This is a genomic window from Pseudomonas lurida (genome assembly GCF_002563895.1).
Classification (GTDB): Bacteria; Pseudomonadota; Gammaproteobacteria; order Pseudomonadales; family Pseudomonadaceae; genus Aquipseudomonas; species Aquipseudomonas lurida.
Map to the genome: position 1 here is coordinate 5881294 of NZ_PDJB01000001.1, position 55385 is coordinate 5936678.

General features: G+C 62.1%; 57 protein-coding genes (2 of these 57 only partly in view). 32 read left to right on the forward strand and 25 right to left on the reverse strand.

Features of this window, described 5'->3' with window-relative positions:
• From ATH90_RS26875 to ATH90_RS26895, 5 genes are all read left to right on the forward strand, one after another.
• Window positions 1–505, forward strand: partial view of a YqgE/AlgH family protein gene (locus tag ATH90_RS26875; RefSeq protein WP_034110680.1) — the 3' portion only. It extends 65 nt beyond the left edge of the window; only the last 505 of its 570 coding nucleotides appear in the window; its start codon lies beyond the left edge, outside the window; the stop codon is at window positions 503–505.
• Window positions 505–942 carry a Holliday junction resolvase RuvX gene (gene ruvX, locus ATH90_RS26880; RefSeq protein ID WP_005792259.1) on the forward strand — a complete coding sequence of 146 codons (438 nt, stop codon included), beginning with the start codon at window positions 505–507 and terminating at the stop codon, window positions 940–942. The genes ATH90_RS26875 and ruvX overlap by 1 nt, the downstream gene beginning before the upstream one ends.
• Window positions 943–1014: 72 nt before the next feature.
• Window positions 1015–1521, forward strand: a complete 507-nt coding sequence (gene pyrR, locus ATH90_RS26885) for a bifunctional pyr operon transcriptional regulator/uracil phosphoribosyltransferase PyrR (protein WP_098467513.1) — start codon at window positions 1015–1017, stop codon at window positions 1519–1521.
• Between the two features lie 24 nt (window positions 1522–1545).
• A complete protein-coding gene (locus ATH90_RS26890) occupies window positions 1546–2550 on the forward strand; it encodes an aspartate carbamoyltransferase catalytic subunit (protein WP_025857712.1) in 1005 nt (334 codons plus the stop codon).
• The gene (locus ATH90_RS26895; RefSeq protein ID WP_098467514.1) at window positions 2547–3818 is read left to right on the forward strand and encodes a dihydroorotase; all 1272 of its coding nucleotides are present in this window, start codon (window positions 2547–2549) and stop codon (window positions 3816–3818) included. Before ATH90_RS26890 ends, ATH90_RS26895 begins: the two co-directional genes overlap by 4 nt.
• Window positions 3819–3908: 90 nt before the next feature.
• Here ATH90_RS26895 and ATH90_RS26900 read toward each other — a convergent pair whose 3' ends face one another.
• Entirely contained in the window at window positions 3909–4319 is a 411-nt protein-coding gene (locus ATH90_RS26900; RefSeq protein WP_164403484.1) for an NINE protein, read from the reverse strand.
• Between the two features lie 268 nt (window positions 4320–4587).
• Here ATH90_RS26900 and ATH90_RS26905 point away from each other — a divergent pair, with 268 nt between their 5' ends.
• Complete coding sequence (locus tag ATH90_RS26905) at window positions 4588–5226, forward strand: C40 family peptidase (RefSeq protein ID WP_098467515.1); 639 nt, start codon at window positions 4588–4590, stop codon at window positions 5224–5226.
• A gap of 146 nt (window positions 5227–5372) precedes the next feature.
• Here ATH90_RS26905 and ATH90_RS26910 read toward each other — a convergent pair whose 3' ends face one another.
• The gene (locus tag ATH90_RS26910) at window positions 5373–6407 is read right to left on the reverse strand and encodes a type IV pilus twitching motility protein PilT (RefSeq protein WP_034109947.1); all 1035 of its coding nucleotides are present in this window, start codon (window positions 6405–6407) and stop codon (window positions 5373–5375) included.
• Window positions 6408–6464: 57 nt separating this feature from the next.
• Between ATH90_RS26910 and ATH90_RS26915 the strand changes: the two genes are divergently transcribed.
• The 9 genes from ATH90_RS26915 (at window position 6465) to ATH90_RS26955 (ending at window position 13095) form a co-directional block, all read left to right on the forward strand.
• Window positions 6465–7151 carry a YggS family pyridoxal phosphate-dependent enzyme gene (locus tag ATH90_RS26915; RefSeq protein WP_098467516.1) on the forward strand — a complete coding sequence of 229 codons (687 nt, stop codon included), beginning with the start codon at window positions 6465–6467 and terminating at the stop codon, window positions 7149–7151.
• A 33-nt stretch (window positions 7152–7184) separates the two neighbouring features.
• Entirely contained in the window at window positions 7185–8003 is an 819-nt protein-coding gene (proC, locus tag ATH90_RS26920; RefSeq protein ID WP_034109950.1) for a pyrroline-5-carboxylate reductase, read from the forward strand.
• Window positions 8004–8012: 9 nt separating this feature from the next.
• Window positions 8013–8603, forward strand: a complete 591-nt coding sequence (locus ATH90_RS26925; RefSeq protein WP_034109951.1) for a YggT family protein — start codon at window positions 8013–8015, stop codon at window positions 8601–8603.
• A gap of 135 nt (window positions 8604–8738) precedes the next feature.
• Window positions 8739–9878, forward strand: a complete 1140-nt coding sequence (gene metX / locus ATH90_RS26930) for a homoserine O-succinyltransferase MetX (protein ID WP_034109954.1) — start codon at window positions 8739–8741, stop codon at window positions 9876–9878.
• Between the two features lie 7 nt (window positions 9879–9885).
• Window positions 9886–10506 (forward strand): methionine biosynthesis protein MetW, encoded by a 621-nt coding sequence (gene metW / locus ATH90_RS26935; protein ID WP_034109956.1) that lies wholly within the window; start codon window positions 9886–9888, stop codon window positions 10504–10506.
• A 21-nt stretch (window positions 10507–10527) separates the two neighbouring features.
• On the forward strand, window positions 10528–10962 hold the full coding sequence (locus ATH90_RS26940) for a DUF4426 domain-containing protein (RefSeq protein ID WP_015886348.1): 435 nt from the start codon (window positions 10528–10530) through the stop codon (window positions 10960–10962).
• Window positions 10959–11555, forward strand: a complete 597-nt coding sequence (gene rdgB, locus ATH90_RS26945; protein ID WP_034109959.1) for an RdgB/HAM1 family non-canonical purine NTP pyrophosphatase — start codon at window positions 10959–10961, stop codon at window positions 11553–11555. Before ATH90_RS26940 ends, rdgB begins: the two co-directional genes overlap by 4 nt.
• Window positions 11552–12754, forward strand: coding sequence for a radical SAM family heme chaperone HemW (gene hemW, locus ATH90_RS26950; protein ID WP_098467517.1), 1203 nt, complete (start codon window positions 11552–11554; stop codon window positions 12752–12754). The genes rdgB and hemW overlap by 4 nt, the downstream gene beginning before the upstream one ends.
• Window positions 12755–12771: 17 nt before the next feature.
• The gene (locus ATH90_RS26955; protein ID WP_016972961.1) at window positions 12772–13095 is read left to right on the forward strand and encodes a DUF3392 domain-containing protein; all 324 of its coding nucleotides are present in this window, start codon (window positions 12772–12774) and stop codon (window positions 13093–13095) included.
• A 138-nt stretch (window positions 13096–13233) separates the two neighbouring features.
• Here the strand turns inward: ATH90_RS26955 and trmB are convergent, their stop codons facing one another.
• The 4 genes from trmB to ATH90_RS26975 form a co-directional block, all read right to left on the reverse strand.
• Window positions 13234–13959, reverse strand: coding sequence for a tRNA (guanosine(46)-N7)-methyltransferase TrmB (gene trmB / locus ATH90_RS26960; RefSeq protein WP_034109962.1), 726 nt, complete (start codon window positions 13957–13959; stop codon window positions 13234–13236).
• Window positions 13960–13968: 9 nt separating this feature from the next.
• Window positions 13969–14763 (reverse strand): thiazole synthase, encoded by a 795-nt coding sequence (locus ATH90_RS26965; protein WP_034109963.1) that lies wholly within the window; start codon window positions 14761–14763, stop codon window positions 13969–13971.
• Window positions 14764–14815: 52 nt separating this feature from the next.
• Window positions 14816–15016 carry a sulfur carrier protein ThiS gene (thiS, locus tag ATH90_RS26970; protein ID WP_015886354.1) on the reverse strand — a complete coding sequence of 67 codons (201 nt, stop codon included), beginning with the start codon at window positions 15014–15016 and terminating at the stop codon, window positions 14816–14818.
• Window positions 15017–15107: 91 nt separating this feature from the next.
• A complete protein-coding gene (locus ATH90_RS26975) occupies window positions 15108–15485 on the reverse strand; it encodes a DUF423 domain-containing protein (protein WP_034109965.1) in 378 nt (125 codons plus the stop codon).
• A gap of 74 nt (window positions 15486–15559) precedes the next feature.
• Between ATH90_RS26975 and mtgA the strand changes: the two genes are divergently transcribed.
• On the forward strand, window positions 15560–16282 hold the full coding sequence (gene mtgA / locus ATH90_RS26980; RefSeq protein ID WP_034109966.1) for a monofunctional biosynthetic peptidoglycan transglycosylase: 723 nt from the start codon (window positions 15560–15562) through the stop codon (window positions 16280–16282).
• A gap of 119 nt (window positions 16283–16401) precedes the next feature.
• Here the strand turns inward: mtgA and rpoH are convergent, their stop codons facing one another.
• The 4 genes from rpoH to ftsY all read right to left on the reverse strand — a co-directional run bounded on the left by rpoH (window position 16402) and on the right by ftsY (window position 20473).
• The gene (rpoH, locus tag ATH90_RS26985) at window positions 16402–17256 is read right to left on the reverse strand and encodes an RNA polymerase sigma factor RpoH (RefSeq protein WP_003176698.1); all 855 of its coding nucleotides are present in this window, start codon (window positions 17254–17256) and stop codon (window positions 16402–16404) included.
• A 129-nt stretch (window positions 17257–17385) separates the two neighbouring features.
• The gene (gene ftsX / locus ATH90_RS26990; protein WP_098467518.1) at window positions 17386–18411 is read right to left on the reverse strand and encodes a permease-like cell division protein FtsX; all 1026 of its coding nucleotides are present in this window, start codon (window positions 18409–18411) and stop codon (window positions 17386–17388) included.
• Window positions 18408–19079, reverse strand: a complete 672-nt coding sequence (gene ftsE, locus ATH90_RS26995) for a cell division ATP-binding protein FtsE (protein ID WP_034109970.1) — start codon at window positions 19077–19079, stop codon at window positions 18408–18410. The genes ftsX and ftsE overlap by 4 nt, the downstream gene beginning before the upstream one ends.
• Window positions 19076–20473 carry a signal recognition particle-docking protein FtsY gene (gene ftsY / locus ATH90_RS27000; RefSeq protein ID WP_098467519.1) on the reverse strand — a complete coding sequence of 466 codons (1398 nt, stop codon included), beginning with the start codon at window positions 20471–20473 and terminating at the stop codon, window positions 19076–19078. Before ftsY ends, ftsE begins: the two co-directional genes overlap by 4 nt.
• 232 nt (window positions 20474–20705) lie before the next feature.
• Between ftsY and ATH90_RS27005 the strand changes: the two genes are divergently transcribed.
• The 4 genes from ATH90_RS27005 to ATH90_RS27020 are packed head-to-tail and all read left to right on the forward strand — an operon-like array spanning window position 20706 to window position 25187.
• Window positions 20706–22061: a M16 family metallopeptidase gene (locus ATH90_RS27005; protein ID WP_034109974.1), complete on the forward strand. Its 1356-nt coding sequence runs from the start codon at window positions 20706–20708 to the stop codon at window positions 22059–22061.
• Window positions 22054–23544, forward strand: a complete 1491-nt coding sequence (locus ATH90_RS27010) for a M16 family metallopeptidase (RefSeq protein WP_098467520.1) — start codon at window positions 22054–22056, stop codon at window positions 23542–23544. Before ATH90_RS27005 ends, ATH90_RS27010 begins: the two co-directional genes overlap by 8 nt.
• On the forward strand, window positions 23544–24152 hold the full coding sequence (rsmD, locus tag ATH90_RS27015) for a 16S rRNA (guanine(966)-N(2))-methyltransferase RsmD (protein ID WP_098467521.1): 609 nt from the start codon (window positions 23544–23546) through the stop codon (window positions 24150–24152). The genes ATH90_RS27010 and rsmD overlap by 1 nt, the downstream gene beginning before the upstream one ends.
• A gap of 39 nt (window positions 24153–24191) precedes the next feature.
• A complete protein-coding gene (locus ATH90_RS27020) occupies window positions 24192–25187 on the forward strand; it encodes a hydrolase (RefSeq protein ID WP_034109979.1) in 996 nt (331 codons plus the stop codon).
• Window positions 25188–25307: 120 nt separating this feature from the next.
• Here the strand turns inward: ATH90_RS27020 and ATH90_RS27025 are convergent, their stop codons facing one another.
• Complete coding sequence (locus ATH90_RS27025; protein ID WP_098467522.1) at window positions 25308–26162, reverse strand: sulfurtransferase; 855 nt, start codon at window positions 26160–26162, stop codon at window positions 25308–25310.
• Window positions 26163–26195: 33 nt separating this feature from the next.
• Window positions 26196–26867 carry a TetR/AcrR family transcriptional regulator gene (locus ATH90_RS27030; RefSeq protein WP_034109983.1) on the reverse strand — a complete coding sequence of 224 codons (672 nt, stop codon included), beginning with the start codon at window positions 26865–26867 and terminating at the stop codon, window positions 26196–26198.
• A 131-nt stretch (window positions 26868–26998) separates the two neighbouring features.
• Between ATH90_RS27030 and ATH90_RS27035 the strand changes: the two genes are divergently transcribed.
• From ATH90_RS27035 to ATH90_RS27055, 5 genes are all read left to right on the forward strand, one after another.
• Window positions 26999–28441 carry an aldehyde dehydrogenase family protein gene (locus ATH90_RS27035; protein ID WP_476262598.1) on the forward strand — a complete coding sequence of 481 codons (1443 nt, stop codon included), beginning with the start codon at window positions 26999–27001 and terminating at the stop codon, window positions 28439–28441.
• A gap of 28 nt (window positions 28442–28469) precedes the next feature.
• The gene (locus tag ATH90_RS27040; protein ID WP_034109987.1) at window positions 28470–29015 is read left to right on the forward strand and encodes a hypothetical protein; all 546 of its coding nucleotides are present in this window, start codon (window positions 28470–28472) and stop codon (window positions 29013–29015) included.
• Window positions 29016–29163: 148 nt separating this feature from the next.
• Entirely contained in the window at window positions 29164–30759 is a 1596-nt protein-coding gene (locus ATH90_RS27045; protein WP_098467524.1) for a GMC family oxidoreductase, read from the forward strand.
• 114 nt (window positions 30760–30873) lie between these two features.
• Entirely contained in the window at window positions 30874–31353 is a 480-nt protein-coding gene (gene coaD / locus ATH90_RS27050; protein WP_003176711.1) for a pantetheine-phosphate adenylyltransferase, read from the forward strand.
• A gap of 165 nt (window positions 31354–31518) precedes the next feature.
• Window positions 31519–31770, forward strand: a complete 252-nt coding sequence (locus ATH90_RS27055; RefSeq protein ID WP_003195146.1) for a YfhL family 4Fe-4S dicluster ferredoxin — start codon at window positions 31519–31521, stop codon at window positions 31768–31770.
• A gap of 94 nt (window positions 31771–31864) precedes the next feature.
• Here the strand turns inward: ATH90_RS27055 and mutM are convergent, their stop codons facing one another.
• Window positions 31865–32677: a bifunctional DNA-formamidopyrimidine glycosylase/DNA-(apurinic or apyrimidinic site) lyase gene (gene mutM, locus ATH90_RS27060; protein WP_034109992.1), complete on the reverse strand. Its 813-nt coding sequence runs from the start codon at window positions 32675–32677 to the stop codon at window positions 31865–31867.
• Window positions 32678–32698: 21 nt separating this feature from the next.
• Window positions 32699–33511, reverse strand: a complete 813-nt coding sequence (locus ATH90_RS27065; protein WP_174555888.1) for an HDOD domain-containing protein — start codon at window positions 33509–33511, stop codon at window positions 32699–32701.
• A 277-nt stretch (window positions 33512–33788) separates the two neighbouring features.
• Here ATH90_RS27065 and ATH90_RS27070 point away from each other — a divergent pair, with 277 nt between their 5' ends.
• The 3 genes from ATH90_RS27070 to ilvD all read left to right on the forward strand — a co-directional run bounded on the left by ATH90_RS27070 (window position 33789) and on the right by ilvD (window position 38535).
• Window positions 33789–34985 (forward strand): class I SAM-dependent rRNA methyltransferase, encoded by a 1197-nt coding sequence (locus ATH90_RS27070; protein ID WP_003195152.1) that lies wholly within the window; start codon window positions 33789–33791, stop codon window positions 34983–34985.
• A 204-nt stretch (window positions 34986–35189) separates the two neighbouring features.
• Window positions 35190–36389: an MFS transporter gene (locus ATH90_RS27075; RefSeq protein WP_098467525.1), complete on the forward strand. Its 1200-nt coding sequence runs from the start codon at window positions 35190–35192 to the stop codon at window positions 36387–36389.
• A 304-nt stretch (window positions 36390–36693) separates the two neighbouring features.
• Window positions 36694–38535 carry a dihydroxy-acid dehydratase gene (gene ilvD / locus ATH90_RS27080; protein WP_010167756.1) on the forward strand — a complete coding sequence of 614 codons (1842 nt, stop codon included), beginning with the start codon at window positions 36694–36696 and terminating at the stop codon, window positions 38533–38535.
• A 119-nt stretch (window positions 38536–38654) separates the two neighbouring features.
• Here ilvD and ATH90_RS27085 read toward each other — a convergent pair whose 3' ends face one another.
• Window positions 38655–39713 (reverse strand): HAD family hydrolase, encoded by a 1059-nt coding sequence (locus ATH90_RS27085; RefSeq protein WP_034110000.1) that lies wholly within the window; start codon window positions 39711–39713, stop codon window positions 38655–38657.
• 241 nt (window positions 39714–39954) lie between these two features.
• Here ATH90_RS27085 and ATH90_RS27090 point away from each other — a divergent pair, with 241 nt between their 5' ends.
• On the forward strand, window positions 39955–41346 hold the full coding sequence (locus tag ATH90_RS27090) for an L-cystine transporter (RefSeq protein WP_098467526.1): 1392 nt from the start codon (window positions 39955–39957) through the stop codon (window positions 41344–41346).
• Between the two features lie 94 nt (window positions 41347–41440).
• Here the strand turns inward: ATH90_RS27090 and ATH90_RS27095 are convergent, their stop codons facing one another.
• A complete protein-coding gene (locus ATH90_RS27095; RefSeq protein WP_069078491.1) occupies window positions 41441–41953 on the reverse strand; it encodes a dihydrofolate reductase in 513 nt (170 codons plus the stop codon).
• 69 nt (window positions 41954–42022) lie between these two features.
• Between ATH90_RS27095 and ATH90_RS27100 the strand changes: the two genes are divergently transcribed.
• Both ATH90_RS27100 and ATH90_RS27105 read left to right on the forward strand, forming a co-directional pair.
• The gene (locus ATH90_RS27100; RefSeq protein WP_098467527.1) at window positions 42023–43402 is read left to right on the forward strand and encodes a DUF2868 domain-containing protein; all 1380 of its coding nucleotides are present in this window, start codon (window positions 42023–42025) and stop codon (window positions 43400–43402) included.
• Window positions 43395–44762: a DUF3482 domain-containing protein gene (locus tag ATH90_RS27105; protein ID WP_034110008.1), complete on the forward strand. Its 1368-nt coding sequence runs from the start codon at window positions 43395–43397 to the stop codon at window positions 44760–44762. The genes ATH90_RS27100 and ATH90_RS27105 overlap by 8 nt, the downstream gene beginning before the upstream one ends.
• Here ATH90_RS27105 and ATH90_RS27110 read toward each other — a convergent pair.
• The 7 genes from ATH90_RS27110 to ATH90_RS27140 form a co-directional block, all read right to left on the reverse strand.
• A complete protein-coding gene (locus tag ATH90_RS27110; RefSeq protein WP_098467528.1) occupies window positions 44759–45313 on the reverse strand; it encodes a phosphonate degradation HD-domain oxygenase in 555 nt (184 codons plus the stop codon). The genes ATH90_RS27105 and ATH90_RS27110 overlap by 4 nt on opposite strands.
• Window positions 45313–46446, reverse strand: a complete 1134-nt coding sequence (locus ATH90_RS27115; protein WP_034110012.1) for a TIGR03364 family FAD-dependent oxidoreductase — start codon at window positions 46444–46446, stop codon at window positions 45313–45315. Before ATH90_RS27115 ends, ATH90_RS27110 begins: the two co-directional genes overlap by 1 nt.
• Window positions 46447–46572: 126 nt before the next feature.
• Window positions 46573–47595, reverse strand: coding sequence for a putative 2-aminoethylphosphonate ABC transporter substrate-binding protein (locus tag ATH90_RS27120; RefSeq protein WP_069078496.1), 1023 nt, complete (start codon window positions 47593–47595; stop codon window positions 46573–46575).
• 18 nt (window positions 47596–47613) lie between these two features.
• Complete coding sequence (locus tag ATH90_RS27125; protein WP_069078497.1) at window positions 47614–49320, reverse strand: putative 2-aminoethylphosphonate ABC transporter permease subunit; 1707 nt, start codon at window positions 49318–49320, stop codon at window positions 47614–47616.
• 1 nt (window position 49321) lies between these two features.
• Window positions 49322–50386, reverse strand: a complete 1065-nt coding sequence (locus ATH90_RS27130; RefSeq protein ID WP_034110018.1) for a putative 2-aminoethylphosphonate ABC transporter ATP-binding protein — start codon at window positions 50384–50386, stop codon at window positions 49322–49324.
• Window positions 50387–50532: 146 nt separating this feature from the next.
• Entirely contained in the window at window positions 50533–51396 is an 864-nt protein-coding gene (locus ATH90_RS27135) for a LysR family transcriptional regulator (protein WP_034110021.1), read from the reverse strand.
• A 16-nt stretch (window positions 51397–51412) separates the two neighbouring features.
• Window positions 51413–53665 (reverse strand): heavy metal translocating P-type ATPase, encoded by a 2253-nt coding sequence (locus ATH90_RS27140; protein ID WP_069078498.1) that lies wholly within the window; start codon window positions 53663–53665, stop codon window positions 51413–51415.
• Between the two features lie 85 nt (window positions 53666–53750).
• Here ATH90_RS27140 and cadR point away from each other — a divergent pair, with 85 nt between their 5' ends.
• Entirely contained in the window at window positions 53751–54191 is a 441-nt protein-coding gene (gene cadR, locus ATH90_RS27145; RefSeq protein WP_034110025.1) for a Cd(II)/Pb(II)-responsive transcriptional regulator, read from the forward strand.
• Between the two features lie 134 nt (window positions 54192–54325).
• Here cadR and ATH90_RS27150 read toward each other — a convergent pair whose 3' ends face one another.
• Window positions 54326–55159, reverse strand: coding sequence for a thymidylate synthase (locus ATH90_RS27150; protein WP_034110026.1), 834 nt, complete (start codon window positions 55157–55159; stop codon window positions 54326–54328).
• Between the two features lie 51 nt (window positions 55160–55210).
• A protein-coding gene (gene lgt / locus ATH90_RS27155) for a prolipoprotein diacylglyceryl transferase (protein WP_034110028.1) crosses the window boundary here: on the reverse strand, window positions 55211–55385 show its end. 638 nt of this gene lie beyond the right edge of the window; the window shows 175 of its 813 coding nt (coding positions 639–813); the start codon falls outside the window, past its right edge; it ends in the stop codon at window positions 55211–55213.

A 55385-nucleotide genomic window follows, 5' to 3' on the forward strand; every position in this document is an offset into this window, starting at 1 on the left:
CCCGAACTTTGCGCAGACCTTGACCTACATCGTCGAGCACACCGCCAATGGTGCCATGGGGTTGGTCATCAATCGCCCGCAAGAGCTGAACCTGGCCGATATCCTGGAGCAACTGCGCCCCGAGATTGATCCACCGGCCCGCTGCCAGAGCGTGCCGATCTACATCGGCGGCCCGGTGCAGACCGATCGCGGCTTCGTGCTGCACCCCACCGGGCCGAAGTTCCAGGCCACGGTCGACCTGGAAGGCGTGTCACTGTCCACCTCCCAGGACGTATTGTTCGCCATCGCGGACGGCGTTGGCCCTGAGCAGAGTGTGATCACCCTGGGCTATGCGGGCTGGGAAGCAGGCCAATTGGAAGCCGAACTGGCCAGCAACGCTTGGCTGACCTGCCCCTTCGACGCGCAGATCCTGTTCAACACTCCCAGCGAACTGCGCCTGGAAGCGGCCGCGGCCAAGTTGCGCGTCAACCTCAGCCTGTTGACCAGCCAGGCGGGGCACGCCTGATGGCTCTGCGTCTGATCCTCGGTTTTGACTACGGCACCAAACAGATCGGCGTAGCGGTCGGCCAGGTGATCACCGGCCAGGCCCGGGAGCTGTGCACCCTGAAGGCCCAGAACGGCATACCGGACTGGAACCAGGTCGAAGCCCTCATTAAAGAATGGAAGCCCGATGCCGTGGTGGTCGGCCTGCCCCTGAACATGGACGGCACCCCCAGCGACATGTGCCTGCGCGCCGAAAAGTTCGCCCGCCGCCTCAATGGCCGCTACAACCTGCCCTTCTATACCCACGACGAGCGCCTGACCACCTTTGAAGCCAAGGGTGAGCGTCGCGACCGTGGCGGCCAGAAAGGCAGCTACCGCGACAACCCCGTGGACGCCATCGCCGCCGCACTGCTGTTGCAGGGTTGGCTGGATGAAAACACCGCTTTATTTGAATCCTGACTGACGCGGCTTGCCGCGTCTTTTTACGTTTGAGCCCGGACCTTGCCTACGCGAGGCCTAGAAGGAGCACCCATGAGCCTGCCCAATCCCGCCGAACTGATCAGCCAGATGGCGACGAGCCTCACCGCCCATCTGCAACACCGTGCCATCAGCGAGCCACGCTTTATCGGCATTCGTACCGGCGGTGTATGGGTAGCCCAGGCGCTGCTGGAAGCACTGGGCAGTGATTCGCCCCTGGGCACGCTGGACGTGTCGTTCTACCGCGACGACTTCAGCCAGAACGGCCTGCACCCGCAAGTACGCCCATCGGCCCTGCCGTTCGAAATCGAAGGTCAGCACCTGGTGCTGATCGACGACGTGCTGATGAGCGGCCGCACGATCCGCGCCGCCATGAACGAGCTGTTCGACTACGGCCGCCCCGCCAGCGTGACCCTGGTGTGCCTGCTGGACCTGGACGCCGGCGAATTGCCGATCAGCCCGGATGTAGTCGGCGCCACACTGTCGCTGGAGGGCCACCAGCGGGTAAAATTGTCCGGTCCCACGCCGCTCGAACTCGAACTGCAAGACCTCGCCCTTTAAACCGCCTTGTAAAGAGTCCCCGCGATGACGCCTCTAGATGCCAAGCGCCCGCTGCAGCTCAATGCTCAGGGTCAGTTGCAACACTTCTTGTCCCTCGACGGTTTGCCCCGCGAACTGCTGACCGAAATCCTCGACACCGCCGATTCGTTTCTCGAAGTCGGTGGCCGGGCTGTGAAGAAGGTCCCGCTGCTGCGCGGCAAGACCATCTGCAATGTGTTCTTCGAGAACTCCACCCGCACCCGCACCACCTTTGAACTGGCGGCCCAGCGACTGTCGGCCGACGTGATCACGCTGAACGTGTCCACCTCGTCGGCCAGCAAGGGCGAAACCCTGCTCGACACCCTGCGCAACCTGGAAGCCATGGCCGCCGACATGTTCGTGGTACGCCACGGCGACTCCGGTGCTGCGCACTTCATCGCCGAACACGTGTGCCCGCAAGTCGCAATCATCAACGGCGGCGACGGCCGTCATGCCCACCCGACCCAGGGCATGCTCGACATGCTCACCATCCGTCGGCACAAGGGCAGCTTTGAAAACCTCTCGGTGGCCATCGTCGGCGACATCCTGCACTCGCGGGTCGCACGCTCGAACATGCTGGCCCTGAAAACCCTGGGCTGCCCGGACATCCGCGTGATTGCACCGAAAACCCTGCTGCCGATCGGTATCGAGCAGTATGGCGTGAAGGTCTACACCGACATGACCGAGGGCCTCAAGGATGTGGACGTGGTGATCATGCTGCGCCTGCAACGCGAGCGCATGGCCGGCGGCCTGCTGCCGAGCGAAGGCGAGTTCTACCGCCTGTTCGGCCTGACAACCGCACGCCTGGCGGGTGCCAAGCCGGATGCCATCGTGATGCACCCGGGCCCGATCAACCGCGGCGTGGAGATTGAGTCGGCGGTGGCCGACGGCAACCAGTCGGTAATCCTCAACCAGGTGACCTACGGCATCGCCGTGCGCATGGCGGTGTTGTCCATGGCCATGAGCGGACAAACCGCACAACGTCAATTCGAGCAGGAGAACGCCCAGTGAAACTCAGCATTCTCGGCGCCCGAGTCATCGATCCAGCCAGCGGCCTGGATCACGTCACCGACCTTCATATGGAAGCCGGCAAGATCATCGCCATCGGCGCCGCGCCGGCAGGCTTCAGAGCGAGCGAGACGATCGACGCCAAAGGCCTGGTGGCCGCGCCTGGCCTGGTGGACCTTAACGTCGCCCTGCGCGAGCCGGGCTACAGCCGCAAGGGCAATATCATCAGCGAAACCCGCGCCGCTGCGGCCGGCGGCGTCACCAGCCTGTGCTGCCCTCCCCACACCAAACCGGTGCTGGACACCTCGGCCGTGACCGAGTTGATCCTCGACCGCGCCCGTGAAGCCGGCAACTGCAAAGTGTTCCCCATCGGCGCCCTGAGCAAAGGCCTGGAAGGCGAACAACTCGCCGAACTGATCGCCTTGCGTGACGCCGGTTGCGTGGCCTTCGGCAACGGCCTGGAGAGTTTCCGCAGCACCCGTACGCTGTTGCGCGCCCTGGAATATGCAGCCACCTTCGACCTGACAGTGATCTTCCACTCCCAGGACCGCGACCTGGCCGAAGGCGGCCTGGCCCACGAAGGCGCCGTGGCCAGCTTCCTCGGTTTGCCGGGTATTCCGGAAACCGCCGAAACCGTGGCCCTGGCCCGTGACCTGCTGCTGGTGGAACAAAGCGGCGTGCGTGCGCACTTCAGCCAGCTGACCAGCGCCCGGGGCGTGGCCTTGATCGCCCAGGCCCAGGCCCGTGGCTTGCGGGTAACGGCGGACGTGGCGCTGTATCAATTGATCCTGACGGATGAAGCGCTGATCGACTTCTCGAGCCTGTATCACGTGCAACCGCCACTGCGCACCCTGGCCGACCGTGAAGGTTTGCGTGCGGCGGTCAAGTCTGGGGTGGTCTCGGCGATCTCCAGCCATCACCAGCCCCATGAGCGGGATGCCAAGCTGGCACCGTTTGGTGCGACAGAGCCAGGTATCAGCAGTGTCGAACTGTTGCTGCCGCTGGCGATGACGTTGGTGGAAGACGGGCTGTTAGACCTGCCGACGCTGCTGGCACGCCTGGGCGCCGGCCCGGCAGAGGCATTGCGCCTGCCTGCGGGCAAGCTGGCGGTGGGTTCGGCGGCGGACCTGGTGCTGTTCGACCCAGCCAGCTCCACGGTTGCCGGGGAGCGGTGGTTGTCCAAGGGTGAAAACTGCCCGTTCATCGGCCATAGCCTGCCGGCGACGGTGCGCTACACCTTGGTGGACGGACGCATCAGCTACCAGGCCTGATAGAACACATCCAATGTGGGCACGGCCCATGTGGGAGCTGGCTTGCCTGCTCCCACACAAGCCAGCTCCCACATTTGATTGTGTGCAGACTTACCGTCCGGCGTTGCGCTCGGCATTGCGGATCGATATCTGCGTGTTCAACGTCCAGAAGTCATACAGCACCCCCACCAGGAACAAGCCGCCGGTCAGCAGGTAGATCAGTCCGGAGATCCATTTGCCCTGGTACATGCGGTGCACGCCGAACACACCGAGAAACGCCAACAGAATCCAGGCCACGTTGTATTCGATGGGCCCCGCGGTAAAACGCAGGTCCGCTTCACGGTCCATGGCCGGGATCAGGAACAGGTCGATCAACCAGCCGATGCCCAGCAAGCCCAAGGTAAAAAACCAGATCGTACCGGTCACCGGCTTGCCGTAATAGAAGCGGTGCGCCCCGGTAAAACCGAAAATCCACAACAGGTAACCGATCACCTTGCTGTGGGTATCTTGCTGCGAACCAATCTGTTGATAGGTGTTCATCGCGTACCTCTTTTGCCTCGATAGATAAATTTTTTCACTTTCTTTGTGACTTTTTTACAGGCGCCCGACGTACGGCAAATGGTATCTTCCCTCCCCTGAAAGCCTTATGCCACCTGACTTGTGTAGGACAATTGCGGCGAATAGTCGCGTTTTTCCTGATTTTGACGTCAAGGTTCAGTCGACAAACGGCCTGAGAACGACACAAAAAGCTGTTATAAAGTTGCGCGCAAACCCATAAGAGCCACGCCTAATGCGACCATTTTTCAAGACATGGCTAACCATTTGCCTATTAATGCCACTGGCCGCCCACGCCACCAATCGTGAGCAACGACTTCCTAACGTTAACGGTTTCACCCCTAAAGTCCACAGCACGCCAAGCACGGCCAAATCGGTAAAGCTGACCGTCAACCGCCCGACTCAACTGAGCAAGGCCCACGGCAAAGCCAACCCGGCCCTGATGGCCGTCAACACCAAGCAGAGCAGCACCGTCCTCAGCCGCGCCGTCAACGTGCTGGGTACGCCTTATCGTTGGGGCGGCAGTAGCCCAAGTAAAGGGTTCGACTGCAGTGGCCTGGTGAAATATGCGTTCAACGACGTAGCCGCCGTGGATTTGCCGCGCACCTCCAACGCCATGGCCGCCGGCCATGGGCAGAAGGTTGATCGCAAGGACCTGAAACCAGGTGACCTGCTGTTCTTCAAACTGAAGAGCCGCCAGGTAAACCACGTTGCCATCTACCTGGGCAACGACCGGTTCATCCACGCGCCGCGTCGTGGCAAGTCGGTGAGCATCGACACGCTGAAAAAGCCGTTCTGGGACAAGAACTACGTGATTGCCAAGCGCGTTCTGCCGAAAGAGCAGAACAGCAGCCTGCGGGTCGTACAGCGCTAGAACCCACAGGCACCAGCCTCCCTGTTTGAAATGCAATCAAATGAGGGAGCTGGCTCGCCTGCGATGACGCTGTGTCAGTGGCAGGCATGTAGCCCGGCAGTGCGCTATTGCAGGCAAGCCCGCTCCCACATTGATATCAGCGTTCGCTAGATATCCACAGGCACCCTCGCCTTCTCCCGCGCCGCTTCCAGGCTGATCACTCCTGCCCCGACCAGCGCCTTCAAGCTCATGTCCAGCGTCTTCATCCCCAGCGCCCCGCCCGTCTGGATCGCCGAAACCATCTGCGCCACCTTGTCCTCGCGAATCAGATTGCGAATGGCCGGTGTGCCCAACATGATTTCATGGGCGGCCACGCGCCCGCCGCCGACCTTCTTCACCAGAACCTGAGACACCACCGCCTGCAGCGTCTCGGACAGCATCGAGCGGACCATGGCCTTTTCTCCGGCCGGGAACACGTCCACCAGTCGGTCTACGGTCTTTGCCGCCGACGTGGTGTGCAGGGTGCCAAATACCAGGTGCCCGGTCTCGGCCGCCGTCAGCGCCAGGCGGATGGTTTCCAGGTCGCGCAACTCACCCACCAGGATCACGTCCGGGTCTTCCCGGAGCGCGGAACGCAGCGCTGTGGAAAAGTCATGCGTGTCGCGGTGCACCTGGCGCTGGTTGATCAGGGCGATTTTGGGCGTGTGGATAAATTCGATGGGGTCTTCGAGGGTCAGGATGTGCTGACGCCGATGCTGATTGAGAAAGTCGATCATCGCCGCCAAGGTGGTGGACTTGCCCGAGCCGGTAGGACCGGTCACCAAGACCAGGCCACGGGGTAGCTGGGCGATGCGCTGGAACACTTCGCCAAGGCCAAGGCTTTCCAGGCTCCGGACTTCGCACGGGATGGTGCGAAACACCGCGCCCATGCCACGCGCCTGCTGGAATACATTTGCCCGGAACCGCGCAACGCCGGGCAACTCGAAGGCAAAATCCGTTTCAAGAGATGTTTCGAAATCCTTTTGTTGGTGCTGATTGAGCAGCGGGCTCAATAGGTCCGCCACTTGCAGCGCTGAAAGCACCGGCCAATCCAAAGGCCACACCTCGCCATCCACCCGCAGCATCGGCACCAGGCCCGCCGACAAATGCAGGTCGGAGGCGCCACGGCGCACGCTGGCCGTCAGTAATTCTGTGATATCCATAGGGCTTTCCATTTCCAGTAGAATGCCGCGGACTCCATATCCACGGGCGCATCTTGAATGTCGACGATAGCAGACAACATCGGCCAGGTTAGCCAGCGCATCCGCGCCGCAGCCGACGCCGTGCAACGTGACGCAAGCAGCATCCACCTGCTGGCCGTGAGCAAGACCAAGCCCGCACAGGCCGTGCGCGAAGCCTACGCCGCCGGAATGCACGACTTTGGCGAGAACTATCTGCAGGAAGCCCTGGGCAAACAGGCCGAATTAACCGACCTGCCCTTGAGTTGGCACTTCATCGGCCCCATTCAATCGAACAAGACGCGCGCTATCGCCGAGAACTTCGCTTGGGTGCATTCCGTGGACCGCCTCAAAATTGCACAACGCCTGTCCGAACAACGCCCGGCCGACCTGCCACCGCTGAACATCTGCATCCAGGTCAACGTCAGTGGCGAAGCCAGCAAGTCCGGCTGTACGCCCGCCGACCTGCCGGCCCTGGCCAACGCCATCAGCGCCCTGCCGCGCCTGAAGTTGCGTGGCCTGATGGCAATCCCCGAGCCGACCGAAGATCGTGCCGCGCAAGACGCAGCGTTCGCCACCGTGCGCGAGCTGCAAGCCCGTTTGAACCTGCCGCTGGACACACTTTCCATGGGCATGAGCCACGACCTGGAGTCGGCGATCGCCCAAGGCGCTACCTGGGTGCGGATTGGTACCGCCCTGTTTGGCGCCCGCGACTACGGCCAGCCATGAAATGGCTGACTTCCATCTGAGTAAGGACCTGTCATGAGCAACACGCGTATTGCCTTTATCGGCGCCGGTAACATGGCGGCCAGCCTGATCGGAGGCCTGCGGGCCAAGGGCCTGGACGCCGCGCAGATCCGCGCCAGCGACCCCGGCGCCGACACCCGTGCACGCGTCAGCGCCGAGCACGGCATTGAAACCTTTGCCGACAACGCCGAGGCCATCCGTGGCGTCGATGTGATTGTGCTGGCAGTGAAGCCACAGGCCATGAAGGCTGTGTGCGAAAACCTGCGTGCGAGCCTGCAGCCGCAGCAGTTGGTGGTGTCCATCGCCGCCGGCATCACCTGCGCCAGCATGAACAACTGGCTCGGCGCCCAGCCGATCGTGCGCTGCATGCCCAACACCCCAGCCCTGGTCAGCCAAGGCGTGAGCGGGTTGTACGCCACCGCCGAAGTGACCGCCGAACAACGCGGCCAGGCGCAGGAGTTGCTGTCAGCCGTGGGCATTGCCCTGTGGCTGGAACAGGAGCAGCAACTGGACGCGGTCACCGCGGTGTCCGGTAGCGGCCCGGCCTATTTCTTCCTGCTGATCGAAGCCATGACCGCCGCCGGGGTGAAGCTGGGGCTGTCCAAGGACGTTGCCGAGCAACTGGCCGAGCAGACCGCCCTGGGCGCCGCGCATATGGCGGTCGCCAGCGATGTGGACGCCGCTGAGTTGCGCCGCCGCGTGACCTCTCCCGGCGGCACCACACAGGCGGCCATCGAGTCGTTCCAGGCCGGGGGCTTTGAAGCCCTGGTAGAAAAAGCATTGGGTGCCGCTGCGCACCGCTCGGCGGAACTCGCCGAACAACTGGGCAAATAAGGAGCCAACATGATTGGTCTGAACACCGCAGCCGTCTACGTGCTGCAAACCCTCGGCAGCCTGTACCTGCTGATCGTACTGATGCGCTTCGTGCTGCAACTGGTGCGCGCCAACTTCTACAACCCGCTCTGCCAGTTCATCGTCAAGGCCACCCAGCCGCTGCTCAAGCCTTTGCGCCGGATCATCCCGAGCCTGTTCGGCCTGGACATGTCGTCGCTGGTGCTGGCGATCCTGGTGCAGTTAGCCTTGATGGCCCTGACCCTGCTGCTGACCTACGGCACTACCGGCAATTTCGTACAGTTGCTGATCTGGTCGATCATCGGCGTCACCGCGCTGTTCCTGAAGATCTTCTTCTTCGCCCTGATCATCAGCGTGATCCTGTCGTGGGTCGCTCCAGGTAGCCACAACCCGGGTGCCGAGTTGGTGAACCAGATCTGCGAACCAGCCCTGGCACCGTTCCGCCGCCTGCTGCCGAACCTGGGCGGCCTGGATATCTCGCCGATCCTGGCGTTCATGGTGCTCAAGTTGCTGGACATGCTGGTGATCAACAACCTGGCCGCCATGACCGGGATGCCAGAAATCCTGCGTTTGCTGATCTGACGCCCCTTGTAGGAGCCGGCCTGCCGGCTCCTGCATTTCGTATCGGTGTATTGAATTCAATCCGCGCAGGCCTTTGCTTGCCGCTGGGGTTCCCGCTCTTTAGACTTACGCCTCATTTGAACGAGAGCAGGGTCGATGCCAGCTGCCTTTCCCCCCGATTCTGTTGGACTGGTCGTGCCCCAAGTGGCGCACTTCAGCGAACCGCTGGCCCTGGCCTGCGGCCGTTCGCTGCCTGCCTACGACCTGATCTACGAAACCTACGGCCAACTGAATGCCACGGCGACCAACGCCGTGCTGATCTGCCACGCCTTGTCCGGCCATCATCACGCGGCCGGTTTCCACTCGGTCGACGAGCGCAAGCCCGGCTGGTGGGACAGCTGCATCGGCCCCGGCAAGCCCATCGACACCAACCGGTTCTTTGTGGTCAGCCTGAACAACCTCGGTGGTTGCAACGGCTCCACCGGCCCCAGCAGCCTCAACCCTGAGACAGGCAAGCCTTTCGGCGCCGACTTCCCGGTGCTCACCGTGGAAGACTGGGTGCACAGCCAGGCGCGCCTGGCCGACTTGCTGGGCATCAGCCAATGGGCCGCCGTCATCGGCGGTAGCCTGGGTGGCATGCAGGCGCTGCAGTGGACCATCACTTACCCGGATCGGGTACGCCATTGCCTGGCCATTGCCTCGGCCCCCAAGTTATCGGCGCAGAACATCGCTTTCAACGAAGTGGCGCGCCAGGCGATCCTGACCGACCCGGAGTTCCATGGCGGTTCGTTCCAGGAAGCCGGTGTGATCCCCAAGCGCGGCCTGATGCTGGCGCGCATGGTCGGGCACATCACCTACCTGTCCGATGACTCCATGGGCGAGAAATTTGGCCGTGGCCTCAAGAGCGAGAAGCTCAACTACGACTTCCACAGCGTCGAATTCCAGGTAGAAAGCTACCTGCGTTACCAGGGCGAAGAGTTCTCGGGGCGTTTCGACGCCAACACCTATTTGCTGATGACCAAGGCCCTGGACTATTTCGACCCGGCGGCCAACTTTGACGACGACCTGGCAAAAACCTTCGAGGGCGCCACGGCCAAGTTCTGCGTGATGTCGTTCACCACCGACTGGCGCTTTTCGCCGGCGCGCTCCCGCGAGTTGGTGGACGCGCTGATGGCCGCGCGCAAAGACGTCTGCTACCTGGAGATCGATGCTCCGCAAGGCCACGACGCCTTCCTGATCCCGATCCCGCGCTACCTGCAAGCGTTCAGCAACTACATGAACCGAATTACTGTGTGAGAACGCCATGAGAGCCGACCTGGAAATCATCCAAGACTGGATCCCCGCCGGCAGCCGCGTGCTCGACCTTGGCTGCGGCGATGGCGAACTGCTGAGCTGGCTGCGCGACAACAAGCAAGTCACCGGCTATGGCCTGGAAAACGACCCGGACAACATCGCCCAGTGCGTGGCCAAGGGCATCAACGTGATCGAGCAGGACCTGGACAAGGGCCTGGGCAACTTTGCCAGCAACAGCTTTGACATCGTGGTGATGACCCAGGCCCTGCAGGCGGTGCATTACCCAGACCGCATCCTCGACGAAATGCTGCGCGTAGGCCGCCAGTGCATCATCACCTTCCCCAACTTCGGCCACTGGCGCTGCCGCTGGTACCTGGCCACCAAGGGCCGCATGCCGGTGTCGGACTTCCTGCCGTACACGTGGTACAACACGCCGAACATCCACTTCTGCACCTTCGAAGACTTCGAAGCCCTGTGCAGTGAGCGTGAAGCCAAGGTGATCAACCGCCTTGCCGTCGATCAACAGCATCGCCACGGCTGGGCGAGTAAGCTATGGCCCAATCTGTTGGGCGAAATCGGAATTTACCGGGTCAGCAGCCCTGGCCTGACAGACCACAAGATTGCCGTCTAATCATTTTCAAGAGGGACGATCATGAGTCGTTTGGCTGTTTTTCTATTGACCGCATGCCTGGGCGCCAGCGCCATGGCTGCGGACGCTATCGACGCTAATCGCAAGAAAGACTTCGGCGATATCACTGTTCACTACAACACGTTCACCTCCAGCTTCCTGCAACCGGAAACCGCCCAGAAGGTCGGCGTGGTACGCAGCAAGGAGAAGGGCTTGATCAACGTGACCGTGATCAAGGGCGTGACGCCCGTGGCCGCGCAAGTGACGGGCACCATCAAGGATTTGGGCGGCAAGAGCGAGATTCTCACCTTCAAGCAAATCAATGAAAAAGGTGGCATCAATTATCTCGCGCCCTACGCCGTGACCCAGCGCGAATACAAGACGTTTACCATCAACGTTGAAACCGGGGGCAAAGCCCATAGTTTCCAATTCAACCAGGAACTGTTTCCGGCCGAATGATGAACCTTACCCAACTCGTACTGGCCAGCCATAACGCCGGCAAACTCAAAGAACTGCAGGCCATGCTCGGCGACGCCGTGCAACTGCGCTCGATTGGCGAGTTCAGCCAGGTGGAGCCGGAAGAGACCGGGCTGTCGTTCGTCGAGAACGCTATCCTCAAGGCGCGTAATGCCGCACGCCTCTCCGGCCTGCCGGCGCTGGCGGATGACTCGGGCCTGGCGGTCGACTTCCTCGGTGGTGCACCGGGCATTTATTCGGCACGCTACGCCGACGGCAAGGGCGACGCCGCCAACAACGCCAAGCTGCTGGATGCGCTCAAGGACGTGCCGGACGCTGAACGCGGTGCGCAGTTCGTCTGCGTGCTGGCACTGGTTCGGCATGCCGACGACCCGCTGCCGATCCTGTGCGAAGGCTTGTGGCACGGGCGCATCCTGCATGCGGCCAGCGGTGAGCATGGGTTTGGCTATGACCCGCTGTTCTGGGTACCGGAGCGTAACGTTTCCAGCGCCGAACTGAGCCCGGCCGACAAGAACCAGATCAGCCACCGCGCCCGCGCAATGGATTTGCTGCGCCAACGCCTGAGCCTGAAATGACCCAGAACACCTCTGCGCAACCACTGATCCACGGTGGCGCGCAAACACCTCGGGCGGCCTTGCCTGTGCTGCCGCCCCTGGCGCTGTATATCCATATCCCTTGGTGCGTGCGCAAATGCCCCTATTGCGACTTCAACTCCCACACCGCCAGTAAAGTACTGCCGGAAGAAGAGTACGTGGACGCGCTACTGGCCGACCTCGATCAGGACCTGCACGCGGTCTACGGCCGCGAGCTGAGTTCGATCTTCTTTGGCGGCGGCACGCCGAGCCTGTTCAGCGCCGCTGCGCTGGGCCGCCTGCTCAAGGGCGTGGAAGCACGCATCCCGTTTGCCCGCGATATCGAGATCACCCTGGAAGCCAACCCCGGGACGTTCGAGCAAGAAAAATTCGTCGCGTATCGCAAGCTGGGAATCAATCGCCTGTCCATCGGCATCCAGAGCTTCCAGCAGGAAAAGCTCGAGGCCCTGGGCCGCATCCACAACGGCGACGAAGCCGTGCGCGCCGCCGGCATGGCGCGCCAGGCCGGGTTTGATAACTTCAACCTCGACCTGATGCACGGTTTGCCCGATCAGTCCCTGGATGACGCCCTGGGTGACCTGCGCCAGGCCATCGCGCTCAAGCCAACGCACCTGTCGTGGTACCAACTGACCCTGGAACCCAACACCGTGTTCTGGAACCAGCCGCCCGCGCTGCCCGAAGACGACACGCTCTGGGACATCCAGGAAGCCGGCCAGGCGCTGCTTGCCGAACACGGCTATGCACAATATGAAGTGTCGGCCTATGCCCAACCGGGTCGCCCTGCGCGACATAACCTCAATTACTGGAGCTTCGGTGACTTCATTGGCATCGGCGCAGGCGCCCACGGCAAGCTCAGCCATCCTGATGGGCGCATCGTGCGCACCTGGAAGACCCGTGCACCGAAGGACTACCTCAACCCGGCTAAAAGCTTTCAGGCCGGCGCGAAGGAACTGACCAACGAAGAACTGCCATTCGAGTTCCTGATGAACGCCCTGCGCCTCACCAAAGGCGTCGACGCCAGGCTCTACGCCGAGCGTACCGGCCTCGACCTGGCGAGCCTCGATGAAGGCCGCCGAGAGGCAGAACAAAGTGGCTTAATGCAGGTCGAACCGTCACGCCTGGCGGCGACCGACCGCGGGCAACTCTTTCTCAATGACCTGTTGCAGAAGTTTTTGAGCTGACGCTCTAAGGAAATCGAATGGATTTGGTACTCGACCTGCTCGCCACCGTATCCCGCTGGAGCCGTAGCAACCTGTCGGAAATCTCCCTGGCTCTCGTCGGCTGCCTGCTGGTGCTGTTTGGTGCCGATATCAAAGGTTGGGTGGAAGCGCGCTTGGGCAGCATCGCGGGTGCGTTGCGCGTACCGTTGATGGCATTGGTGTGCATGATCGGCAGCGGCGCGGCGTTGATCTATGCCACGCCGTGGATTGTGCGGGGGTTGAGCCAATTCAATAACTACAGCCTGGCACCGGTGTTGGTGGTGGTGCTGGTATTGATTGGCGTCGTTGCCGACCGTCGCTGACCCCAGGCACACCACAAAACAAACGTGGGAGCTGGCTTGCCTGCGATAGCATCACCTCGGTACCACTGATGCACCGAGGTATCCGCATCGCAGGCAAGCCAGCTCCCACACTGGGTCGTATTTCAAGTCAGTGGCGAATTAAGCCAGCTTCTCGAACTTCAGATCCCACACCCCATGCCCCAACCGCTCGCCGCGACGCTCAAACTTGGTGATCGGGCGCTCAGCCGGGCGTGGCACGCACTTGCCGTCTTCCGCCAGGTTGCGATAGCCAGGGGCGACGTTCATCACTTCCAGCATGTATTCCGCGTACGGTTCCCAGTCGGTGGCCATGTGCAGGATGCCGCCGACCTTGAGCTTGCTGCGCACCAGCTCCGCGAAGGAGGCCTGGACGATGCGACGCTTGTGGTGACGGGCTTTGTGCCATGGGTCGGGGAAGAACAGCATCAGGCGGTCGAGGCTGTTGTCGGCGATGCAGCGGTTAAGCACTTCGATGGCGTCGCAGTCGTAGACCCGCAGGTTGGTCAACCCTTGGGTCAACACGCCATTGAGCAGAGCGCCCACACCAGGGCGGTGGACTTCCACGCCGATGAAGTCCTGGTCCGGCGCGGCAGCGGCCATCTCCAGCAGGGAGTGGCCCATGCCAAAACCGATTTCCAGGGAACGCGGGGCCGAACGGCCGAACACCTGGTCGTAATCCACCGGCGCATCGGCCAATGGCAGCACGAACAGCGGCGTACCTTGCTCCAGGCCCTTTTGCTGGCCTTCGGTCATGCGACCGGCGCGCATCACAAAACTCTTGATGCGGCGGTGCTTGGACTCGTCGCCTGCGTCCACGGTGTTCGGCGTTTCGTTTGATTCAGTCATCAATGGCTCTTACTTGATCAGACCATCCAGCGGCGAGGAGGCGCTGGCGTAGAGTTTTTTCGGCATGCGACCGGCGAGGTAGGCCAGGCGGCCCGCGACGATGGCGTGGTTCATGGCTTCGGCCATCAGGATCGGTTGCTGGGCATGGGCGATGGCCGAATTCATCAGCACTGCGTCGCAGCCCAGTTCCATGGCGATGGTCGCGTCGGAGGCAGTGCCCACGCCGGCATCCACCAGCACCGGGATCTTCGCTTCTTCGAGGATGATCTGCAGGTTGTACGGATTGCAGATACCCAGGCCGGACCCGATCAGACCCGCCAGCGGCATCACGGCGATGCAGCCGATTTCCGCCAGTTGGCGCGCGATGATCGGGTCATCGCTGGTGTAGACCATCACGTCGAAACCTTCCTTGACCAGCGTTTCAGCGGCCTTGAGGGTTTCAATCACGTTGGGGAACAGGGTTTTCTGATCAGCCAGCACTTCCAGCTTCACCAGGTTGTGGCCGTCGAGCAGCTCACGAGCCAGGCGGCAGGTGCGTACGGCTTCGATGGCGTCGTAGCAACCGGCAGTGTTCGGCAGGAAGGTGTAGCGATCCGGCGACAGCACTTCGAGCAGGTTCGGCTCGCCCTCGATCTGGCCGAGGTTGGTGCGGCGTACGGCGAAGGTGACGATCTCTGCGCCCGAGGCTTCGATGGCCAGGCGGGTTTCTTCCATGTCGCGGTACTTGCCGGTGCCGACCAGCAGACGGGACTGGTAGGTACGACCGGCCAGGACGAAGGGCTTGTCGTTACGAACGATGCTCATGGGAAATCCTCGAAATGGGGTGAGGTTCTGCAGAATTCAGGAAGCTGCGCGATCAGCCGCCACCAATGGCGTGGACCACTTCGACCTGGTCACCTTCGGTGAGCGCAGTCTCGGCGTGCAGGCTACGCGGGACGATATCCAGGTTGAGTTCCACTGCGACGCGACGCCCGGTAAGGTCCAGGCGGGTCAGCAGGGCCGCAACGGTTTCACCGTCGGGCAGTTCAAAGGATTCGCCGTTCAACTGAATGCGCATGCCACGGGCCGCCATCGTTTTTAGGGGCCAGCATTCTAGCGTGATCGGCGGTGATGACCCAAGTCCTCCGGTCCGCTTCAAACAGAAAGCTTCAGGCCGCTTGAAGGCGCCACGCCGCCAAGCCAAGGAAGAACCAACCCAACAGGAACGCCAGGCCACCGAACGGCGTGATGATCCCGAGCTTGCTGATCCCGGTCATGGTCAACACGTACAGGCTACCGGAGAACAGCAGGATACCGACGACAAACGAAATACCCGCCCAACCGACCAGCCGGCCAGGGATATGTGCCGCCAGCAGCGCCACGCCGAACAGCGCCAGGGTGTGCACCAGTTGGTAGGTCACGCCGGTGTGGAAGATCGCCAGGTACTCGGCGCTCAGGCGGTTTTTCAGCCCGTGAGCGGCGAAGGCGCCAAGGGCAACGCCGGTGAAGCCGAAAAAGGCAGCCAACATCAGAAAGCCACGCAGCATGATGAACTCCAGTCAGACTCAAAGGGCCGGGTCTGTATAATGGCCCGCTCAACGGGTTCGGCCAAGCCATCTCTATGCTGCGTCTCCTCTTCAAACGCTTTCTCAACGTCGTGAAATGGTTTGCCATCGGCAGTGTGCTGCTGGTGCTGCTGTTTCGTGTCGTCCCGCCCCCCTTCACCGCGCTGATGGTTGAGCGCAAGGTCGAATCCTGGTTCGACGGCGAACCCATTGACCTGCAGCGCAGCTGGGTGCCGTGGGACGAGATCTCCGATGACCTCAAGGTGGCGGTGATGGCCGGTGAAGACCAGCGGTTCCCGCAGCATTGGGGTTTTGACTTCGGTGCGATCCAGGCCGCCATCCTGCACAACGAACGCGGTGGCTCGATTCGCGGCGCCAGCACGTTGAGCCAGCAGGTGTCGAAGAACCTGTTCCTGTGGGCGGGCCGCAGTTATTTGCGCAAAGGCCTAGAAGCCTGGTTTACCGGCCTGATCGAGGTATTGTGGCCCAAGCAACGGATCCTTGAGGTCTACCTCAACAGCGTTGAATGGGATGAAGGGGTGTTTGGCGCGGAAGCGGCTGCACGGCATCACTTTGGGGTCAGTGCCAAGGGCCTTTCACGGCAGCAGGCCAGCTATCTGGCGGCGGTATTGCCGAACCCGCGGGTGTGGAGTGCCAGCCATCCGACGGCGTATGTGGCACGGCGGGCGGCGTGGATTCGCCAACAGATGAGTCAGTTGGGTGGTGATGGCTACCTGATGGAGCTGAACAATTCCCGCAAGGCTCCCTGGTCCGACTGATACAGCACAAAACAAAAGTGGGAGGGGGCTTGCTCCCGATAGCGGTGGATCAGTCACTGTGATGTCGACTGACACTCTGCTATCGGAGGCAAGCCCCCTCCCACATTTTCAGGCGGTGTTTAGGCCGCGATCGACAGTTTCAGCTTGTTCATCGCGCTTTTCTCGAGCTGACGAATCCGCTCGGCCGACACGTTGTACTTCTGCGCCAGGTCATGCAGCGTGGCTTTTTCTTCCGCCAGCCAGCGCTGGTAGAGGATGTCACGGCTACGGTCGTCCAGCACTTCCAGCGCTTCGTGCAGGTTGTGGTTGGAGTTGTCGCTCCAGTCAGCGTCTTCCAGTTGACGCGCCGGGTCGTACCGGTGGTCTTCCAGGTAGTTGGCCGGCGATTGGAAGGCGCTGTCGTCGTCCGCTTCGGCGGCCGGGTCGAAGGCCATGTCATGGCCGGTCAGGCGGCTTTCCATCTCGCGCACTTCACGGGGTTCCACGCCAAGGCTTTCAGCCACGCGGTGGACTTCCTCGTTGTTCAGCCACGCCAGGCGTTTTTTCTGGCTGCGCAGGTTGAAGAACAGTTTGCGCTGGGCCTTGGTGGTCGCGACTTTCACAATGCGCCAGTTGCGCAGGATGAACTCGTGGATTTCCGCCTTGATCCAGTGCACGGCAAACGACACCAGGCGCACACCCATCTCAGGGTTGAAGCGCTTGACAGCCTTCATCAGGCCGACGTTGCCTTCCTGGATCAGGTCAGCCTGGGCCAGGCCATAGCCGCTATAGCTACGGGCGATATGTACAACAAAACGCAGGTGGGCGAGCACCATCTGCCGAGCCGCCCCCAAATCCTGCTCATAGTAGAGACTCTCGGCCAGTTCACGCTCCTGCTCGGGCGTCAGCAATGGGATGCTGTTTACCGTATGCACATAGGCTTCCAGGTTCGCACCCGGGACCAAGGCATAAGCAGGTTGCAAAGAAGTGGTCATACGAAAAAACCTCCGACTCACATAACTCGTGCAGTGAAGCACTGCGAAAATTGACCGGGAACCGTAGGACAAGTTCCCTAAACCACCAATACGGTCAATACAAACGAAACCACATTAATCTGACATTAACTACTTCGGTGCCAGCTCACGTAAATGCCGTGCGACCGCAATCCAGGCACCGATATACCCCAACAATACCGCGCCAAGCAAGAGACTCAGACCATCGGCTACCGGCACACCGGCCAGCGCGAAATCACTGCCGTAGAGTCCGGCAAGCCCGACAACCGCGTCGTTCAGCCAGTCCAGGCCAAATGCCAGCACGCCCCAGGACAAAATCCCGGCACTAAAGCCATAAAGCGCGCCCATGTACAGAAAAGGACGACGCACATAGCTGTCCGTGCCGCCGACCAGTTTAATCACTTCTATCTCGGTGCGGCGGTTTTCAATATGAAGACGAATGGTATTACCTATCACCAAAAGTAATGCAGACACCAACAACACTGTCAGGCCGAACACAAAACGGTCGCCCAGCTTGAGGATGGCCGCCAAGCGCTCTACCCAGACTAGATCAAGCTGCGCCTGCTGTACCTTGGGCATCTCTGCGAGTTTTTGCCGCAGGGCTTCCAAGGCGGCCTTGTCGACTTCATTCGGCGTTACCAGCACGACGCCCGGCAACGGGTTCTGCGGCAGCTCCTTGAGCGCCTCGCCCAGGCCGGACTGTTGCTGGAACTCTTCCAGCGCCTGGTCACGGCTGATGTACTCGGCCTGCGCCACGCCCGGCAGGTTCTTGATGTCATCGCGCAGGGTTTCGCCGTCTTTGGCACTGGCATCGATGTTCAGGTACAGCGAGATCTGCGCTGCGCGCTGCCAGGAACCGCCCAGTCGCTCCACATTGTTAAGCAGCAGCGACAGGCCCATCGGCAGGCTCAGGGCCACTGCCATCACCAGGCACGTGAAGAAGCTGCCAATCGGCTGCTTGCCCAGGCGCCGCAGGCTGTCGAGCAGGCTCGCACGATGGCTTTCGATCCAGGCGCGCAGCAAGGTGCTGAAGTCCGGGCCGTCATCATCGTGATCGTGCTTTTTCTTTTGGGGTTGCGGGTCGGCCGGTTTCGGCGCCACGCGCTCGGACACTTTAGGGCTGCGTGTAGCACTCATGCGCCGGCCTCCCCGTCACCGATCAGGCGGCCGCGTTGCAGGGTCAGCATGCGATGGCGCATGCGGGCGATCAGTGCCAGGTCGTGACTGGCGATCAGCACGCTGGTGCCCAGGCGGTTGATGTCTTCGAACACCCCCATGATCTCGGCCGCCAGGCGCGGGTCGAGGTTACCGGTCGGTTCATCCGCCAGCAGCAGTGCCGGGCGGTGGACGATGGCGCGGGCAATGCCGACGCGCTGTTGCTGGCCGGTGGAGAGGTCGCCGGGGTAGAGATCGGTCTTGTCCGACAACGCCACGCGCTCCAGGGCCGAATCCACGCGTTTGACGATCTCGGCCTTGGACAGCCCGAGGATCTGCAACGGCAGTGCCACGTTATTGAACACGGTGCGATCGAACAGCAGTTGGTGATTCTGGAACACCACGCCGATCTGGCGGCGCAGGAACGGGATTTGCGCGTTGCTGATGGTTGCCAGGTCCTGGCCCGCCAGCAGCAGTTTGCCGGTAGTCGGGCGCTCCATGGCCAGCAGCAGGCGCAGCAACGTACTTTTGCCGGCACCGGAATGCCCGGTTACAAACAAGAATTCGCCGCGACGCACTCGAAAGCTCAGCTCATGCAAGCCGACATGCCCGTTGGCATAGCGTTTACCGACCTGTTCGAATCGAATCATGAACGCTCCCGCTCGGCAAACAGTGCCTGTACAAAGGGTTCGGCTTCAAAGGTGCGCAGGTCGTCGATGCCTTCACCGACGCCGATATAACGAATCGGCAACCCGAACTGTTTGGCCAGGGCGAAGATCACGCCGCCCTTGGCCGTGCCGTCGAGCTTAGTCAATGCCAGGCCGGTCAGTTGTACCGTCTGGTTGAATTGTTTGGCCTGGCTGATGGCGTTCTGGCCGGTACCGGCGTCCAGCACCAACAGAACCTCGTGCGGCGCGTCTGCGTCCAGCTTGCCGATCACGCGGCGGACCTTTTTCAGCTCTTCCATCAAATTGTCTTTGGTGTGCAGGCGACCGGCGGTATCGGCGATCAGCACGTCGATGTTCCGGGCCTTGGCGGCTTGCACGGCATCGAAGATCACCGAGGCGGAATCGGCGCCGGTGTGCTGGGCGATAACCGGGATCTTGTTGCGCTCGCCCCAGACCTGCAGCTGTTCAACCGCTGCGGCACGGAATGTATCACCCGCCGCCAGCATGACTTTCTTGCCTTCGGACTGCAGCTTCTTGGCCAGCTTGCCGATGGTGGTGGTCTTGCCGGCGCCGTTGACGCCCACCACCAGGATCACAAAGGGTTTTTTCGGGGTGATCACCAGAGGCGCTTCCACAGGCTTGAGCATGGCAGCCAGCTCAGCTTGCAGGGACTTGTACAGTGCATCGGCGTCGGTCAGCTGCTTGCGCGCGACCTTCTGGGTGAGGCTCTGGATGATCACGGCGGTGGCTTCGACGCCTACGTCGGCGGTGAGCAAACGGGTTTCGATGTCTTCCAGCAGTTCGTCATCGATGACCTTCTTGCCCAGGAACAGGCTGGCCATGCCTTCGCCGATACTGGCGCTGGTCTTGCTGAGGCCTTGTTTGAGACGGGCGAAGAAGCCGGTCTTGCTGGTTTCAACAGGGGTAGCAGGTTCTTCGATGATGGCGGGAGCAGCCATCACTGGCTCGACCGCCACGGGTGCTGGTGCTGGTGCTGGTGCTTCAGCGACAACCGGCTGCGGCTCAATGACCACCGGAATCGGCGGAACCACATGCTCGGCCTGCACATCTTCAACCAATGCCACGGGCTCTTCAGCTACCGGCAGTTCCGGCCACGGCTTGTGCGCGGGTTCCAGCTCAGGTTCAGGCTCTACCTCGGCGAGCGGCTGCAGAACCGGCTCAGCCATCGGCAACACCACCGGCGCAGGCGTTTCGGCGACCGGTTCGGCTTCTACTATAGGTTCAGGGACCGGTTCAGTTTGAACCTGTGGCTGTTCGTCGACGGTTTCCTGCGGCTTTTTGCGCAGCCATCCGAACAGGCCTTTTTTCTCGCCAGCCGCAGCTGGGGTCTTCTTGTCGTCGTTGGAACCAAACATGGAGACGGCTATCTCAAGGTAGCGTCGCGCCACGGGGCGCGTCGGTAAATAAAATTCGATGCGTAACAGACTGTTTTTTAGCCAGCTCGTTCATGCGCAACATTTTGTAAGGCCAAAATGGGGCCTTAACAGGACAGCCGCAGTGGCCGTCCCTAAGTCGGATCAGTATCCTAGCACCTCCTCGCCCGCCGACGCTAAGACCAAGCGGGCAGCCCAACAGGTTTAAAAACGAATGAATGCTCTAGCCCGCCGCGCCGCAGGCCTGCTGTTCAGTACAGTTTGTCTGCCTCTTTCAGCCTTGGCTGCCGACCCACAACCCACCCACGAATTCACCCTCGACAACGGCCTCAAGGTCGTCGTACGCGAAGATCATCGCGCGCCGGTGGTGGTTTCCCAGGTCTGGTACAAGGTCGGTTCGAGCTACGAAACCCCGGGCCAGACCGGTTTGTCCCACGCCCTGGAGCACATGATGTTCAAGGGCAGCGCCAAGGTCGGCCCCGGCGAAGCCTCGCTGATCCTGCGCGACCTGGGCGCTGAAGAGAACGCCTTCACCAGCGACGACTACACCGCTTACTACCAGGTACTGGCCCGTGACCGCCTGGGTGTCGCCTTCGAGCTGGAAGCCGATCGCATGGCCAGCCTGCGCCTGCCGGCCGACGAGTTCAGCCGCGAGATCGAGGTGATCAAGGAAGAGCGCCGCCTGCGCACCGACGACAACCCGATGTCCAAGGCCTACGAGCGCTTCAAGGCCATGGCGTTCCCGGCGAGCGGCTACCACACGCCGACCATCGGCTGGATGGCCGACCTGGATCGCATGAAAGTCGAAGAACTGCGCCACTGGTACCAATCCTGGTACGTGCCGAACAACGCCACCCTGGTGGTGGTCGGCGACGTCACCCCGGACGAGGTGAAAAACCTGGCCCAGCGCTACTTCGGCCCAATCCCCAAGCGCGACGTGCCACCGGCAAAGATCCCGATGGAACTGGCCGAGCCCGGCGAGCGCCTGCTGACCATGCATGTGCAGACCCAACTGCCGAGCGTGATCCTGGGTTTTAACGTCCCTGGCCTGGCCACTGCCGAAGACAAACGTTCGGTGCAGGCCCTGCGCCTGATCTCGGCCTTGCTGGACGGCGGCTACAGCGCACGCATCTCCGAGCAGCTGGAACGCGGTGAAGAGCTGGTCTCTGCCGCGTCGACCAACTACGACGCCTATACCCGCGGTGACACCCTGTTCATGCTGACCGCGACGCCCAACCAGCAGAAGAAAAAGACCGTTGCCCAAGCCGAAGCAGGCCTGTGGCGCCTGCTGGAAGAGCTGAAGACCAAGCCGCCGACCGCCGAGGAACTGGAGCGCATCCGTGCCCAGGTCATCGCCGGCCTGGTCTACCAGCGCGACTCCATCACCAGCCAGGCCACGGCCATTGGCTCCCTGGAGACCGTCGGCCTGTCCTGGAAATTGATGGACACCGAGCTTGCCGACCTGCAAAGCGTGACACCGGAAGATATCCAGAAAGCCGCGCGTACCTATTTCACCCGCGAACGTCTCAGCGTCGCCCATGTCCTGCCTGAGGAGACCGCTCATGAGTGATCGCAAAAGCAGCCGCCTGATCTTCCCCGGCCTGATCGCAGTCACCCTGATCGCCGCCAGTGCCGTGTACTTCCTGCGCCCGAGCGAGTCCGTCGCCAGCCCGGCGCTGGAAAAAGCCCAATCGAGCAACAAGCTGCAATCCCTGGCTGAACTGGACGGCAAGGCGCCGACCAATCGCACGCTCGACGTGCAGACCTGGACCACCGCCGAGGGCGCCAAAGTGCTGTTCGTCGAGGCCCATGAACTACCGATGTTCGACGTGCGCATCCTGTTCGCCGCCGGCAGCAGCCAGGACGGCAACGTCCCAGGCCTGGCGCTGATGACCAACGCCATGCTCAATGAAGGCGTGCCGGGCAAGGACGTGAGCCAGATCGCCCGTGACTTCGAAGGCCTGGGCGCGGACTTTGGCAATGGCGCGTACCGCGACATGGCGCTGGTGTCCCTGCGCAGCCTCAGCGACAGCGACAAACGCGACGCCGCGCTCGCGTTGTTTGACGATGTGATCGGCAAACCCACCTTCCCGGCCGACTCCCTGGCACGGATCAAGAACCAGATCCTCGCCGGCTTTGAGTACCAGAAGCAGAACCCTGCCAAGCTGGCGAGCCTTGAGCTGTTCAAGCGCCTGTACGGCGACCACCCTTACGCGCACCCGACCGAAGGCACACCGGAGAGCGTCCCGAAGATTACCCTGGCGCAATTGCAGGCATTCCACGCCAAGGCTTACGCAGCGGGTAACGCGGTGATTGCAGTGGTTGGCGACCTGACTCGTGCCGAAGCCGAAGCCATGACGGCCAAGGTGTCCGCATCGCTGCCCAAGGGCCCGGCCCTGCCAAAAATCGCCCAACCGACCGAACCCAAGCCTGGCTTGAGCCGTATCGAGTTTCCGTCCAAGCAGACGCACTTGCTGTTCGCGCAACTGGGCATCGACCGCGCCGACCCGGACTATGCCGCCTTGTCGCTGGGTAACCAGATCCTCGGCGGCGGTGGTTTCGGCACCCGCCTGATGAGCGAAGTGCGCGAGAAACGCGGCCTGACCTACGGCGTGTACTCCGGCTTCTCGCCGATGCAGGTACGCGGCCCTTTCATGATCAACCTGCAGACCCGCGCCGAAATGAGCGGCGGCACCTTGCGCCTGGTCGAGGATGTCGTGGCCGACTACCTCAAGACCGGCCCGACGCAAAAAGAGCTGGATGACGCCAAGCGCGAGCTGGCCGGCAGCTTCCCGCTGTCGACCGCCAGCAACGCCGATATCGTCGGACAGTTGGGCGCCATGGGTTTCTATAACTTGCCGCTGAGCTATCTGGAAGATTTCATGAAACAATCCCAGGCCCTGACTGTAGAGCAGGTCAAGGCTGCATTGAACAAACACTTGAGCGCCGACAAGATGGTCATCGTGACCGCCGGCCCGACGATTGCGCAAAAGCCACTACCGCCCCCCACTGATAAACCTGCCGAGCAGCCGCTCGGGGTTCCGGAGCATTAATGGCCAGTCCATCTCGCCCGAAAAAACCTGTCCACAACGTCCATAACGGCGTGGGCCAGCTGCGCATCATTGGCGGCGAATGGCGCAGCCGCAAACTGAGCTTCCCCGACGTCGTAGGCCTGCGCCCGACGCCGGACCGCGTGCGTGAAACCCTGTTCAACTGGCTTGCGCCCTACATTGCAGGCGCCAAGGTACTGGACCCGTTTGCCGGCAGTGGCGCGCTGTTCCTGGAGGCGCTGTCCCGTGGCGCCGCCCTGGGGCAGGCGCTGGACGCCAGTAATGTGGCTGTTTCCAGCTTAAAGGAACACCTGGGCACCCTGCGCTGCACCACCGGCCAGGTGCAAACCGCCGATGCGTTGCGCTACCTGGAAACCCAGCCTGCCAGCGAGTTCGACGTCGTATTCCTCGACCCGCCGTTCAACCAGAACCTGCTGCCGACCGTGTGCGCATTGCTGGAAGAACGCCAATGGCTGGCGCCGGATGCGTGGATCTACACTGAAAGCGAGACGGCGCCCTCCACCCTGGGCTTGCCGGCATCATGGCGCCTGCACCGGGAACAGAAGTCCGGGCGGGTGTACTACGCGTTATGGCAACGCAGCGCCGCCTGACCTGCAGGCGAGAGCTTTTGTGGTACCACCGAGATCTGCATGAACCCTTGCGCTAACAACTTCACTCCCGCCTTTGGCCTCGGCAACCCTCACCTGCAAACGCTGTGGGGGCCGCTGTGGCGCCCCACCACCCACATCGAACGCCAACGCGAACGCCTGTGGCTGGCGGATGGCGACTTTCTCGATATCGACTGGCACGGCCCGCATGACGCGCAAGCGCCATTGGTGCTGGTGCTGCACGGGTTGACCGGCTCCTCCAACTCGCCCTACGTGGCCGGCCTGCAAAAGGTCCTTGCCGCTCAAGGCTGGGCCAGCGCCGCGTTGAACTGGCGCGGCTGCTCGGGCGAACCGAATCTGTTGGCACGCAGTTATCACTCCGGCGCAAGCGAAGACCTGGCTGCGACGATTGCCCACCTGCAGGCCAAGCGGCCGTTGGCCCCCCTGTATGCCGTGGGTTATTCACTGGGCGGCAATGTGCTGCTCAAGCATCTGGGAGAAACCGGCGCGGCCTCCGGGCTAAAAGGCGCGGCGGCCGTGTCGGTGCCCTTTCGCCTCGACCAGTGTGCGGACCGTATCGGCCTGGGCTTTTCGCGGGTTTACCAGAAGCATTTCATGCGTGAAATGCTGGCGTATATCCGCGTCAAGCAAAGCCGTTTTCTGCAGGACGGGCGGGCAGATGGGCTCAAGACCCTCGAAGCCCTGGGCTCACTGGAGAAAATGCGTACGTTCTGGGACTTCGACGGTCGGGTCACTGCGCCGTTGCACGGATTCTTGAGTGCCGAGGACTATTACCGCCGCGCGTCGAGCCGCTATTACCTGGGTGACATCCGCGCTCCAACCCTCATCATCCAGGCGGCCGATGACCCGTTTGTGTTTGCCCACAGCCTGCCCGAAGCGAGTGAACTGTCGGCGTGCACTGAGTTTGAGTTGCTGGCAAAGGGGGGGCACGTGGGGTTTGTGGAGGGTTCGTTGAGACGACCGGGTTACTACCTGGAACGTCGCATTCCTCAATGGCTGCTGGCACAACACGGTTAAACAATGTGCAAGCTGGCCTGCCCGCGATGAGGGCGTGCCAGCAAGCTCATGGTTGGCTGACACGCCGCTATCGCAGGCAAGCCAGCTCCCGCCTTTGATTGGGTCTACCCCTCAATCGAGTCAGTCGCCTGTGGCGATTTCACGCTGTGGATCGGTAATCCACTCGCTCCACGACCCCGCATACAACTTGCCCAACGGATATCCCGCCAGGCTCAGGGCGAACAGGTTGTGACACGCCGTCACGCCCGAACCGCAATACGCCACCAGTTCATCCGGCGAGCGCCCCTGCAATTGAGCGGCGAAGCGTTGCTTGAGTTGCTCGGCTGGCAGGAAGCGGCCGTCACTGCCGAGGTTTTCATTGAAAGCCGCGCACTGCGCACCCGGAATGTGGCCGGCAACCGGGTCGATGGGCTCCACTTCCCCGCGAAAGCGCGGTTGGGCGCGGGCATCGATCAGGGTCAAGCCAGGTTGGCCCAGGCGTTTTTGCAGATGCTCGGCATCCAGCACCAGGCGATTGTCCGGTGTACCGACAAAGCTGCCCGGCTCGATCACCGGCGCGTCCAGGCTCAACGGAAAACCCGCCGCGTGCCAGGCCTTGAGGCCGCCATCCAGGATAAACACGCCGTCACGCTTGCCCAGCCAGGCCAGCAACCACCAGGCGCGGGCGGCATAGGCGCCGGGGCCGTCATCGTAGAGCACCACGTCGGTGTCGGCGTTGATACCCCAGGCGCGCAATTGCTCGGCGAAGGTGTGGGCGGCTGGCAACGGGTGACGGCCAGTCACGCCCTTGGTCACCGGGCCGCTGAGGTGGCGCTCCAGGTCGGCATACTGCGCGCCCTCGATATGCCCTTCGGCATAGCTGCAGAGTCCGTAATCCGGGTCCTCCAGGGCAAAACGGCAATCCAGTATCACCCACCCGCCGGCCTTCTGGCGTTCGGCCAGTTGCTGGGGGCTGATCAGTTGGGCAAGCGGCATGACGGACTCCTATGAACAGATTCGGGAAAGGTCCTACTTCACTTCTTCCAATGCCTGATTCAACGGCACGTAAAATTCTTTGAACAAGGCATCCACTGCATCCTTCGCCTGGGGCGTGACGAAACCCGCCTCCAGTACCAGCACCTGATACACCCCACGCTTGATCGCCTCGGCGCTCAAGTGGGCGGAATTTTCATTGGTGGTGCACAAAAAACGCACCCAGGAGGTGAGGATGATCCAGGCATTGAGGGTCAGGGCCTCGGTTTGCACCGGGTCCATGTTGAGAATGCCGGCGTCGACAAACCCTTGGTAGATAGCGCCGCCCTGGACCAGGCAGCGCTGGGAAAAACGCCGATAGCCGGTAGCCAGTTCCGGGTCGCTTTCCAGCAGGTGCTCAAGGTCGCGATGCAGGAAGCGGTAGCGCCACATGCCGGCCAATACCGCCTGCAGATAGAAGCGCTTGTCTTCGACCGTGACCGCGCGGCCCTGGGGCGGGCGCAGGAAACTGTCCACCAGGGCTTCGTATTCGCGAAACAACACGGCGATGATCGCCTGCTTGTTGGGGAAGTGGTAGTACAGGTTGCCCGGCGAAATTTCCATATGGGCGGCAATATGGTTGGTGCTCACACTGCGCTCGCCCTGCTGGTTAAAAAGCTCCAGGCTGGTTTGCACAATGCGCTCGCTGGTCTTTACTCGTGGTGCCATAGGGGATCAGCTTCTGTACACGTGATGGGGCATCTTACGGGCTATTCTTGCAGGGATAAATCCGCATATCGGCGTAATGCCATTTGACAATTTAGAGTATTAACTCTAAAAATCCAGGCAGACCTATAACAATCGGGAACGCCGCCATGTCTGCCAACGTTGCCTACCTGCAAGATTCACAGGCGCTGGATCAACTCCAGGCCCTGTTCGACACCCAGCGTCGTGCCTACGCTGCCAACCCTATGCCGCCGGCCGCACAGCGCCAGCAATGGCTCAAGGCCCTGCGCGACCTGCTCAGCGACGAGCGCCAGGCGCTGATCAATGCGATCAGCCAGGATTTCAGCCACCGCAGCGCAGACGAAACCCTGTTCGCCGAACTGATGCCCAGCCTGCACGGCATTCACTATGCCAGTAAGCACCTGAAGGGCTGGATGAAACCCTCCCGGCGCGCTGTAGGCATCGCCTTCCAACCCGCTTCGGCCAAGGTTATCTATCAACCGTTGGGCGTGGTCGGGGTGATCGTGCCCTGGAACTACCCGTTGTACCTGGCCATTGGCCCATTGGTCGGCGCCCTCGCCGCCGGCAACCGGGTGATGCTCAAGCTCAGCGAATCCACCCCCGCCACCGGCGAGCTGCTCAAGTCACTGCTGGCAAAAATCTTCCCCGAGGACCTGGTGTGCGTGGTGCTGGGTGAAGCCGAAGTGGGCATGGCCTTCTCCAAGCTGCCCTTCGATCACCTGTTGTTTACCGGCGCCACCAGCATTGGCAAGCACGTGATGCGCGCGGCGGCAGAACATCTCACACCGGTCACCCTGGAGTTGGGCGGCAAGTCGCCCGCCATCGTGTCTGCCGATGTACCGCTCAAGGACGCCGCCGAGCGTATCGCCTTCGGCAAGGCGTTGAATGCAGGCCAGACCTGCGTCGCCCCCGACTATGTGCTGGTGCCGGAAGACCGTGTCGACGCGTTCGTTGAGGCCTACACCAACGCTGTTCGCGGGTTTTACCCGACCCTGGCGGACAACCCGGACTACACCGCTATCATCAACGAACGGCAACTCGCGCGGCTGAATGCCTACGTCAAGGACGCCACCGATAAAGGCGCCACCCTGATCCCGCTGTACGACCAGGGCCAGGCGCGGCGCATGGCCCACAGCCTGTTGCTGAATGTCAGCGATGACATGACCGTGATGCAGGACGAGATCTTCGGCCCAGTGCTGCCGATCGTGCCGTATCGAGGGCTCGACCAGGCCTTTGCCTACATCAACCAGCGCCCTCGCCCGCTGGCCCTATATTACTTCGGCTACAACAAGGGCGAGCAAAACCGCGTGCTCCACGAAACCCATTCCGGTGGCGTGTGCCTGAACGACACCCTGCTGCACGTGGCCCAGGACGACATGCCATTTGGCGGCATCGGCCCGTCGGGCATGGGCCACTACCACGGCCATGAAGGCTTCCTCACCTTCAGCAAAGCCAAGGGCGTGCTGGTGAAACAGCGCCTGAACGCCGCGAAGTTGATCTACCCGCCCTACGGCAAATCGATCCAGAAGTTGATCCAAAAGCTGTTCATTCGCTGAAACCGCCACCCACGGGATAACAATAACAATGAACCCTAGCCTGACTGATTCACCCGCACTGTCGCGGCGCGGCGTCTTGAAAATCGGCCTGTGCGCCAGCGCGTTCCTGGCCACCGCCGGGTTGGGCGCCAGCCTCAGCGGTTGCTCCAGCAGTACCCCGGCCAGTGGCTTTGCCATGTTGCGCAGCAGTGACTTGCCGTTCTTGCGCGCGGTGATCCCGGTGCTGCTAGAGGGCGTGGCCAGCGCCCAGGAAGTCGCCAGCGGGATTGAAGACACGCTTGAAAAGCTCGACTTCAGCCTGCAACGCCTGTCGCCGGAGATGTTCAAGCTCACCCAGCAACTGTTCGATGTACTGGGCATGGGCATCACCCGAGGACCGTTGACCGGGATCTGGGGCAGTTGGGAAAACGCCAGCAGTGAACAGATCCGCAACTTCCTGCACCGCTGGGAAAACAGCTACCTGAACCTGCTGCGGATGGGCCAGGGCTCGTTGCTCAAGCTGGTGATCATGGCCTGGTACTTCCAGCCGGCGTCCTGGGCCCATTGCGGCTACCCCGGGCCGCCGAAGGTCTAGCCTTGATGACCCGATCAGAAATGTGGGAGCGGTTTCGCTCGCGAAAGCGGTGGATCAGCCACACCGGTGTCGACTGACACGCTGCATTCGCGAGCAAGCCCGCGCCCACATTGACCACAACTTCGTACAAAAATAAGAGTGCATTCCTATGCCCGTACCCGACCTGTTCCGCGATGGCATGGCCCGTGGCTGGAAAACCCACAATGGCGCCGCCCTCGACAACGACCTGACCCTGGAAGCCGACGTCGTGATCATCGGCAGCGGCGCCGGTGGCGGCACCACCGCCGAAATCCTCAGCGCAGCAGGCTACAAAGTGCTCCTGATCGAAGAAGGCCCGCTCAAGACCAGCAGCGATTTCAAGCTGCTCGAAGACGAGGCCTACACCAGCCTGTACCAGGAGGGCATCGGCCGCATGAGCAAGGATGGCGCGATCACCATCCTGCAGGGCCGGGCAGTAGGCGGCACCACGCTGATCAACTGGACGTCGAGCTTTCGTACCCCCGACGCCACGCTCGCCCACTGGGCCAGCGAATACGCCGTGAAGGGCCACAGCAGCGCCGAGATGGCGCCCTGGTTTGAACAGATGGAGCAGCGCCTGGGCATCGCACCCTGGGCCATGCCGCCCAACCCCAACAACGATGTCATCCGCAAAGGCTGCGAAAAGCTTGGTTACAGCTGGCATGTGATCCCACGCAATGTGCGCGGCTGTTTCAACCTGGGCTATTGCGGCATGGGCTGCCCAGTCAATGCCAAGCAGTCGATGCTGGTGACGACGATTCCGTCCACCCTTGAAAAGGGCGGCGAACTGCTCTACCTGGCACGCGCCGAACGCCTCATCTACAGCGGCGACACCATCAGCAGCCTGGAATGCGTGGCCATGGACACCCTGTGCGTGGCGCCGACCGGACGCAAGATCACCGTAAAAGCCAAGCATTACGTGCTCTCGGGCGGCGGCATCAACAGCCCGGCGCTGCTGATGCGCTCCGACGCTCCCGACCCGCATTCGCGGCTGGGCAAACGCACCTTCCTGCACCTGGTGAATTTCTCCGCCGGGTTGTTCGACGAGGTGATCAACCCGTTCTACGGCGCGCCGCAATCGATCTATTCCGACCATTTCCAATGGCAGGACGGCACCACCGGGAAAATGTCCTACAAACTGGAGGCGCCACCCCTGCACCCCGCGTTGGCCAGCACATTGTTAGGCGGCTACGGTACCCAGAACGCCCTGGACATGAGCCAATTGCCGAACACCCACGCGATGCTCGCCCTCCTGCGTGACGGCTTCCACCCCGACAGCCCGGGCGGCAGCGTGGAGTTACGCGGCGATGGCACGCCGGTGCTCGACTATCAGGTGTCGGACTACGCCTGGGATGGCTTGCGCCGTGCGTTCCACAGCATGGCCGAGATCCAGTTCGCGGCCGGCGCCAAGTCGGTCAAGCCGCTGCATCATGATGCGCGCTACGTCAAAACCCTGGGCGAAGCCCGCACCATGATCGAAGGTTTGAACCTGGAACTGCACCGCACCTGCCTGGGCAGCGCCCATGTGATGGGCGGTTGTGCCATGGGTGAAGACCCGAGAAACGCAGTAGCCGACAGCCTCGGTCGCCACCACCAGTTGCGCAACCTGTCGATCCACGATGGCTCGCTATTCCCCACCAGCATTGGGGCCAATCCACAATTATCGGTGTACGGCTTGACCGCCCAACTGGCGACAGCGTTGGGCGAACGTCTGAAAACAGCGTGAAAAAACACGGTATTCGTGCTGTCTATAGTGCTTTCTTCTGCATAAGTTGACTTGGCCGACCGGGATGGCTGCGATACCATCCGGTTCCCCAACGGACTCCGCCAGGACGACGCGATGAACCGAGTGTTGTACCCAGGTACCTTCGACCCGATTACCAAAGGCCATGGCGATCTGGTCGAACGTGCCTCACGCTTGTTCGACCATGTGATCATCGCGGTCGCTGCCAGCCCCAAGAAAAACCCGCTGTTTCCCCTGGAACAGCGCGTGGAGCTGGCGCGCGAGGTCACCAAACACCTGCCCAACGTGGAAGTGGTGGGCTTTTCCACACTGCTGGCGCACTTCGCCAAGGAGCAGAACGCCAACGTGTTCCTGCGTGGCCTGCGCGCGGTGTCGGACTTCGAATACGAATTCCAGTTGGCCAACATGAACCGCCAACTGGCGCCGGACGTTGAAAGCCTGTTCCTAACGCCGTCAGAGCGTTATTCGTTCATTTCCTCGACGTTGGTGCGTGAAATCGCCGCCTTGGGTGGAGATATCACCAAGTTCGTGCATCCGGCCGTGGCAGATGCACTGACCCTTCGCTTCAAAAAGTAATCTGGCTGGACGGGGTCGTTATGACAGAACGGCCTCCTGTGGCCCCTGACACGACGATGCCAGTGGGCCGCAGGTCATGTGCGCTCGCACTGCGGGCGCCAATGCGGCACAATTGCGCGCATTCGTTTTCAGATGCCTTGGCTGACTGCCCTGGCAGGAGTTCCCATGTCCCTGATCATCACCGACGATTGCATCAACTGCGACGTCTGCGAACCCGAGTGCCCGAACGCCGCGATTTCCCAAGGCGAAGAGATCTACGTGATCGACCCGAACCTGTGCACCCAATGCGTCGGCCACTATGACGAGCCTCAGTGCCAACAGGTGTGCCCGGTGGATTGCATTCCGCTGGATGAGGCTCATCCGGAGACCGAAGAGCAGTTGATGGAGAAATACCGGAAGATTACCGGCAAGGCTTGAGGGCCTTATCGCAGGCAAGCCCGCTCCCACACTGCACAGATCAAAAGGTGGGAGCGGGCTTGCTCGCGATGGCGGCATCAACCATCACACAGAATCAGCGCTGGCACTTGGGGCAAAACACACTCGCCCGCTGCCCCAGCACCACATTGCGCAACTCGGTCCCGCAGACCTTGCACGCCTCGCCTCCACGGCCATAGACGAACAGTTCCTGCTGGAAATACCCCGGCTGCCCGTCGCCGCCGATAAAGTCCCGTAATGTGGTACCGCCGCGCTCGATGGCGGCGGCCAGCACACGCTTGATCTCGATCGCCAGCTTCAGGTAGCGCCCGCGCGAAATGCCGCCAGCGGCCCGACGCGGATCAATCCCCGCCGCAAACAGCGCTTCCGTCGCGTAGATATTGCCCACGCCCACCACCACCGCGTTGTCCATGATGAATGGCTTCACCGCCATCGATTTGCCGCGGGACAGCTGGAACAGGCGCTCGCCGTCAAACAGATCGGTCAGCGGCTCCGGCCCGAGGCGGATCAGCAGTTCGTGGTTGTACGGGTCCTGGCTCCAGAGCATGGCGCCGAAACGGCGCGGGTCGGTGTAGCGCAGGGCCAGGCCGGATTCAAGTTCGATGTCCACGTGTTCATGCTTGGCCGCTGGCATGCCTATTTCCACCAGGCGCAGGTTGCCCGACATGCCCAGGTGGCTGATCAAGGTGCCCACTTCGGCATTGATCAACAGGTACTTGGCTCGCCGCTCCACCCGCACGATACGCTGCCCGGACAGGCGCACATCGAGGTCTTCCGGGATCGGCCAGCGCAGGCGCCGCTCACGCACCACTACGCGGCTGACCCGCTGGCCTTCCAGGTGCGGCGCAATCCCGCGCCGGGTGGTTTCGACTTCTGGTAACTCGGGCATGTTTACCTCTTGAAGGAAGGATCAGTGGGCGCCCAACTCGCGAATCGACAGCTTCAGACTCTCGAAGTCGTAGTCCGACAGCCCTACGTAGTCCAGCACCAGGTGGCCAATAGCATTCCACTCGTAATCCGCTGCCTGGTTGCCCAGCACGCGGTAGGACGAGCAGATGTGCTCGGCCATTTTCAGGATCGCCAGCAGGTTCTTGAGTGCCGGGTTGCGCGTCGACTCATCACTGAAAATCGCCAGGGCGTTATGGTGGTTGGCAATAGCATCGGTCACATGCTCCGGCAGGCGCCAGGACTTGGCCGTGTAGTAGCCAACGACCGCATGGTTAGTGTTGAACGCGTTGTTCTCGGTGTCGACCACGCGGCAGTCGGGGCCGGCATTGGCATAGGCCTGCTCGAGCACCGACATGTAGTTGGGGAAGCGCTTGAGCATCAGCGGCACGCCACAGTCATGGAACAGCCCCAGCGCGTAGGCTTCGTCCACCGCCTGGGAGCCCGTGCGCTTGGCAAGCGTAAGGCACGTCATGGCCACATCCTGGGCGGTGTCCCAGAAGCGGTTGAGCGTGACGATGGTGTCATCACTCATCTCGCCCTTGATCGACAGTGCGTTGATCAGGTTGATGATCGAACGGCTGCCCAGCAGGTTCACCGCGCGCTGGATCGAGGCGATCTTGTTGCTTAGCCCGTAATACGACGAGTTGACGATCTTCAGCAACGCACCGGACAGGCCCGGGTCCTGGGAGATCAGACGCGCGATCACCTCGAGGTCCGGGTCGGGCATGTATTGCTCCATCTGCAAATCCACCATGATTTGCGGCTGGGGCGGCACGCTGATGCCTTGCAGGGCCTGTTGGATCTGTTCGGCGGAAAGCTCTTGGGACATAAGTACACACTCTGGGCTAGGGGGCGATTCTAACCTCTATAGGAACCTGACCGACACCTCAAAACCCGATTGGAACCGGACCAAATGTGGGAGCTGGCTGGCCTGCAACCACATCACCGCCGTACGTCAGATACACCGCGCCGCCCGCATCGCAGGCAAGCCGGCGCCCACATGAACCCGTGCGCAAAGGGTATACTCCCGCTCTTTTTTCCGGAGCGACGTCATGTCCCTGCCAAGCCTGCGTCTCAAAGCCAACGCCGATCGTCGTTTGCGCAACGGCCACCTGTGGGTCTACAGCAACGAAATCGATGTGGCCGCCACCCCACTCCACGGCTTCCAGGCGGGCGACCAGGCCATCCTCGAAGCGGCCGGCGGCAAGACCCTGGGCATCGTGGCCATGAGCCCGAACAACCTGATCTGCGCCCGCCTGCTGTCGCGCGACATCAAGTTGCCGCTGGACAAGTCGCTGCTGGTGCACCGCCTCAACGTCGCCCTGTCCCTGCGCGACCGCCTGTTCGACAAGCCGTTCTACCGCCTGGTCTACGGCGATTCCGACCTGCTGCCAGGCCTGGTCGTCGACCGTTTCGGCGACATCCTGGTGGTGCAGATCGCCTCGGCGACCATGGAAGCCCATAAAGAAGACGTGATCGCCGCCCTGACCCAAGTGCTCAAGCCAAGCGGGATCCTGTTCAAGAACGACTCCGCCGCGCGCGATGCCGAAGGCCTCAACCGCTACGTCGAAACCGTGTTCGGCCTGGTGCCGGAGTGGGTCGCGCTGGAAGAAAACGGCGTGAAGTTCGAAGCCCCGGTGATCCAGGGCCAGAAGACCGGCTGGTTCTACGACCACCGCATGAACCGCGCCCGCCTGGCCCCGTATGCCAAAGGCAAGCGCGTACTCGACCTGTACAGCTACATCGGCGGCTGGGGTGTGCAAGCCGCAGCCTTCGGCGCCAGTGAAGTGTTCTGCGTCGACGCCTCCGCCTTCGCCCTCGACGGCGTGGAGCGCAACGCCGCGCTGAACGGCTTTGCCGAAAAAATGACCTGCATCGAAGGCGACGTGTTCGAAGCCCTCAAAGAGCTGAAAGCCAGTGAAGAGCGCTTCGACGTGATCGTCGCCGACCCACCGGCCTTCATCAAACGCAAGAAAGACATGAAGAATGGCGAAGGCGCCTACCGCCGCCTCAACGAGCAAGCCATGCGCCTGCTCAGCAAGGATGGCATCCTGGTCAGCGCCTCGTGCTCCATGCACTTGCCGGAAGATGACCTGCAAAACATCCTGCTGACCAGCGCTCGCCACCTGGACCGCAATATCCAGATGCTGGAGCGTGGTGGCCAGGGTCCGGACCATCCGGTGCACCCGGCGATTGCCGAAACCCGGTATATCAAGAGCATTACGTGCCGATTGTTGCCGAATAGCTAAGTAACACCCCGTGTTCTAATCGAACGCGGGCTAAATGTGGGAGCGCGCTTGCTCGCTCCCACATCTTTTGGGCGCTGCATCAGACACCTTTTCCTAGCGCAATCAGCCACATCAATCCAAGAAGTTCGTCACAGCAATTCTGGTTGAATTCCATTTTTCACAGACTAGTATCGGTTCCTGGAATTACTCCGGAAAACAAAAACAATGTCTGAGTCCACCTGTTCGTCCCCTCTCAGTGGCGAGATAAAGCGCCAACAACTGTCTCGCTTCATCCTCATCACCTGCATCTCCCTGATCAGTTTTTTCCCGATCAATATCCTGCTGCCCTCCTTTCCCGCCCTGGCTGAAAGGTTCGATACGCCCACCGCCGAGGTCGCGCTGTCCATCAGCCTGTTCACCCTGGTCTTTTCCATTTCCCAACTGATCACCGGCCCACTGTCGGATAAATGGGGGCGCAAGGAAGTCCTGCTCGGCTGCATCACGCTGTCGATCCTGGGCGCTATCGGTTGTGCACTGGCGACGGACTACCTCGCCTTTCTGCTGTTTCGAGGCGTCCAGGCCATGGGTTGCGGGTTCTTTGTACTGGGCCACGCGCTGGTGGAAGACCTGTTCGACGAGCAAGACCGCGCTCGAGTGCGCCTTTATTACATGACACTGAGCGGCTCATTCGTCGCGCTGTCACCGTTGATCGGCTCCTGGCTGCAAACCACGTTCGACTGGCAAGGCAGCTTCTACGGCTTTGCGCTGATGGCTGCGGGCATGCTGATCCATGCGGTGTGCATACTGCCTTCCAAGTCCGCCAGCCCGCACCGTGAGCTGGTGTCCATCCTCGGCACGCTCAAGGCTGTCGCCCGCAACCGCGACTTCATACGCCACTGGTGGATCGCCGCGCTGGTGTTCGCCTGTTACTTCGCCTTGATCAGCGTGACGCCGTTGATTTTCATGGATGCGCTAAAGCTCTCCGAATATCAGTACGCGCTGGTGCTGATGGTGTATGGCATGGCCTATCTACTGGGCGGTGTGGCGGCCTCGTACCTGCAAAAGCGGATTTCGCTGTCCAGGCAGATCAATATCGGACTGGGACTGTTGTGCGTCGCTGGTGTGCTGTTAACGCTGATCGTCAGCCTGGACGCCATCACCACTGTGACGTTGCTCATGCCGATGTTGATCAGTGCACTGGCTGTGACACTGGTTCGACCGGCGGCGATTTCTGCGGCGATGCGGCTGTTCTCAAGCAGCGCGGGCACTGCCGCCTCGGCGGGCAACAGCATCATGTTCCTGACCGCTGCCTTCAGCAGTGCCGCCCTGGCACAAACCGGGTCCAACCTATTGATCACCATCGCCCTGAGCTTCATCGCCTTTAGCGTGTGGGGCTGGCTCACCAATGCCAGAACCGGACACTGACCCATCGCTATCGTCGGCAAGCCGGCGCCTGCAGTGGGTCGTGCGCCTCCCGCATGTCCCGTAAGCGCCATCTTCACGGTTCCGGCCATTCCCTCCCGGCGCCAGCGGTGTAGAATCGACCCTATTCATCGCCAGTCATCCCCCGGCGGGTTTATGAGCTCGAGGCCCAAGCAAGCGGCGATCCCGCGACGCGAGTGGCAACTTCCGGACACACGGCCATTTTTCGGGTGTTCCAGACGTCAATAGAAGCTCACTTCCCCTTTAGCACCTGATTAGCACCTGATTAGCCGCCCGGAGAGCTCCAATGCCCGATTACCGCTCGAAAACATCCACCCATGGCCGCAACATGGCCGGCGCGCGCGCACTGTGGCGTGCCACGGGGATGAAAGATGACGACTTCAAGAAGCCGATCATCGCGATTGCCAACTCATTCACCCAATTCGTACCCGGCCACGTCCACCTCAAGGACCTGGGCCAACTGGTCGCCCGCGAGATCGAACGCGCCGGCGGCGTCGCCAAGGAATTCAACACCATCGCCGTCGATGACGGCATCGCCATGGGCCATGATGGCATGCTGTATTCCCTGCCGAGCCGCGAGATCATCGCCGACTCCGTGGAGTACATGGTCAACGCCCACTGCGCCGACGCCATCGTGTGCATCTCCAACTGCGACAAGATCACCCCTGGCATGCTGATGGCCGCCCTGCGCCTCAACATCCCGGTGATCTTCGTGTCCGGCGGCCCGATGGAAGCCGGCAAGACCAAGCTCGCCTCCCACGGCCTCGACCTGGTCGACGCCATGGTCATCGCCGCCGATTCCAGCGCTTCTGACGAGAAGGTCGCGGAATACGAGCGCAGCGCATGCCCTACCTGCGGTTCGTGCTCCGGCATGTTCACCGCCAACTCGATGAACTGCCTGGTGGAAGCCCTGGGCCTGGCCTTGCCGGGCAACGGCTCGACACTGGCCACCCACAGCGACCGCGAGCAACTGTTCCTGCAGGCCGGCCGCACCATTGTCGAGTTGTGCAAGCGTTACTACACCGAGAACGATGAGTCGGTGTTGCCGCGCAACATCGCCAACTTCAAGGCGTTCGAAAACGCCATGACCCTGGACATCGCCATGGGCGGTTCCACTAACACCATCCTGCACTTGCTCGCTGCGGCCCAGGAAGCCGAGATCGATTTCGACCTGCGCGACATCGACCGCCTGTCCCGTCACGTGCCACAACTGTGCAAGGTCGCGCCAAACATCCAGAAGTACCACATGGAAGACGTGCACCGCGCCGGTGGGATCTTCTCGATCCTCGGCTCCCTGGCCCGTGGCGGCCTGTTGCACACCGACCTGCCGACCGTGCACAGCAAGTCCATCGCTGAAGGTATCGCCAAGTGGGACATCACCCAGACTGACGACGAAGCCGTGCACACCTTCTTCAAGGCCGGTCCGGCGGGCATCCCGACCCAGACCGCCTTCAGCCAGTCGACCCGCTGGGACACCCTGGACGACGACCGTGAAAACGGCTGCATCCGCAGTGTCGAGCATGCCTACTCGCAAGAAGGCGGCCTGGCCGTGCTGTACGGCAACATCGCGCTGGATGGCTGCGTAGTGAAAACCGCCGGTGTCGACGAATCGATCCACGTATTCGAAGGCCGCGCCAAAATCTACGAAAGCCAGGACAGCTCGGTACGCGGCATCCTCGCTGACGAAGTGAAGGAAGGCGACATCGTCATCATCCGCTACGAAGGCCCGAAAGGCGGACCGGGCATGCAGGAAATGCTGTACCCGACGTCTTACCTGAAATCCAAAGGCCTGGGCAAAGCGTGCGCCTTGCTGACCGACGGCCGCTTCTCCGGCGGCACCTCGGGCCTGTCCATCGGCCACGCTTCCCCGGAAGCCGCTGCAGGTGGCGCCATTGGCCTGGTGCAGGATGGCGACAAAGTGCTGATCGACATTCCGAACCGCTCGATCAACCTCTTGATCAGCGATGAAGAACTGGCGGCACGCCGGGTCGAGCAGGACAAGAAGGGCTGGAAGCCGGTCGAGAAGCGTCCGCGCAAAGTTACCACCGCGTTGAAAGCCTATGCCCTGCTGGCCACCAGTGCCGACAAGGGTGCTGTGCGTAACAAAGCGATGCTCGACGGCCTGTAAGCCTCGCGCAAAAAAATGCCCCGCCAGGTGCGGGGCATTTTTTTGCCTCAAGAAAACCTCCAGGGCAATGAGAACCTAGATGTGGGAGCGGACTCGCCCGCGATGCAGGCGAATCGGTCTTACTGAATCTCGTCCGGCTTGACGATCACCCAATTTTTATCCGCCGTTACCGGCAACCCTTCCTTGGCCTGCGCCGCGGCATGCTTGGCGATCATGCCGTTGAGCTGGGTCATGTATTTGTCCTTGCGGTTGATCCACAGGTGGATCCCGCCCTTGGCCACGTCCACATCATGGAACAGCATGTAGCCGTCGCTGGTCGGGGTATCGCCACCGACGATCACCGGCTTTTTCCACTCGTCGATGTAGGTCAGGATCGCCGCATGCTTGCCCGCCATCCAAGTGGCCGGGGTCCACAGGTACGGGGTCAGTTCGAGGCCGAGGTTGGCCTTCTCGTCATAGTTGCCGGCGGTGATCTGCTTGCGCGCGGTAGTCAGTTCGCCGGTCTTGCGGTCCTTGAGCAAGGTGGTCACGCCGATGACGTTCTGGGGTTTGACGTTGTAGCCGTACTTCGGATCGGCGGCGACCATGCGCACCAACTCCTCCGAGGCGGCGGTCATCACATACACCTCGATGCCGTTTTCCATCAGCTTGTTGTACAGCTCGGCCTGGCCGGTGAAGACCTTTGGCGGCTGCACTTCGGACTGCTTTACCACGTCGCCTTCGAAATAGCTGACGGGCACGGGCTTGCCGGAGGCCATCAGCTCATCGACCTGCACTTTGAGCTCCTTGAGGGTGAACCCCGAGAACACCTGGGCGACCCATGGGTAGCAGACCATGTCGTCCACTTCGCAGAGGCGATAGTAGTAACTGAACAGACTTTCCTTATGGTCGGCGGTGTCTTTGAACGGCATAAGCTTGAGCGACGGATCAAGGCTGTCGCGGGTGATCAGGCCCTTGTTTTCCATGTAGGGCAGCAGGGACTCTTCGAGGTCGTAGCGGTAGCTGGTGTTGTCCATGTCGAACACCGCGTAATTACCCTTGTTGGCGTTGGCGGCGATCATTTTGTTCAGTTGCTCGGCGGCGGGAGCCGGCCAGTGTTTCAGCTCGGTGGCGGCCATGGTTTGTCCGGCAAGGCCCAGACACAGCGCGGCGGCAAACAATCTCGAAGCGAGCTTCATATGCGTTTTCTCCCTGAGTTGAAAACATCGACGCTAACAAATCCCTGTGACAGTTACCGCCCGAGCACGACCGCCTGCGTCGTGATTGCGCCAGAAGCATGCGCGTGAGCGTCAAATGCTTATTCCAAAAACGACAGTCAACATTCCATATCGGTATTAAATCAATATATTTCAAGCTGTTAGGCTTGCCGGTTCGCAATCGCAGGCTCACGCGATTGGCTGCCTTCTCAACGGAGCTTCAATGGATCTGCCCCTGATTCTCAACTTACTGGTGTTCGTGGCCCTGCTGCTGGGCCTGGCACAAACCCGTCGCACTCACTGGAGCCTTGCCAAGAAGGTGCTACTTGCCCTCGTCCTTGGTGTGGCATTCGGGACCGTCCTGCATACGATCTACGGCGATGGCAACCCAGTGCTCAAAGCCTCCATCGGTTGGTTCGACCTGGTCGGTAACGGCTACGTACAACTGCTGCAAATGATCGTGATCCCGCTGGTGTTCGCCTCGATCCTCAGCGCCGTGGCGCGCCTGCACAACGCCTCGTCCCTGGGCAAGATCAGTTTCCTCACCATCGGCACCCTGCTGTTCACCACCGCAATTGCAGCGCTGATCGGCATCGGCCTGACCAACCTGTTTGGCCTCACCGCCGAGGGGCTGGTGGCCGGCACCCAGGAAATGGCGCGCCTGCAGGTGATCCAGAGTGATTACGCCGGTAAGGTTGCCGACCTGAATATCCCGCAACTGCTGCTGTCGTTCGTGCCAGCCAACCCGTTCGCCGACCTGGCGCGGGCCAAGCCGACTTCGATCATCAGCGTGGTGATTTTCGCTGCCTTCCTGGGGGTTGCCGCGCTGCAGCTGCTCAAGGATGACGTGGAAAAAGGCCAGAAAGTGCTCAATGCCATCGACACCCTGCAAGCCTGGGTGATGCGCCTGGTGCGCCTGGTGATGAAGCTGACGCCTTACGGCGTACTGGCGCTGATGACCAAGGTGGTCGCCGGCTCCAACCTGCAGGACATCATCAAGCTCGGCAGTTTTGTCGTGGTGTCGTACCTGGCCCTAGGCCTGATGTTTGTGGTCCACGGCCTGCTGCTGTCGCTGGCCGGGATCAACCCGCTGCGCTTCTTCCGCAAAGTGTGGCCGGTGCTGACCTTCGCCTTTACCAGCCGCTCCAGCGCGGCGGCGATCCCGCTGAGCATTGAAGCGCAGACCCGTCGCCTGGGCATCCCGCAATCCATCGCCGGCTTCGCCGCTTCGTTTGGTGCGACCATCGGCCAGAACGGCTGCGCCGGTCTTTACCCTGCAATGTTGGCGGTGATGGTCGCGCCGACCGTGGGCATCAACCCGCTGGACCCACTGTGGATCGCGACCCTGGTGGCGATTGTGACCCTGAGTTCGGCCGGTGTGGCCGGGGTGGGTGGCGGTGCGACCTTCGCCGCGCTGATCGTGCTGCCGGCCATGGGCTTGCCGGTGTCACTGGTGGCACTGCTGATTTCCGTGGAGCCGCTGATCGACATGGGCCGTACGGCGTTGAACGTGAATGGTTCGATGACGGCAGGCGCGATTACCAGCCAGGTCATGGGGCAGACGGATAAAGAGCTGCTCAATGCCGATGAGCATGCGGAATTGGCGCAGGCCTGACAGACCGCTATCGCAGGCAACCCAGCGCCCACATTGAACCGGTTTTTTCAGTGATACTCGGTCAACTGTGGGCGCTGGCTTGCCTGCGAGGCGCTTAGGCTTTTTCCCAGACTTCGAAGTTATACGCCGGCTTGTCACCCTCAGCCGCATTCTCGACATTCGACACCAGCGTCCACTGGTTCAAATCAAACTCGGGAAACCACGCATCGCCGTCCGGGCTCAACGCCACCCGCGTCAAATACAGGCGATCCGCCTGCTCCAGCCCTTGGGCATACAACTGCGCCCCGCCGATCAGCATCAGCTCATCCACGCCCTGCGCCTTGGCCCATTCCTCAGCCCGCTGCACTGCTGCGTCGAGGGACGGAAAAACTTCCGCACCTTCCAGCGCCAAGCCGGTCTGACGGCTGACCACTATGTTCAAGCGCCCCGGCAGCGGTCGGCCCAGGGAATCCCAGGTCTTGCGCCCCATGATGATGGGCTTGCCCAGGGTGGTGGCCTTGAAATACTTGAAATCCCCCGGCAAATGCCAGGGCATGCTGTTGTCGACGCCGATCACACGGTTTTCACCGAGGGCTGCGATCAGGCTTAAAGGGAGAGTTTTTTTCATGGCGACGAGAATACCAGAGGTGCGAGTCAGCGGTTATGCTCCAGGCTCACTGATACGACAGGATGGCGCGTGACTGCACTGACCCCGCTGCACACACTTTGGCTGACAGAAACCGTGCGCCTGCGTGAAGAACACGCCGGCCCCCTGGAAGACCTGGAAGCCAACCGCCTGGCCCGCACGGCCGGCGGCGACCTGCCGACGCGCATCCAACAGCGCGCCCTGCACTTGGCCGAACGCGACGGGCTCACGTCCGCCCTCAGCCGCTGGCTGCAGGGCGCACGCCTGGCGCTGGTGCTGCTGGCCATCGTCGCCGTGATCAGCGGCGCCGGCCTGGGCTTTGCTGCACTGGGTAATGGCTTGGCCCCGGTGAATGTGTTCTGGGCCCTGGGCAGCCTGCTCGGCTTGAACCTGATCCTGCTGATCAGTTGGACGCTGGGCCTGCTGTTTGCCGGCGAACACAGCGCCAGTCTCGGGCGCCTGTGGTTGTGGCTCAGCGAAAAGCTCGCCCGTGACGCCAAGGCCGCCCAACTGGCGCCCGCGCTGTTGCTGTTGCTACAGCGCCAGAAACTCAATCGCTGGGCCGTGGGTGTCCTGGTCAACAGCCTGTGGTTACTGGCGTTGCTCAGTGCGCTGGTGATTCTGCTGACACTGCTCGCCACCCGCCGCTATGGCTTTGTGTGGGAGACCACCCTCCTGGGCGCCGACACCTTCGTTGCCGCGACCCAGGCGCTCGGTGCCCTGCCCGCGCTGCTCGGTTTCAATGTGCCAACGGTGGAGATGATCCGCGCCAGCGGCGACTACGCCTTGAATATCGAAAGCGCCCGCCAAGCCTGGGCCACCTGGCTGGTGGGCGTGCTGCTGGTCTACGGCCTGCTGCCACGATTGATCCTCGCGCTGCTGTGCCTGTGGCGCTGGCAGCGTGGGCGCGCAGCGCTGCGCCTGGACCTCAACCTGCCCGGCTACAGCCAATTGCGCGAACGCCTGATGCCCAGCAGCGAGCGCCTTGGGGTCAACGATGCTGCGCCCGAACAGCTGCACCACGTCAGCGGCGGGGTCAGTGAACTGGAAAGCGACGGCGCCCTGCTGGTCGCCATCGAACTGGACGACCAGCACGCCTGGCCACCCAAACTGCCAGCCAGTGTGAAGAACGCTGGCATCCTCGACAGCCGCGAATCACGCAACAAACTGCTGGAACAACTGACGCGCTTTCCGCCGGCACGCCTGGCCATCGCCTGCGACCCACGGCGCTCGCCCGACCGCGGCAGCCTGGCCCTGATCGCCGAACTGGCACGCAGCGCCACCGCCACCCGCGTGTGGTTGCTGCAAGCGCCGCCGGGCCAGGCCCTGGACGCCGAACGCCTGGGCGACTGGCACGCCGCGCTGCAACAGCTTGAACTGCCGTTCGCTGATTGCGCGCCGCTGAACTGGCTGGAGACCGGTCATGACTAAGCCCCTGAAACTCGCCGTGGTCGGCCACACCAACGTCGGCAAGACCTCGCTGCTGCGCACCCTCACGCGTGACGTGGGCTTCGGCGAAGTCTCCCATCGCCCCAGCACCACGCGGCATGTCGAAGGCGCGCGGTTGTCAGTGGATGGCGAGGCCTTGCTGGAGCTGTACGACACGCCAGGCCTTGAAGACGCCATCGCCCTGCTCGATTACCTGGAGCGCCTGGACCGCCCCGGCGAACGCCTCGACGGCCCGGCACGCCTTGCGCGCTTCCTTGAGGGCAGCGAAGCCCGCCAGCGTTTCGAACAGGAAGCCAAGGTGCTGCGCCAACTGCTGGCCTCGGACGCCGGCCTGTACGTGATCGACGCCCGCGAGCCAGTACTGGCCAAGTACCGCGACGAGCTGCACGTGCTGGCCAGTTGCGGCAAACCGTTGCTGCCAGTGCTCAACTTCGTCAGCAGCAGCGACCACCGCGAGCCGGACTGGCGCGAAGCCCTGGCCCGTCTTGGCCTGCACGCGCTGGTGCGATTCGACAGCGTGGCGCCGCCGGAAGACGGCGAGCGGCGCCTGTATGAAAGCCTCGCCTTGCTGCTGGAACACGCGCGGCCACAGCTGGAGCGGTTGATTCTTGACCAGGAGGCTCAACGCCAGGCGCGCCAGCAAAGCGCCGCGCGGTTGATCGCCGAGCTCTTGATCGACTGCGCCGCCTGCCGCCGCAGCGTGGTCACCGAGGATGAACAGCAAGCCATCGGCGACCTGCGTAAAGCCGTGCGCCAACGCGAACAAAAATGCGTGGAAGCCTTGCTCAAACTGTTCGGCTTTCGCCCGCAGGATGCCGCCGCCAGCGACTTGCCCTTGCTCGATGGGCGCTGGGGCGATGACTTGTTCAACCCCGAAACCCTCAAGCAACTGGGCGTGCGCGTCGGCGGTGGTATCGCCGCAGGCGCGGCCGCGGGTGCCGGTGTGGATCTATTGGTCGGCGGCCTGACGCTCGGCGCCGCCGCCCTCGCGGGTGCGATTGCCGGGGGCGCGCTGCAAACCGCGCGAAGCTATGGCAGCCGGCTGCTGGGCAAGATCAAAGGCCACCGAGAGTTGACCGTCGACGACAGCGTATTGCGCCTGCTCGCCCTGCGTCAGCGCCAGTTGCTCAAGGCGTTGAACCTGCGCGGCCATGCGGCGATGCACAGCATCAAGGTCGATACGCCCCAGGACAAAACCTGGCGCGAAGGTAAATTGCCCGATGCGTTGCACAAGGCCCGCGCCCACCCGCAATGGTCGTCGCTCAACCCCCACGCCAAACTCAGCCAGGCCGAGCGCCAGGAACAGGTCCAAGCATTGGCCCTGCGCCTGGACGAAACCTAAGCCGCCAGCACCTGCCGAGCCTTGGCCTTGAGCACTTCAAGGTCGAGCACCGGCACGTGCATTTCCTTGGCCTGCTCGTCCCACTGACGCAGGCGCAAACTCACGGCGCACAGCGGGTCCTGTTCGAATGCCTGGGCTTCCCTGGCACTCATCACACCGCCCTGGTAAACCAGGGTACGGCGGCTGGCTTCGCTCAAACGCGCATAGTAGTCGGGCTGGCTGTAGGTCAGGTAGCGCTTGGCCTGAACGTGGTATTCCACCAGCGTGGCCATGCGCTCGCTGAACCCTGCGCGGCGCAGGTAATCCGCGCCCAGCCGCTCATGGCTGACCACGCCATAGCCACCCATGTTCTCGCCGCCGTGGCCGCAGAGGTGGCCGATATCGTGGAAAAACGCTGCCAGCACCACTTCATCATCAAACCCCTCGGCCATGGCCAACTGCGCCGCCTGGGACATATGCTCGAGCTGCGACACCGGCTCGCCGATGTAATCCGCCGTGCCGTGTTTCTCGTACAAGCCGAAGACGTCGGCGATCGCCTGCTCTGGGTTCATCACGCGGCCCCCCACAATGCGGTGATATTGCGCTCGGCCATCGCTGGCCCCACGCTCATGCCCACGCCAGTATGCATCAACGCCGCGCTCACCCCTGGAGCAGCCCGCAGGAAGGAAAACGGTCGCGGCCCGCGCGAGCCGTAGACGCCCTGCCAGCGTTCGACCACCTGGATCTTGCAGCCCAGGGTGTGCTCGGCCAGTTCGATCATCCAGTCGTCGATCTGCTCGGCATTGAACGGCGATGCATCGCTGCCGTAATCATGGGAGTCGCCAATGATCAGTTCGCCATAGGGCGTCGGGCTGATCAGCAGGTGGATGCCGTGTTCGTGCAGATGCGGCGACTCCCGCAGGATCTGCGCCTGCACGGGCGCGGCCTGCGGCAGGTCGGCAAAAGCGCCGTAATGCACACAGCTCAGGCCGGTGAGCAAGGCGTGTTGCAGGTTCAGGTTCACGGCTGGCCGCGCGCGGAGCATTTGCAGGCGGCAGATGCCTGGGTTGAGTTCGGCGATCGATTCAGCCAGCAGGGTTTGGTAATCGTGGCCGGAACACACGATGATCTGCTCGCCGCGAAAACTGCCCGCCGTGCTGTGCAACTGGCCCGGTTCAACGTCACGCACCAGGGTGGAGAAGTGAAACTCCACCTTGAGTTCACGGCGAAGATAGTCGATCAGCGCCGGGATCGCCTCGCGGGAATACAGCTGCTGATCGTCCTTGCCGTGCAGCGCGGCGCGATGATGACGGAACTGGCCGCCGTAGAGATCCTTCATCGCTGCACCTTGCAGCAGTTCGACGTTGTAGCCGTGCTCTACGGCGCGACCGGCGCAGAAGGCTTCCAGCAGATGCTCCTGCGCTTCGGTGCGGGCGAACAGGTACGAGCCGTTGCGCTTGAGCTGCAGACCCGAGCGCTCAGCCCATTGCCCCCAAATATCACGGCTTTCCCGTGCCAGGTCGAGCATCGGCCCCGGCGGTTGGCCGGTGACCAGTGCCTGGCCAAAGTTGCGCACGGACGCGCCCAGTGGCGTGGCGCTGCGCTCGAACACCTTGACCTTGAGGCCGCGCCTGGCGGCGGCGTACGCATGGGACAGGCCGAGTATGCCGGCGCCGATGATCAGCAGGTCGCTGTGGTGTGTCATGTCGTGATGTCCTGTATTCGAGACCGCCATCGCGGGCAAGCCCGGCTCCCACAGTTTGATGGGTGAATACCTGCCAACGTGGGAGCTGGCTTGCCTGCGATGAGGCCATCAGCCCTGACGAAAGCCTTACTGGCCCGCCACTTTTTCCGACTTGCCGTCATAGCGCTTGCGCCACTCGGCCAGGATGCTGTCGCGGTTCTTCGACGCCCAGGCGAAGTCATTCTTGATCAGGCGCTGTTCATAGTCGGCCGGCAACTCGGTCTGCGGCTTGGCAATGCCGGGCTGGGCGAGGACGGCGAAGTTGTCCTTGTACAGGTCCATGGCCGCTGTGCTCGCGGAGAAGTCGGCGAGTTTTCTTGCCGCGTCGGCGTGGGCGGTGCCCTTGATCACGGCAGTCGCTTCGATGTCCCAACCCAGGCCTTCTTTTGGCAGGATGATGTCCAGCGGCGCGCCCTGGCGCTTGAGTTGAACGGCCGGGTATTCGAAGGAAATCCCGATCGGGAATTCACCTGAAGCCGCCAGCTTGCACGGCTTGGAGCCGGAGTGAACGTACTGGCCGATGTTCTGGTGCAGGTCGTCCATGTACTGCCAGCCTTGCTGCTCGCCGTAGGTCTGCAACCAGGCGCTGACGTCCAGGAAGCCCGTGCCGGAGGAGGCGGGGTTGGGCATGACGATCTTGCCCTTGTACTCCGGCTTAGTGAGGTCCTGCCAGCTCACCGGCTTGGTCAGGCCCTGTTTCTCGGCTTCGACGGTGTTGAAGCAGATGGTCGCGGCCCACACGTCCATGCCGACCCAGGCGGGTGGGTTGGCGGCGTCGCGGTAGTTTTTGCCGATCTTGTCCAGATCCTTCGGCGCATAGTTGTCCAGCATGCCTTGCTGGTCGAGGATCGCCAGGCTGGAGGCGGCCAGGCCCCAGACCACATCGGCCTGCGGGCGAGCTTTCTCGGCCAGCAGCTTGGCGGTGATGATGCCGGTGGAGTCACGCACCCATTTGATCTCGATGTCGGGGTTGGCCTTTTCGAACGCCTGCTTATAGGTCTTCAACTGCTCGGCTTCGAGGGCCGTGTACACGGTCAATTCGGTCTTGGCGAAGGCATTCAGGCTGAATGCAGTGAGTACGGCAGCGACCAGCGCCAGGGGCTTGAACATGGAACACCTCCTTCAGGATTATTGGCCTGGCGCGGTCTGGCGCCAGGCTTGGGAGCGGCGCAACGCGCCTCGTGAAGCCCACGCCAGCAGCAGCGAGACGCCGGCCGAGGTGAACAGGATCAAAGTGGACATGGCCGCCGCACCGCCGACGTTGCCGGCGTCATCCATGTTCAGCACGGCAACGGCGGCGAGGATGGTGTCGGGGCTGTAGAGGAATATCGCGGCGGACACCGTGGTCATCGCCGACACAAACAGGTAGCGCACGATGTCCAGCAACGCCGGCAGGCAGATCGGCACCGTGACCTTCAGGTAATGGCGGTACAACGGCGCCTTGAGGGACAAGGCCGCGGCTTCGAACTCGGCATCCAATTGGCGCAACGCCGTGGTCGCGGTCATCTGTGCAGTGGTCAAATAGTGCGCAATGGTGCACACCACCAGCAGGGTCATGCTGCCGTAGAACACATGCAGCGGGTTGCCGTTGAGGTTGAAAAAGAACACGTAGCCCAAGCCCAGTACCAACCCAGGTACGGCCATCGGCACGAAACTGAGAAGGCGCAGCGCAAGGTTCAGGCCTTTCTGCCCCTGGGTCTTTTCCATCAGGTACGCCCCGGTAAAAATCAGCACGCTGCCGATCAACGCCGTGCACAACGCCATGGTCAGGCTGTTGCGGTAGGCCAGCCAGCCGCCGCCCGCCGTGTCTTCGAACTGATAGTGGTTGAGCGACAGCGAGAGGTTGTACGGCCAGAACTTCACCAGCGACGAATACACCGCCATGCCGAACACCAGCAGCAACACGGCACAAATCAACAGCACGATAGCCAGGTAGCAGCCGTCTCTAAGGCGCGATGGCGCCGGTTGGAACACTTGGGCACGCCCGCTCATCGAATCGCCGTGACGACGGCGCAGCCAGGCATCCACGCCAAAGCTGAACAGCGCCGGCAGCAGTAGCACCATGCCGATCAAGGCGCCACGCCCGAACTGTTGCTGGCCGACCACGGCTTTGTAGGCCTCCAGCGCCAGCACCTGATAATCGCCCCCCACCACTACGGGCACGCCGAAGTCGGTGATGGTCAGGGTGAACACCAGGCAAAACGCGGCGAATACCGCCTGGCGCGTCGCCGGCCAGGTGATGCTGCGAAACGCCCGTGCCGGGCTGGCGCCCATACTGGAAGCCGCATCAAACAGCCGCGCATCCGCCAGGGACAGCGCCGACAGCAGAATCATCAGGGCGTGTGGGAAGGTGTAGATCACCTCACCCAGCACAATGCCCCAGAAGCCGTAGATATTCTCCGAGAGCAGCCCGCGCAGCATGCCCTGGTTACCGAACAGATAAACCAGCGCAATGCCCGGCAACATCGACGGTGCCATCAGCGGCAGCAGCGACAGGCCGCGCCAGATCGCCTTGCCAGGAATCAACGTGCGTTGCAGGGCGTAGGCAAACAGATAGGCAATCGGTACGACGATGGCCGCCACGCTGAGCGAAACTTTGAGGCTATTACCCAGCAACCAATGGAAGTTGTCACTGGTGACCAGCTCCCGCGCAGCCACCAAGCCACCGCCCTGGCCGGCTTCGCTGCTGAAACCGCGCCAGAAGATCGCCAGCAATGGCAGCAGCACGGCGACGCCCAGCAGCAATAGCCACAACCACTTACCGCCAAGCACGAAAATACGGTCGCCCGTTTCCGCGCGGCTAACCTGATGCGGCAGAGTCATCACCGTAGCCATCTCAGGCAAACACCTGCAGGCTGCGTGGCGGCAAGGCCACCCAGATATCCTGGGCACCCAGGCGTGGCATAGCCTCCGGAGCCAGTTCCGCCAGCAACGGGTGGCCGGGCAACTGCTCCAGTTCGAAGCTCATGCGGCAGCGGTTGCCGAGGAAGGTGATCTCGCGGACCTTGGCCGGGAACAGGTTCTCTTCGTGCACCGGCGGGTTGACGCTGATCGCCTCTGGGCGGCAGAACAGGCGCCCGGAGCTGGCCACGCCGGCGTCATCGGCCAGGCGCATGTTCATCCCGCCCACCTGGGCATGGCTGGCGCTGTTGCGGCTGAACGGCAGCCAGTTGCCCTGGCCGACAAACTCCGCCACGAACGGCGTGGCCGGGCGGTCGTAGATCTCCTGGGGCGTCGCGTACTGCTCGACCTTGCCGTTGTTCATCACGGCGATGCGGTCGGCCATCAGCATGGCTTCGTCCTGGTTGTGGGTGACCATCAGCGTGGTAATGCCCAGGCGGCGTTGCAGCTGGCGCAGCTCGGTGCACAGGTGCTCGCGCACCCGGGCGTCGAGGGCCGACATGGGCTCATCGAGCAGCAATAGCGACGGTGCCGGGGCCAGGGCACGGGCCAGGGCAACCCGTTGCTGTTGGCCACCCGAGAGCTGGCCGGGGTATTTCTTTTCGCTGCCCACCAGGCCGACGAGCTCAAGCATCTGGCCGACGCGCTTGCGCACTTCATCACGACCGCTGCCGGTGAGGCCGTAGCCGATATTCGCTTCGACGGTAAGGTTGGGAAACAGCGCGTAGGACTGGAAGAGAATGCCGTAGTCCCGCGCCTGGGGCGGCAGCAGGGAAACATCACGCTCGCCCAGGTACAGCTCGCCGCTGTCCTGGCGTTCCAGGCCGGCGATGCAGCGCAGCAAGGTGGTCTTGCCGCAACCGGACGGGCCCAGCAGGCACACCAGCTCGCCGGCGGCGACGTCCAGGGAGACGTTATCCAGTGCGGTAAAGGCGCCAAAGCGCTTCTGGATACCGCGCACCTTCATGGGCGCGCCGGGTTGGGTCAGGGCTGTGTTCATGCAAGGCACCTCATCGAACGGATGAAGGCCATGCTAGGCAGGCAATGCGTCCCTCGTGTGGCAGAAAGGCAAAACCCAGCGATAGTGGTATTGATGGATTTGGGAAGGCATCTGTTGCCTGGGCGAGTCCAAAACCACCCGTCGCGTCAGAGCGGCGACATCTCCTGCGCCAACCCTAGAAACGCCGCCGGCAACCGCGCGCCTTTGCGCTCCTTGAGGCAGTACAGGTACTCGGGGATCTGCGGTGCATTTTCGATGGTCAGCACCCGCAGTTGCGGGTCGTGGGGCACTTCCTGACGGGCGATGATGCTGATGCCGATATTGCGCAGCACCGCTTCGCGGATCGACTCGCGGCTGCCGATTTCCAGCAGTGGGCCATAACTCACGCCAGCGCCCTGCAGCATTTCTTCGGTGAGGCGCCGCGTGGTGGAACCCGCTTCACGCATCAACAAGGTGTGCCCGGCCAATGCATTGAGGGGCACATGGTCGAGCTTGGCCAGGGGATGGTTGCGGTGCACCGCCAGCACCAGGGGGTCGGTGCCCAATACACGCCGAATCAGGCGCGAGTCTTCCAGCAGTTGCGAGGAGGCGGCAACGTCGACGCGGTAGTCATCCAGGGCTTCCAGCACTTGCTGGGAGTTGCCGATTTCCACCGACACGTCCACTTGCGGCAAGCGCTCGCGAAACGCTTTGACCAGGTCGAGGATGTAATACGGTGCTGTCGCGGCAATTCTCAGTGCACCCTGGACCTGGCCATTGTTGCGAAGGAAGAACTCGATATCCGCCTCCTGCTGCAACAGCGCCTTGACCATCGGCAGCAGGCGCGCGCCGTCGTCGCTGACGGTGAGGCGGCGGCCGCCTCGGTAGAACAGTTCGACACCGTACTGGCTTTCCAGGTTACGGATCTGGGTGGTGACCGTGGGCTGGCTCAGGCCGAGTTTTTTCGCCGCCTGGGTAATGCTGCCCTGGCGGGCCACCATGTAAAACGCCTTCAACTCGGCACTCAGCACACCACCCTCTCATCGTTTATTTGCGCAACAGGCGCAGGCCATTGAACACCACCAGCAGGGCCACGCCCATGTCGGCAAACACCGCCATCCACATGGTGGCCAGGCCCAGGAAGGTGACCACCAGGAAGATCGCCTTGATCACCAGCGCCAGGGCGATGTTTTGCTTGAGGATACTCGACGTTTGTCGCGACAGACGAATGAATGCCGGAATCTTGCGCAGGTCATCATCCATCAGCGCCACGTCGGCCGTCTCGATGGCAGTGTCGGTACCGGCGGCGGCCATGGCAAAACCGATCTCGGCGCGGGCCAGGGCCGGGGCGTCGTTGATCCCGTCGCCGACCATGCCCACGCGATGGCCTTGGCCGTAGAGGGTTTCGATGGCTTGCAGTTTGTCGGTAGGCAACAGGTCGCCTTGGGCCCGGTCGATGCCGACCTGAGCGGCAATCGCCTGGGCGGTGTGGGTGTTGTCGCCGGTAAGCATCAGGGTCTTGATGCCCAGCTCATGCAATTGCTGGATGGCTTCACGGCTGCTGTCCTTGACCGTGTCGGCCACGGCGAACAGCGCCAGGGGGCCAGACTTGTCGAGCAGCAGCACCACCGATTTGCCCTGTTTTTCCAGGGCGAAGAGTTTTTCTTCCAGCTCCGGCGAGCACAGGCCCAGGTCTTCCACCAGGCGATGGTTGCCCAGGTAGTAGGTTTCACCGTTGATATCGCCGCGTACGCCGCGACCGGCCAGGGCCTCGAAGTTATCCACAACGTCAACCGGCAGGTTTTTATCCACAGCCGCATTCGCAATCGCCAGCGACACCGGGTGATCGGAACGCCCGGCCAGACTGGCGGCCAACGCCGGCGCGCGGTCTTCGACAGTGGGGAACAGGGCCAGGTAATCGGTCTGCACCGGCTTGCCGTGGGTGATCGTGCCGGTCTTGTCGAGGGCCAGGTAGTCGAGCTTGTAACCGCCCTCCAAATACACGCCGCCCTTGATCAGGATGCCTTTGCGCGCAGCGGCCGCGAGACCACTGACGATGGTCACTGGGGTGGAAATCACCAGCGCACACGGGCAGGCGACCACCAGCAGTACCAGGGCACGGTAGATCCAGTCAAACCAGGCGCCAGCGATGAACAGCGGCGGAATCAGCGCGACACCCAGGGCGAACAGGAACACGGCCGGGGTGTAGATCTTCGAGAAGCTGTCGACAAACCGCTGAGTCGGCGCCCGCGCGCCTTGGGCCTGTTCCACCGCGTGAATGATGCGCGCCAGGGTCGAGTTGTTGGCAGCTGCGGTGACGGTGTATTCCAGGGAACCGGCCTGGTTGATGGTGCCCGCGAAGACTTTATCGCCCACGGTCTTTTCAATCGGCAGGCTTTCACCGGTGATCGGCGCCTGATCGATGGTGGATTGGCCGGCAGTGACTTCACCGTCCAGGCCGATGCGCTCGCCGGGCTTGACCCGCACGATGGCGCCCAGCTCGATGCTTTTTACCTCTTTTTCAACCCATGTCCCATCCGCCTGCTGCACCGTAGCCTGCTCGGGCGTCATCTGCATCAAGCCACTGATGGCATTGCGCGCACGGTCCAGGGATTTGGCTTCGATCAACTCGGCCACGGTGAACAGGAACATCACCATCGCGGCCTCCGGCCACTGGCCGATCAGGATCGCACCGGTCACCGCAATGCTCATCAACGCATTGATGTTCAGGTTGAGGTTTTTCAGGGCAATCCAGCCCTTTTTGTAGGTGGTGAGGCCGCCGCTGAGGATCGACACCAGCGCGACCACCGCGATGACCCAAGTGGGCGCGGCGTTGGTGAAGTGCAGCACTTCGGCGCCCAGCGCGCCGACGCCGGACACCGCCAGCGGCCACCAGTGTTTCTTGGCAGGAGGCTCGGCGGCAGGCGTGCCTTCTTCGATGGGGTCGGCCTGCATGCCCAGGGATTTGACCGCGTCGATGATCGGCGCAGTGCTCGGCAAGTCATGGGTGACACCCAGGATACGGTTGATCAGGTTGAATTCCAGCTGCTGCACGCCCGCAAGCTTGCCCAGTTTGTTCTGGATCAGCGTCTGCTCGGTGGGGCAGTCCATGGCTTCGATGCGGAAGGTGCTCAGCCGCGAGCCCGCGGTAGGCGCTTCGCTCAATTGAACGAGCGCTGGCGCAGGAGCGCCGGAACAGCACGAGCCGCCGTGCCCGTGGTCATGCACGGGGGTCAATTTCTTCGGGGCATGGTCGTGGTCGTGGTCATGCTTGTGCGGGGTGTGGATGGAATCGCTCATTCTGTCGCGTCCGTAAAGGTGCCTGTTGCCAAGTAAAGACCCTGTAGCCACTATAGGGTCAAGCACCCATTTGGAGATTGCTGCGATGAAGATCGGCGAATTGGCCAAACTGACCGACTGCCCGGTGGAAACCATCCGTTACTACGAGAAGGAAGGCCTGCTCCCACCCCCGGCGCGCACGGACGCCAACTACCGCGTGTATACCCAGGCGCACACCGAGCGGCTTATCTTTATCCGCAACTGCCGCAGCCTCGACATGACCCTGGAAGAAATCCGCAGCCTGTTGGGCCTGCGGGACAGCCCCCAGGACCAGTGCGAAAACGTGAATGCGCTGATCGACGAGCATATCCACCATGTGAAAGCGCGGATCGATGGGCTGCTGGCGTTGCAGGAACAATTGCTGGACCTGCGCCAGCGCTGTGGTGGCGGGCCGGAGTGCGGGATTCTGCAGCGGCTGGAGGTCAGCGGGAGTGTGCAGGCCAGTGAGGCTGAGCCTTCACATGTGGGCCGAAGCCACGGGCACTGATGCCGCCTTGTTAACCTTATCGAAAATGTGGGAGCGGGCTTGCTCGCGAAGGCGGTGTATCAGCCGATCAATCGGGTGACTGACACTGCGCTTTCGCGAGCAAGCCCGCTCCCACATTTCGAACGAGATAGCCTTTAGATGGCGACGTCGGCCTTGATGCTTGGGTCGGCGTCGTAGCCCACGATTTCGAAGTCTTCGAACGTGTAGTCGTAGATCGATGCGGGTTTGCGCTTGATCACCAGTTCCGGCAGTTTCTTCGGCGTACGCGCCAGTTGGGTGCGGATCTGTTCCATGTGGTTGCTGTAGGCGTGGGTGTCGCCGGTGGTGACGATGATCTCGTGCGGGATCAGGTCGCACTGCTGGGCCAGCATGTGGGTCAGCAAGGCCAGCGCGGCAGTGTTGTACGGCAGGCCGAGGAAGACGTCGGAGCTGCGGATGTACAACTGCATCGACAGGTGACCGTCGTGCACGAACGCCTGGTACAGCAGGTGGCACGGTGGCAGGGCTTGCTTGCCGTTGCGAGCGTTTTCCTGCGGGCTCTTGGTTTCGTCGGGCAGGTACTCGACGTTCCAACCGTGGAACAGGATGCGGCGGCTGTTAGGGTTGGTCTTGAGGGTGTGGACCATGTAATCGATCTGGTTGATCGTGCCGCCGTCCTTGGTTGGCCAGGCAGTCCACTGTTCACCGTAGACCGGGCCCAGGTCACCGTCTTCGGTGGCCCATTCGTCCCAGATTTTCACGCCATTTTCGTTGAGCCACTTAATGTTGGTGTTGCCGCTCAACATCCAGATCAGCTCGTTGGCGATGCTTTTGAAGTGAAGCTTCTTGGTGGTCAGCAGTGGGAAGCCGTCGGCCAAGTTATGCCGATACTGACGGGCGAACACGGCCTTGGTGCCGGTGCCGGTGCGATCGCCCTTGGTCAATCCATTGGTCACGACGTCGTTCAGTAGTTCGAGATATTGCTTCATTTTGGTACCTGTATCGGTGAAGCCGAGGCTGGCGAGCCTCGGCATTCGAATTTAAAGCGCAGCGTTCTTCAGGGGTTGCGGGCGATTGTAAGCCCACCACAGCAGGCCCAGGCCTACCAATATCATCGGAATACTGAGGACCTGACCCATGGTCAGCCAGCCCCACGCCAGGTAACCCAACTGGGCATCCGGTACGCGTACGAATTCTACGATGAAGCGGAAGATC

What these genes read in the sequence shown, in the direction of transcription:
- ATH90_RS26975 (WP_034109965.1), bottom strand. Translation starts at nt 15,485, where the DNA reads ATGCTGCGTGGCTTTCTGATGTTGGCTGCCTTTTTCGGCTTCACCGGC.
- trmB (WP_034109962.1), bottom strand. Translation starts at nt 13,959, where the DNA reads ATGACTGAATCAAACGAAACGCCGAACACCGTGGACGCAGGCGACGAG.
- ATH90_RS27005 (WP_034109974.1), top strand. Translation starts at nt 20,706, where the DNA reads ATGAATGCTCTAGCCCGCCGCGCCGCAGGCCTGCTGTTCAGTACAGTT.
- ruvX (WP_005792259.1), top strand. Translation starts at nt 505, where the DNA reads ATGGCTCTGCGTCTGATCCTCGGTTTTGACTACGGCACCAAACAGATC.
- proC (WP_034109950.1), top strand. Translation starts at nt 7,185, where the DNA reads ATGAGCAACACGCGTATTGCCTTTATCGGCGCCGGTAACATGGCGGCC.
- ATH90_RS26955 (WP_016972961.1), top strand. Translation starts at nt 12,772, where the DNA reads ATGGATTTGGTACTCGACCTGCTCGCCACCGTATCCCGCTGGAGCCGT.
- ATH90_RS26910 (WP_034109947.1), bottom strand. Translation starts at nt 6,407, where the DNA reads ATGGATATCACAGAATTACTGACGGCCAGCGTGCGCCGTGGCGCCTCC.
- ATH90_RS27110 (WP_098467528.1), bottom strand. Translation starts at nt 45,313, where the DNA reads ATGAACCCAGAGCAGGCGATCGCCGACGTCTTCGGCTTGTACGAGAAA.
- ftsX (WP_098467518.1), bottom strand. Translation starts at nt 18,411, where the DNA reads ATGAGTGCTACACGCAGCCCTAAAGTGTCCGAGCGCGTGGCGCCGAAA.
- ATH90_RS27040 (WP_034109987.1), top strand. Translation starts at nt 28,470, where the DNA reads ATGAACCCTAGCCTGACTGATTCACCCGCACTGTCGCGGCGCGGCGTC.
- metW (WP_034109956.1), top strand. Translation starts at nt 9,886, where the DNA reads ATGAGAGCCGACCTGGAAATCATCCAAGACTGGATCCCCGCCGGCAGC.
- thiS (WP_015886354.1), bottom strand. Translation starts at nt 15,016, where the DNA reads ATGCGCATTCAGTTGAACGGCGAATCCTTTGAACTGCCCGACGGTGAA.
- ATH90_RS27020 (WP_034109979.1), top strand. Translation starts at nt 24,192, where the DNA reads ATGAACCCTTGCGCTAACAACTTCACTCCCGCCTTTGGCCTCGGCAAC.
- ATH90_RS27115 (WP_034110012.1), bottom strand. Translation starts at nt 46,446, where the DNA reads ATGACACACCACAGCGACCTGCTGATCATCGGCGCCGGCATACTCGGC.
- mtgA (WP_034109966.1), top strand. Translation starts at nt 15,560, where the DNA reads ATGCTGCGTCTCCTCTTCAAACGCTTTCTCAACGTCGTGAAATGGTTT.
- ATH90_RS27025 (WP_098467522.1), bottom strand. Translation starts at nt 26,162, where the DNA reads ATGCCGCTTGCCCAACTGATCAGCCCCCAGCAACTGGCCGAACGCCAG.
- ATH90_RS27030 (WP_034109983.1), bottom strand. Translation starts at nt 26,867, where the DNA reads ATGGCACCACGAGTAAAGACCAGCGAGCGCATTGTGCAAACCAGCCTG.
- ATH90_RS27095 (WP_069078491.1), bottom strand. Translation starts at nt 41,953, where the DNA reads ATGAAAAAAACTCTCCCTTTAAGCCTGATCGCAGCCCTCGGTGAAAAC.
- ATH90_RS26965 (WP_034109963.1), bottom strand. Translation starts at nt 14,763, where the DNA reads ATGAGCATCGTTCGTAACGACAAGCCCTTCGTCCTGGCCGGTCGTACC.
- pyrR (WP_098467513.1), top strand. Translation starts at nt 1,015, where the DNA reads ATGAGCCTGCCCAATCCCGCCGAACTGATCAGCCAGATGGCGACGAGC.
- ATH90_RS27130 (WP_034110018.1), bottom strand. Translation starts at nt 50,386, where the DNA reads ATGAACACAGCCCTGACCCAACCCGGCGCGCCCATGAAGGTGCGCGGT.
- ATH90_RS27010 (WP_098467520.1), top strand. Translation starts at nt 22,054, where the DNA reads ATGAGTGATCGCAAAAGCAGCCGCCTGATCTTCCCCGGCCTGATCGCA.
- rsmD (WP_098467521.1), top strand. Translation starts at nt 23,544, where the DNA reads ATGGCCAGTCCATCTCGCCCGAAAAAACCTGTCCACAACGTCCATAAC.
- ATH90_RS26905 (WP_098467515.1), top strand. Translation starts at nt 4,588, where the DNA reads ATGCGACCATTTTTCAAGACATGGCTAACCATTTGCCTATTAATGCCA.
- ATH90_RS27090 (WP_098467526.1), top strand. Translation starts at nt 39,955, where the DNA reads ATGGATCTGCCCCTGATTCTCAACTTACTGGTGTTCGTGGCCCTGCTG.
- ATH90_RS27120 (WP_069078496.1), bottom strand. Translation starts at nt 47,595, where the DNA reads ATGTTCAAGCCCCTGGCGCTGGTCGCTGCCGTACTCACTGCATTCAGC.
- ATH90_RS27055 (WP_003195146.1), top strand. Translation starts at nt 31,519, where the DNA reads ATGTCCCTGATCATCACCGACGATTGCATCAACTGCGACGTCTGCGAA.
- ATH90_RS27150 (WP_034110026.1), bottom strand. Translation starts at nt 55,159, where the DNA reads ATGAAGCAATATCTCGAACTACTGAACGACGTCGTGACCAATGGATTG.
- ATH90_RS27070 (WP_003195152.1), top strand. Translation starts at nt 33,789, where the DNA reads ATGTCCCTGCCAAGCCTGCGTCTCAAAGCCAACGCCGATCGTCGTTTG.
- ATH90_RS27085 (WP_034110000.1), bottom strand. Translation starts at nt 39,713, where the DNA reads ATGAAGCTCGCTTCGAGATTGTTTGCCGCCGCGCTGTGTCTGGGCCTT.
- ATH90_RS26940 (WP_015886348.1), top strand. Translation starts at nt 10,528, where the DNA reads ATGAGTCGTTTGGCTGTTTTTCTATTGACCGCATGCCTGGGCGCCAGC.
- ATH90_RS27045 (WP_098467524.1), top strand. Translation starts at nt 29,164, where the DNA reads ATGCCCGTACCCGACCTGTTCCGCGATGGCATGGCCCGTGGCTGGAAA.
- mutM (WP_034109992.1), bottom strand. Translation starts at nt 32,677, where the DNA reads ATGCCCGAGTTACCAGAAGTCGAAACCACCCGGCGCGGGATTGCGCCG.
- ATH90_RS27125 (WP_069078497.1), bottom strand. Translation starts at nt 49,320, where the DNA reads ATGGCTACGGTGATGACTCTGCCGCATCAGGTTAGCCGCGCGGAAACG.
- rpoH (WP_003176698.1), bottom strand. Translation starts at nt 17,256, where the DNA reads ATGACCACTTCTTTGCAACCTGCTTATGCCTTGGTCCCGGGTGCGAAC.
- ATH90_RS26890 (WP_025857712.1), top strand. Translation starts at nt 1,546, where the DNA reads ATGACGCCTCTAGATGCCAAGCGCCCGCTGCAGCTCAATGCTCAGGGT.
- metX (WP_034109954.1), top strand. Translation starts at nt 8,739, where the DNA reads ATGCCAGCTGCCTTTCCCCCCGATTCTGTTGGACTGGTCGTGCCCCAA.
- ATH90_RS27140 (WP_069078498.1), bottom strand. Translation starts at nt 53,665, where the DNA reads ATGAGCGATTCCATCCACACCCCGCACAAGCATGACCACGACCACGAC.
- ATH90_RS27105 (WP_034110008.1), top strand. Translation starts at nt 43,395, where the DNA reads ATGACTAAGCCCCTGAAACTCGCCGTGGTCGGCCACACCAACGTCGGC.
- ftsY (WP_098467519.1), bottom strand. Translation starts at nt 20,473, where the DNA reads ATGTTTGGTTCCAACGACGACAAGAAGACCCCAGCTGCGGCTGGCGAG.
- ilvD (WP_010167756.1), top strand. Translation starts at nt 36,694, where the DNA reads ATGCCCGATTACCGCTCGAAAACATCCACCCATGGCCGCAACATGGCC.
- ftsE (WP_034109970.1), bottom strand. Translation starts at nt 19,079, where the DNA reads ATGATTCGATTCGAACAGGTCGGTAAACGCTATGCCAACGGGCATGTC.
- rdgB (WP_034109959.1), top strand. Translation starts at nt 10,959, where the DNA reads ATGATGAACCTTACCCAACTCGTACTGGCCAGCCATAACGCCGGCAAA.
- hemW (WP_098467517.1), top strand. Translation starts at nt 11,552, where the DNA reads ATGACCCAGAACACCTCTGCGCAACCACTGATCCACGGTGGCGCGCAA.
- cadR (WP_034110025.1), top strand. Translation starts at nt 53,751, where the DNA reads ATGAAGATCGGCGAATTGGCCAAACTGACCGACTGCCCGGTGGAAACC.
- ATH90_RS26915 (WP_098467516.1), top strand. Translation starts at nt 6,465, where the DNA reads ATGTCGACGATAGCAGACAACATCGGCCAGGTTAGCCAGCGCATCCGC.
- ATH90_RS27075 (WP_098467525.1), top strand. Translation starts at nt 35,190, where the DNA reads ATGTCTGAGTCCACCTGTTCGTCCCCTCTCAGTGGCGAGATAAAGCGC.
- ATH90_RS26925 (WP_034109951.1), top strand. Translation starts at nt 8,013, where the DNA reads ATGATTGGTCTGAACACCGCAGCCGTCTACGTGCTGCAAACCCTCGGC.
- coaD (WP_003176711.1), top strand. Translation starts at nt 30,874, where the DNA reads ATGAACCGAGTGTTGTACCCAGGTACCTTCGACCCGATTACCAAAGGC.